This is a genomic window from Pseudomonas sp. AK181, from assembly GCF_051122975.1.
Classification (GTDB): Bacteria; Pseudomonadota; Gammaproteobacteria; order Pseudomonadales; family Pseudomonadaceae; genus Aquipseudomonas; species Aquipseudomonas lactis.
Genome location: NZ_CP146348.1, coordinates 2,048,294 through 2,104,624 on the forward strand (window position 1 = coordinate 2,048,294; position 56,331 = coordinate 2,104,624).

Consider the following 56,331-nt stretch of genomic DNA (forward strand, 5'->3'; position numbering starts at 1 on the left):
ACATCGACACGGCGCTGTTCCAGCAACCGGACACCGAACATCTGTTCGCGCCGGCACGGGCCACGCACGCGCCGCGCTTCCTGCTGCTCTATGGTTCGCTGCGCGAACGCTCGTTCAGCCGCCTCGCAGCCGAAGAAGCCGCACGCATCTTGCGGGCGCTGGGCGGCGAGACCCGATTGTTCAATCCGTCCGGGCTGCCTCTGGTGGACGATGCGCCGGCCGATCACCCGAAGGTCAAGGAACTGCACGAACTGGTGCAATGGGCCGAGGGCATGGTGTGGAGTTCGCCGGAGCGCCACGGCGCGATGACCGGCCTGATGAAGACCCAAATCGACTGGATTCCGCTGTCGGTCGGCGCGGTGCGCCCGACCCAGGGCAAGACGCTGGCGGTGATGCAGGTATCGGGCGGCTCGCAGTCGTTCAACGCCGTCAACCAGATGCGCGTGCTGGGCCGCTGGATGCGGATGCTGACCATCCCGAACCAGTCCTCGGTCGCCAAGGCGTACCAGGAGTTCGACGAGGCCGGACGCATGAAGCCCTCGGCCTACTACGACCGCGTGGTGGACGTGATGGAAGAACTGATGAAGTTCACGCTGCTCACGCGCGACGTGGCGCCGTATCTGGTGGATCGTTACAGCGAGCGCAAGGAAAGCGCTGAATCACTGTCCAGGCGTGTACGGCAAGGTGCAATTTGACGCTGCGAGGCGCTGAAAAAAGAGCCGACGACCTCTCGGTCGTCGGCATTGCGTGAAGTTCAGGCGGCGACCAGTTGCCGGGCCAGTGCGACCTCGACGGAATCACCATCCTGGTTCAGGACATCCAGCCCCGATTCGGGCACGTCGCCCGAGGTGGACTGCGAGACCATGATCTTCTTGGCCATCAGTTCCAGGCAGGTCATCTGCGAAGAACCGGCGTAGCCGAGGTAGATCACGCGCACCGGCAACTTCTGCCCGATGCGCCAGGAGCGGCGTGCCGCCTGCTGGAGCGAGTACACGTTGTAGCCCGACTGCATGAACACGATCGTCGGAAACTCCAGCAAGTCCAATCCCGTCTTGACCAGCTCGGGATTGGTGATGAGCACGTCGATGCCACGATCCAGTTGCTCAGCGATCCAGTCTTCGCGGCGGCTGGCATCCACGCTTGCGCGCAGCACCGCCACCTTGAAGCCTTCTTGCTCCAGCAGCACCTTCAGGCGCGACGTGGTGTCCCGCGTGCCGGTATAGACCGTGTAGGCCAGAACCTTGCGGCCCTGCGCCTTCTCCGCTTTGCAGATGTCGATCAGCTCACGCTCCTTGGGGCTGATCTCGAACTCGTTGAACTGAGCCGGGACAAACGCCAAGGTGTTGCGCGTGCGCGGATGCACCACGGTCTCCGACCGGAAGCAGCAATCCGGCCAGGCCAGCAGCACGTTGAGGACCACACCCAGCAAGGTCGTATCGCGTCGCGCCAGAGCCTGTTTCAGCTCCGCGGTCAGCCGACCCGCCAGATCGCGGTAGGCCGCGGCTTGCGCCGTGTCCATCGCGACTTCACGGAACTCCTCGTCATACGGCGGCAGGACGTTGCCACCGATGTCCTTGAGCTTGAGAAAGATCGTGAACGGCAGGATGCAGCGCAGCACGCCCTTGGGGCCAAACCCCGGGGCCTTGACCGTGCGCACCGATACCTTGGTGCCCTTGGCCGTCTTGTGCGCCGTGCCGGTGCTCTCGGAGTAGATGTCCTTCAACACCCCGTGATCGCGCATGAACGCCATCGCAGCCGAGGTCATGCTGCCGCTCGTGGTCGGGCGGTAGCCGTCTTCGATCATCCGCCCCGGAAGGGCTCGGAACAGCAGGTGGAACAGGTCGTCCCCGTAGCCGCCCATCAACGTGCCGGTCAGCAGCAAGGTCTTGCGAGCCTTCGCCGCCAGCACGCCCATGGCCTGGCCCTGGGCACTGCCCCCGTTCTTGTACTCATGTGCCTCATCGGCGATGAGCAGGTCGAACGTGCCTTGCGGCAGGTAGCGTTTGATGAACTCGGACGGCTGATAGCCGCCCTCGCCAAAGCCGAACTCCATGTTGGCCATCGCACGTTCCATGCGCGTGGCCTGACGGTCGGAAAACACCAGCTCGCCGTTGCCATCCATGAGGTTGATGAACTCATGGATGTTGTCGCCGAGCATCGACGCCAGGAACCCGTCACCGAACTTCTGCATCAGCTTCTGCGCGGTGACCTCTCCGATGGTCGGTATGCGCTTTAAGGCTTTGAGCACGGCCGAGGACTGGTCGCTGCCGGACAGACTGCGCGGGCGGATCAGTGTCCACAGGGGCGCGGCGCAGTGGCCGCACTTCCTGCGGCACTCCTCGGCTTGGAGCGCGATCGGGTTGACCGGCTCGCCGTCGAGGTCGGTGATGACCGTGCCGCAGTCCGGGCAGGCCGCCACGTCGCCGTGGCGGGTGCGCCGCGTGGTGAAGACAGGCTTCCAGTGAAAGCCCATCCGCATCCTGACGCGCCCCAGGACGAAGAACTCCTGGCCCGTGGGCTGCACGCCCAACTGCTCGCGCAGCTTGATGAGCTTGACGAGCGTATCCGGCCCGTTGAGTACCCACACCTTGGCACCGGCCACCGTCTCCTGGATCTCGCGCCGCCACTTGTAAACCAGGTGGGGCGGCGACAGCACCAGAGTGCGGCGATAGCCTTCGGCGTTGAGCACGGCGGCCGTGGCAATGCCGACGGTCGTCTTGCCGCAGCCCATCTCGCCATTGACGATCGCAGCACGTTCGCCACGGTCGATCAGCAGCTCGGCGGCGGCGTGGACGACTTCGGCCTGGGCTGGGAACAGCTTGCGCTTGAGGCTGGCGACCACCAGTTGCCGGTGCGCCTGCGGTTGGCCGGTATAGACCGGCGGATTAGCGCTGTTGAGGGCGTCGAGTAGTTCGTCGCCGAACTCGCCGACAAAATCCTGAAGGCTCAGGGTCAGAGGGGAAGATTCCGCGTCGAGCAGTTCGCCCTGTACGGGCGCGGATTCAGCGGCAGTGGTTTCGAGATCGAGGGACATGGTGATGCTCCAAAGAAAAATGGGGCATGCACCACCCCCAGCGGGGCAATGGCATGCCCCGTGGTGGGAAGAGAATCGACGCGTGGCTGAGGGTGGTTGAAGGTGCTGGCCTGGGCGGCCCGCAGGTGAACCGTGCTCAGTCTTCGGACGGAAGCACGATGACGGTTGCGCAGCGCTGCGAATCGGTGACGATGCGAATGGCGAGCCCCGGATGGATCACGTAGTGCGATTCCAGCGACGCGCCCGATTGAAGCGCGCTGCTGTTCGTCTGCCATTGCTGGATGTTGACGTCGCCCCAGTCGCCACGGGTGTGGCGCCTGAAGTACGGGATCGGGTCCAGGCGACCCGCGCGGACCAGGCGGTCAACACCTCTGCTGAAGATGAGCGCCCCGATGGGGAACGCCAGCCGCTGGCAGTAGGTTTCGATGCGATGCGATGCCATGGGCTCCTCCTTGATGAGTCATTGAGCCACGACACCCCTGCCGGAGTGAAGTGGCTCCGTCAGGTGGATGAGGATGTGGGGCCTCAGATCAGGTCCCGCTCTTCGGGAAGCTGGACCACCGTGGTCTGGTGGTCCTCGCTGGTCTTGACGATCAGCGCCAGGTCCGGCGTGATCCTGAACTGCGAGATCATTAGGTTGTCCTGTTGGATCGCCACGTCGTTGGCTTGGCGTGTGGCCTCATCGATCTCGCCCCAGTCCCCGCGCACATGGCGCTGGACATAGGCCAAGGGGTCGATCAGGCCTCGCCGGGCCAGCCAATGCACCTTCTCGCTCAACTTCAACGTACTCGGTGCGAACAACGGTTGCTTGTGCGGCGCAGGCCGCTTGAACGGATTGGGGATCATGGTGTTTCTCCTTCGAGTTGGTACAGCAGGACGGCAGCGCGTCCGGTGGATCAGCGAATGGTCAACACCTCGCCCCGTGTCGCGGAGCCAGGTGTCATGTCCCACGCGCGGATGACGGGAACGAACTTGTCGGTGAGGATGCGGGTCTCGGCGATGGAGCCGTCTTCGCGTTCGGTGAACTCCCGCTGGAGCGTCTTGTCCTTGTGGGTGTCACCTTTGACGACGAGCACGCGCCCGGTCTTGGAGCGCACAACCCCCGAGATCGCACCCGCGGCCAGAGCCAGGGCGAGATGCCAGCGGGACAAGGCCCGCGCCGGTGGACGCAGCGATTGCTGCGCAGCCCCCAGGTGCGTGTCCTGCGATGGCCACAAGCCTTGCAGCCTGCCAACCTCATCGGCGAACTGCTCGGGCTCCATCGTCACGCGGAAGAAATGCTCTGGCTCGGCCGGGCTGGCGGGGACGATGTACGGCAGGAACGGCCACTCGCTCGGCAGTTCCTCGGCTTCGACTTCGCCTTGCCCTACCTGCAACAGCAGATTGCGCACGGCCTTGACGCCATCGGGCACCTGCTCGCGCTGGCGCACCCGGCGTCCGAAGATCACCACCTGCTTGAACTGCGTCTCCACCGCTCGGTAGATGCGCAGGTCCGTGTAGTGGCGCGTCAGCCAGCCGACCAACTCCGCGTCGAGCACGTAGCCGGGGACGATGAAAACCAGCACGCCGCCGTATTGCAGCAGCGAGAGCGTGCGCTGGTAGAACAGCTTTTCAAGGCGGGCACGGCCCTGGCCCTGATAGCCGATGTTGCCGTTGACGTCCTTGGACAGGTCCCCATACGGCGGGTTGAGCCAGAGCAGCCCGAAGGACTGCTTGGAGACCATCGTGTCCATCAGGTCCGCGTGCAGGCAGTGATCGACCAGGCCGCGGGCATGGCGCGCCCGCTCCGCGTCGAACTCGACGGCGAACGCCTTTGCCTGCTCGCGCCCGAGGGCATGGGCGGCTTCGGCGATCGCCACGCCTTCGCCGGCGCAGGGATCGAGGATGCACATCGGCCCGTCGCTGGGCATCAGTGCGTTGAGCGCTCTTTCGAGCGTGGGTTCGTCGGTCGGGAAATATCCGTTCTTGACGAAATTGCGGGCGAGCCGCGGGAACATGAGGGCCATGGAAGTCTCCTGGTTGGCGGGGATGAAACACGGAAGTACGCCAAGGCGTGCCTCCGAGGGTGGGTCAAGCCGCTACCGCTTCCGGCGTCCAAATCTTGGCCGGATACGGATAGGCGGTGAGCGCGTCGCTGCGGATCAGGGAGCCGAGCGCCAGGGTCAGCGCCGGCACGTCGATGGCGAGCCGATGGCCTTCCAGCGGCCCGAGGGCGAACGGAAGGCGGGCCAGCATCTCGCGGGTTTCCAGCAGTTCCAGCACGGTCTCGCGCCAGTGATCGAGCAGCGGCAACGGGCAGGTGTCCCGCACCAGCATCCACAGGCGGTCAAGCCTGTGGGCGCTGTCGTGTGGCAGCAGTGCCAATGCGCTGGCGTTGGCCTTGTCGGGCTTGACGCAGCGCCGGTCGAACAGCCACACGTTGGACAGCGAGCCGAACAGCGTCCGCCGGTACGCGCGCGTGATGCGCTTTTCCAGGCGATCGACGTTGCCGATGAATACCGGGACGCTGCCGCCCTGGTCGGTGATGACGTGGAACTGGTCCAGTCCCTGCTCGTCGCGCCCGAGGGTCAGGCGAGCGAGGAACTGCTGGACGGCGGTGTCCCGCGCCCAGATGGACAGGAAGATCAGGTTGCCCTGGTCATCGCCGACGCAGGCGTCGGCCATCACGTCCGGGCATTCGTCGATGCGGTACAGCGTGGAAGAAGTGTTTGCGGGCATGGTGGTGTCCTCGGATGAACGGGAACAGCACCGCCCGCTGGGGCAAGTACTGCCCCAGGGGGTGGAAGAAAACCGCTCAGTCCGGCTCGAACTGCCGGGTGTGCGGGTTGAAGTGAAGCGGCTCGTCCGCCGAAGTGATCGGCGTGAAGCCTTCCAGGTAGATGTTGTTGAGGTACTGGTCGCGGTAGGTCAGTGCCTGCCGTGCCTGGTCCTCGGTGAGGCCGTTGTCGATGAAGTACGCCAGCATTTCCTCGTCGGAGGACACTTCGTCGTTGGACAAACTCCCTTCAACGAGTGCCAGCAACGAGGGCGGAAGCGTTGCCAGGATCGGGTCCATGTCGGTTCCTCCTGGCTCAGGCCATCGACGCCGCGGCGGATGCCGCGGATGCCGTGGGTGTGCGCCGCCGGGCGTGGTAGGCGCGAACGCCTGCACGCCAGTCGGCGGACTGCTCCGGTGCGAGGTCCAGATAGGACAGCGGGCACGTGTAGTAGTACGGGTGCATGGACTCGTCCAAGGACTTGTAGCCCCACTGGCCGCCGCTTCGTTCAAGCAGATCGCAGCGGATGTAGCGCAGGGACTGGCCCGGTGCGAGATCACGATGCACGCCTTCGACCTTGGCGGTCACTTCGGCGACGGACCACAGCACGTTGCCGCGCAGGGTGTGAGCGATGACCTTGACGCTGGCGCGCTCGGTCTCTTGCGGTGCGATCAGTTCCGCGATCAGTTCGGACCGCGATTGGTTTGAGAAATACCAGCCCATGAGAGGCCTCCTCGAAAAGTTGAGCTGAAGGCCTCCCCGTGGGGAAGAACCCCCAGCGGGTGATGGAATGCCGCATCTGCGGCGAAGGAACCTATGCGTCGCCCTCAATCCCAGTCGTCATCGTCTCGATCACAACCGGCCGGGCAGTAGCCGAACTCGATCCCGTGCGAGCAATAGCCATGCTCCGCATTCCAGTCCTGGGTTTCCTGCCGTTCGGCAGGTGTTGCGTAGTCCCATTCCTGGGCCGCGATTTCGAGAGCCTGAGCACGTTGCTCATCCGGCAAACGATTGGCCTGTGCGTCGATCGCCGAACTGAAGAGCGTCACGTAGTGGTCGTAGGACAAGCCGCAACCGCGCTGGGCGTGTGCGGCGGCCGCTTTGCAAAGGTCCCGCCACGCGGGTTCATCCAGCGTTGAACGCGGGGTATCGCAAGCGATGGTGGACATGATGGAGACCTCCAGAAAATGGCCAGGGCCTCCCCCGCATGGGAAAGGAACCCCGGCGGGTGGATGAAGAACACCGCGCATGCGGCGTCTGCGATCACGCAGGTTTTGGTTCGGCCTGGCGGCTCCACTCCTGCGTCTTGAAGTCCAGCGCGTAGCCCAGCTCGCCCAGGCGGGCGATCTGCGCGCGCAGGGTGCGGCGGTCGATGGTCGAATCCAGTTTCACGGACTCGCCCAGCGGCCACAGCAGGCCGAAGAGCGCGGCGTCACCGTCTTCGGTGCTGCCGGGGGCAGCGGCCGTAGCAGGCGGTGGCGCATCCACGCCGAAGGGCGTGGTATCGACCAGCGGGTCCGCGGACGCCTGCACGGGTGCGGGCTTGGCGGGCCTGGACGCTTTGGTGGGCTTGGCCGGCGTTGCCGCAGGCTGCGCCCCTTGCTCTTCATCGAGCGGATCGACGTCCTGGGTGGCGAAGCTGCGGGCTTCGTCGCGGCTGAGTTTGTCGATGCCGTTGAGCGTCATGCCGTCGAGGCTGGCACGGATCTCGAACCGCATGCCGCCGCCGACCGGATAGGACTTCGGGAAGATGTACCTGATGATGAATTCCCCGTCGTACTTGCCTTCGGGGTACTGCTCCAGCTCCGGGTCTTTGACCTCGAAAGTACCGAGGTGCGTCGCGAGGCGGCCAACCGTGAACGGGCCGTTCTTGCCGCGGATGGTACGCAGCGTGAGCTGGCCGGGGACGACGATGGGCGCAACAGATTTCTCGGAAGCCGATGGGGTTGCCATGATGGTTCTCCTGATGATGAATGACGGGCCGCCGACGGCACCCGGTGGATGAGAGGAAATGGCCTCGCCCGAGGTGGGCGAGGTCCGCGTGGCATCACGCCTTGAGCTGGCGCATGCCTTCGGCCAGCAGCCACAACGCCCGGTTCAGGCGCAGGTTCTGGTCGATGCCTTGCACCGGACGGGTGCGCTGATTGCGGCCGTTGGCCGTGCGTCCGTTCAGGCCCCCTTTGACTAGGTTCTCCTGGACGCGGTTGAAGACGGCCCACAGGTCGTTCTTGCGGTCGTCCCATCGCCGAGGGGCCAGCAGTTGGCTCTCGGTGACAGGCGTGGACTTGGCCGGATCGTCGTACTTGAGTGCGAGCGCAGAGTTCGCAAAGACCTCCGCTTCGCCCTCATCGAGGGTGATGGTGCGCATCGCATCGCGCGCGTTCTGCACGCGCTCGAAACCTTCGAGGACTCCGTAGGCACCTTCGATCACCTGGCTGGCCACGTCGCCCTTGTGGGGAACGCGGATGTCTGCGGTGGTGTCACCGCAAACCAGGCCGTTGTGGCAGACGAACCGGAACATGCCGGCGAGCATCTGATAGCTGCTCGTGCCGTCATGGCTGTTGAGCAGGATGATCTCGTTCGCCTCGTCGCCGTTGATCTGGCTTGCATGGCGAAGTCGGATGAGGTGCTTCGTGTACTCGCGCCGGTCTTCGTTGCGCACGCGCGTCTGACACACCATGAAGGGCTCGAAGCCCTCCTGGCGCAGCTTGGTCAGCACGGTCGAGGTCGGTATGTAGGCATACCGATCGGACCGGCTCCCATGTGGAGCGTCGGCGAAGATCGACGGAACGACGGCACGAATGCGGTCGTCCGAGAGTGGGCGATCAGAGCGCAGGATCGGGGATTGCGGAGCAAAGCGGGATACCAGAGACATGGCTGATCTCCTTTGAGAAATTCGACAACCGCGTGGCCGTGAGACCACGCGGAACTCGGGGGATGAAATGCGCAAGCACGCGTCCTGGGGACGCGGCGTACGTGGGGAGGAAAAGCGACAAGGCCCCGTGAGAGGCCGTGCCGGATCAGAACGAAGCAGCCAATGCCGGCTCCTGCTCCTGGACTTGCGCCTCGGGCTCGCGCTCGGCGGGCTCGGTGGCCGTGTCGATGGCATCGTCGGCTTCGGACGCGGATGCGTCTTCGGCCGGCGGCGCCTCGGCTTGCGCCTGGCTCGTCGGATAGACCTGGGTGCCGTCGATCTTGATGAGACCGATGTGGACCAGCGTCGATTCCAGGCTGGCGGCCGGTTCCCCGGCGTGCTCACCCTTGGTGCGGATGTACGGATCGATCTTCATGTCGTTCAGACGGAAGGCGATCAGCACCTTGCGGTCACCCTCGATGGCCTGAACGCACCGGCGAACCAGGTGCTCGGCTTCCGGGGTGGCGACGATGGTGTCGAAGTACCGATACTCCGGTTCATCGACAGGCCCGGCCAGTGCCGCGACGGTGCAAGAGAGGAACGAGTCGCCAGCTTTTGGGGTGACGTCCTTCACACGATTGAGATAGCCGATGCCGCGGGTGATCAACTCGTGCTGCTCGATCGAAGCCAGTTCGGCCCGGTCGATCAGTTCGGCCTTGAGCAGTCGCGCCTTGAGGGACGCGGCGGCCTGACCCTTCTGCTCACCCTTGTCGCGGATGTACACATCGCCCCACAGGTCACCGAGGCGAAAGCGCACCAGCGGGCGCTGCTTGGGATCGTCAACGCCGATGTAGCGCTGAACGAGCTTCTTGGCCTCGGCACCCGAGACCTTGACGTCGAAGTAGCGGTAGCTGGGGTCCCGGGCGGGGCCGACCAGCGCGGCGATGGTGCATGCCAGGAAAGGCTGCGCACGGCGGCCGCCCCGGACGGGCACTTCACGGACACGCTGGATGTAGCCGATGCCCGAGGTGTGGAGGTCGAAATACGATTTCTCGTTGGACGTGGTGTTCATGGTGAATCTCCATTGGGATGAAGCGGAGACACACCGGCCCACGCATGCGGGGAAGGTGCGTGACCCCGCGGTGGGTTGATAAGGCGAAAGCATCCGCCACCAGAGGCTGGTGGCCGCTCGCGGAAGGATGCGGTGCGAGCTGGCTCGGTCACGCAGTGGGAACTGCGCCGCAACCTCGAAGACCGATGGTTGCCTGGCATGTCGCTGACGACGTCAGCAGGCATGGGGCCAGCATGGCGGGGCCTCGCGCGCGCGGCAGCAATCAATCGGCACCCGGGCGCTTCCCTTTGTCCGCGCCACCCGGCGCCTGTCACAGGCACTTGGCGCCGCGCAGGTGCTCGGGGGTATCGGCGCGCGGACGGCCGGGACGGCTCCAGGCGCCGCCACCGCGCGCGCCGATCAGCCGCCAGCCGGCGGCGCGCAGGCTGGCGCCACCTTCGTCGGGCATGGTGTAGGTGAGCAGGCGTATGTAGCCCAGCGCCCTTGCCGCCTGCCAGGCCGCGCCGTAGAGCTTGCTGCAGGCGCTGGGTGTGCCGTCGGTGCACAGCCGCGTGACTTCCAGCGTCCAGGTGCCGCGCGACCGGGCGGCCGACAATGGCCACGCCGTGGATCAGGTCGCTGTCGCTCAGCGTGACGGCCAGGGCGAACTTCGCGCCCTGGACCGGGCGGTGGTGGCGATGGTGCGACAGAACGAATGCATTGGCCGTGCGCAGCGACACCGGTAGGAGGTGCAGCCTCGGCGAGGTCGATGGCGTGTTCATGCGGTTGTCTCCGGTGGCATGCCGGCGTTGTGGCCGGCGGGGCGTGCCTCGGCGGCTGGAGACAAACGCGCACGCGCGGCGATGGCGGCGGTGCGAACAAAAGAAGGCCCCCGATGCGGGGGCTGCGAGGCGGTTGCCGCGTCAGGCGGGAGGCACCACTGCTAAGGACAGGTGCGTGGCGGTGGCGGAAAGCACGAGATCGTCCGCCGAGTGCTGGAGGCGCGTGAACAGGCCGTCCTTCGGGTCGAAATACTCCGCGAAGTCATCGCCGCCCAGCTCGCGGCCGGCGAGGTGCCACCAGTCATCGAACGGGTCGGTGTCCGGGTTGCATCCGACGGCGTAGGCGAGCAGTGCCTGGCGCCCATCCGGGCGACGCTCCCCACGCTCGGCGAGGAAGTACACGCCCTGATCCTTGACCAGGACAATGCGGCACTGATTGGGGACGTCTCAGAAAACGGAAAAAATCGTACGCTAAGCCGGTTGCAGCGGTCGTAGCGGCCTGAACTTGCCCGCGCCGATCTTGGCGCTGCTGCGCCAGAGGTAATCGCCGGTCAGGTTGATGTGCTCCCAGCCCAGCGGCGACAGGTACTGCAACAGGGCGTCATCGACAGTCTGGCCGTGACCGCGTAAGGCGTTTGAGGCCCGTTCCAGATAGACCGTGTTCCACAACACTATGGCCGCCGTCACCAGGTTGAGGCCGCTGGCCCGGTAGCGCTGCTGCTCGAAACTGCGGTCGCGGATTTCGCCCAGCCGGTTGAAGAACACGGCGCGGGCTAGCGCGTTGCGGGCTTCGCCCTTGTTCAGTCCGGCATGCACGCGGCGGCGCAGCTCGACGCTTTGCAGCCAGTCCAGGATGAACAGCGTTCGCTCGATGCGGCCCAGCTCGCGCAGCGCCACGGCCAGGCCGTTCTGGCGCGGGTAGCTGCCGAGTTTCCTGAGCATCAGCGAGGCCGTCACCGTGCCCTGCTTGATCGAGGTGGCCAGCCGCACCTTGGCGTTGATCGCCTTGCCGGACGCCTGGAACTGCTGCTGATGCTTGTGCTTGGCAGCGTTGAACAGCTTGCCCAGGATGCGGTCGTGCAGGTCGATGATTTCGTCGGTGACGGTGGCCATGCCCTCGATGGCGAGCGCACCAGGGTCGCGTAGCGGCGCTGTGCCTCGAACTTGGCCAGATCGGCGGGCGTCATCTGGCCGCCTTCGCGGGCGATCTTGAGCAGGCGGTTCTGGTGCACCGACCGCTCGATGCCGGAAGGCAGGTCGAGCGCCTGCCAGGCTTTGAGGCGCTCGATGTGTTCGAGTATGTGGCGCGAGTTCGGCTTGACGGGCGACTGGCGCAGCCAGGCCAGCCAGGTCGTCTTGCCGTTGTCGTGGCGCTTGAGCAGATCGTCGAGGCGGTGCCGGTGGGTGGCCGACAGGGGATCGGACAAGGCCGCGTAGATGCGGCGGTTGGCGCGGCTGTAGGCGTTCATCGAACACCTCCCTTTTCCTCATCCGGCGCAACAGGACAGTTGCTTCACGTCCTTGTTGAAGGTCTGCGCCGCGAGCTTCAGTCCCTCGACCATGGTCAGGTAGGGGAACAACTGGTCGGCCAGCTCCTGCACGGTCATCCGGTGGCGGATCGCCAGCGCGGCCGTCTGGATCAGTTCGCCCGCTTCCGGCGCGACCGCCTGTACGCCGATCAGCCGCCCTGAGCCAGCTTCCGCCACCAGCTTGATGAAGCCGCGCGTGTCGAAGTTGGCGAGCGCCCTCGGCACGTTGTCGAGCGTCAGCAGCCGGCTGTCGGTCTCGATGCCGTCGTGGTGCGCTTCCGCCTCGCTGTAGCCCACGGTCGCCACCTGCGGATCGGTGAACACCACCGCCGGCATCGCCGTCAGGTCCAGCGCCGCGTCGCCGCCGGTCATGTTGATCGCGGCGCGCGTGCCGGCCGCCGCCGCCACATAGACGAACTGCGGCTGGTCGGTGCAGTCGCCGGCAGCAAAGATGTGCGGTGCGCTCGTGCGCATGGCGCGGTCGATGACGATGGCTCCCTGCGCATTGACTTCGACGCCTGCCGCTTCAAGGTTCAGGCTGCGCGTGTTCGGCGCGCGACCGGTGGCGACCAGCAGCTTGTCGGCGCGCACTTCCCCCTGCCCGGTGGTGAGCACGAATTCCCCGCCCGCATAGGCAACGTGGCTCGCCTGGGTGTGGTCCAGCACCTCGATGCCCTCGGCGCGGAAGGCGTCTGTTACGGCTTCCCCGATGGCCGGGTCTTCTCGGAAGAACAGCGTGCTGCGCGCCAGGATCGTGACCTGGCTGCCCAGCCGGGCGAAGGCTTGCGCCAACTCGACCGCCACCACGGAGGAACCAATCACGGCCAGCCGCTCGGGGAGCGAGCTGCTTTCCAGCGCCTCGGTGGAGGTCCAGTGGGGTGTGTCCGCAAGGCCCGGGATTGGCGGAAGCGCCGGGCTCGCGCCGGTGGCAATCAGGCAGCGGTCGAAGTTCACCTCGTGCGTGCCGCCGTCAGCGGTCGCCACGGTCAGCGTGCGCGTGTCCCTGAACCGGGCCTCGCCGCGCAGCACGGTGATGGCCGGAGTGCTTGCCAGGATGCCTTCGTACTTGGCATGGCGCAGCTCCTCGACGCGGCCTTGTTGCTGGGCCAGCAGCCGCTCGCGCAGTACAGCGGGCGCTGCGGCCGGCAGGCCAGCATCGAACGGGCTTTCGCGGCGCAGGTGGACGATGTGCGCGGCGCGGATCATGATCTTGGACGGCACGCAGCCGACATTGACGCAGGTGCCGCCGATGGTGCCGCGCTCGATCAGCGTGACGCGGGCGCCTTGCTCCACGGCCTTCAAGGCAGCCGCCATCGCCGCGCCGCCGCTGCCTATCACAGCCACGTGCAGCGCTTGTTCACCGCCAACATGCTTCGTTTCGCCACCGAGCCAGCCCAGCGCCTTGTCTAGCAGGCCGGCAGGCTTGTTCGGCGTGTCGGTAAGCCGTGCGCGATAGCCGAGCGTGGCCACTGCGGCAACCAGCGGGGCCACGCTCACGCCTGCATCCGCCTCGATTTCGGCCTGCCGCTGCGGATAGGACACCGAGGCCGCGCGCACGCCGGGCACGTTCGTCAAAGCCTGCTGGACGTGCTCGGCGCACGACGTGCAGGTCATGCCTTCGATGTGGAGGGTGATCGCCTCGGCCATGATTACGCCCTCACTGCTTGACGCTGGACGGGTAACCCGCGTTTGCGGTGGCCTTGGTCAAGGCGTCGGCATTGGTCTTGGCCTCGTCGAAGGTGACGACGGCCTCCCGCTTCTCGAAGCTGACTTCGGCCTTCTCGACGCCGGCGACCTTGGACAGAGCCGTCTTGACCGTGATCGGGCACGCGGCGCAGGTCATGCCGGGCACCGACAGGGTGACGGTCTTGGTGGCAGCCCAGGCGGGCGCGCTTAGAGCGGCGGCCAGGGCGATGAGGGTGGTGAGGGTGGTGAGTTTCTTCATGGTGATCTCCTTTCAGTAGAACAGCGGCAGGACGTAGGGAAACGCGAGGGCAACCAGAACCAGGGCGGCCACGATCCAGAAGATCACCTTGTAGGCAGTCCGCACTTGGGGCACGGCGCAAACGTCGCCGGGCTTGCAGGCATGGGCTGGTCGGAAGATGCTGCGCCAGGCGAAGAACAGCGCGATGAGCGCTGCGCCGATGAAGATCGGCCGATACGGCTCCAGCACGGTCAGGTTGCCGATCCACGCGCCAGAGAAGCCGAGCGCGACCAGGACAAGGGGGCCGAGGCAGCAGGCCGAGGCGAGGACGGCCGCGACGCCGCCGGTCGCCAGTGCGCCGCGGCCGTTCTTGGGTTCCGACATAAGGTTCTCCTTCCGGGACTTCGCTTGATGCTGTAACGTTACTTCCGTAGTCAACTACGGAGTCAAGCGCCATGGAGAACGCTCAAGAGAATCTGACCATCGGGGCCTTCGCCAAGGCAGCCCGGGTCAACGTGGAGACGATCCGCTTCTATCAGCTCAAGGGCTTGCTACCCCAGCCGGAGCGGCCCTACGGTCGCATCCGCCGCTACGGGCAGGCGGACGTGGCGCGGGTGAAGTTCGTGAAGTCAGCCCAGCGCCTGGGATTCAGCCTGGATGAAGTCGGCCAGCTCCTGAAACTGGAGGACGGCACCCATTGCAGCGAGGCGGCCGAACTGGCTGCTCACCGGCTGGCCGATGTGCGCGCACGCATGGCGGACCTCACGCGGATGGAAGAGGCCCTGTCGACGCTAGTGAGAGAGTGCAACGCGCACCATGGCAATGTTTCCTGCCCGTTGATCGCAGCTTTGCATTGCTGCTAAAGGGCCCACTTCGGCTCTTAGCGTACGATTTTTTTCCGTTTTCTGAGACGACCCCTGATTGGCGATGGCTTCGGTCAGCACGGGGCGCAGGTCAGCGCCTTTGAATCGCAGTGACATGGATGAAATCTCCTGTGTGGAAGAATGAGAAAGGCCTCCATCCGATGGGATGAAGGGCCTGTAGTGCACGCGGCCGGAACGGCTGGAACGCCGTGGCGGATGCCTCGGGTCAGCCGCAGGACCGCCCGGTTTCGCTGCGGGGCGTCATGCCGGGACGGCCTGGCGCTTGCGGGCCGCTTTCGCGTCGAGGATGCTCACGTCGATCTGGCGCCAGCGCCCGTCGTCGATGAGCCTCTCCAGCACTTCGCCGAGCATGTCGAAATACACCTCGTCGTGCCGATCGACCAGTTCGACCGATTCACCGTTCTGACGGTGCAGTTCCACCACGTAGGTGTCTCCGCCGCGGTCGTAGAGGATCGTCACCCGGCCCTCGAACTTCGCGGTCGAGACCGTGAAGCTGATCGCCGGCGGGGTCTCGATGATCTTGGAGGGCGTGGGATCGACCCAGGTGAAGTCGCGGGCACCGGCATCCACCAGCATGTGGGTGATGCGCCGGAAGCGATCGGGGGCCGGCATCTCCTCCAACTGCTCGATGAGCTGGCCCAACTCCATGCACTGCGGCGTGGGAATGGGCAGCTTGGCCGGCGCCGAGCCGAGGATGTGCCTCGTGATGGTGTACGGCGTGCCGTCCGAAGTCTCCTCGGTGATGACCTCCGGCGTGTCCGCGCGCAGTCCGTCGAAGCGACGACGGGCATAGGGTTGGACATGCACCTTGGCGCCTTCGGCAGGAACCGTGGTCACCAGGCTGGGATCGAGCACCGCGAACTCGGAAGGCTTGAGCTTGACGACGATGGCATCGTCGGTCGCGGCGACCACCTTGCCGTCGAAGGGTTGGGGGTCGATGGCGAAGCCCAGCGTTGAGGACAGCGGCTGATCATCGAACACGCGGTACTTGAACGACCGCACGTTGCGGGGCACATGGCCTGCGACCAGCGAAGGCATCATGGATTTGATGAGGGAACGATCCATGGGGAAACTCCTTGAGGAAAAACAAGGGATTCCCCGCCCGCAAGGGAGAGGTCCCTTGTGGGTGGCGTGGATGGACGCGGTAGGTCCGTAGGAAGAAACGACCAGCACGGTTTCCCGCGCTTGCAGCCTCGAAGGTCTCGACTGCCTGGGCATGTGCCGGCAACGCCGACGAACATGGGGCAAGCATGGCCCTGGGGCGGTCTGCCTGCCCGCAGGAAACGGCACCGCACCACAACCGTTTTCCTGTGCTGCGGGCAAGAAAAAGCCCCTCGAAAGGGGCTGGAGGAATCAGGCTTGGTACACGAAGTAGTGCTCGCGCTGACGCGGAAAGAACACGTGTTTCCACGTGTCGCCGCTTGTGTTGCCACCGTCGAAGACGACCATTTCGTAGTCGTCCACGTCGGTGTCCACCAGGTCGGCGCTGGCGATATGGCGCATGTGCAGCGTGCCGCTCATGCGCTCGAATACCAGGATCTGGCCGATGGCATCTTCCTGGCTCATGGCGTTGACGCAGGCTCCGAGTTGGTGCTCGAAGTCGGATGCGGGTGTGATGAGGTCGGGGAACATGGGATCGCTCCTGTGAAAGTGCGCCGGCCCGGCTCTCTGGCGGGAGACCGGGCCGGCATGCGGTGAGGACAAGGAAGGCCGGGGATGTGTGTGGCAGCTATTCGCCGGCCAGCGATAGGCCCGGCAACACGGGTGCGTCGGCATCGAGGATGAGGATGCGCACGTCGGCCTGGCCGGCCAGTTCAAGGATCTGTGCCAGCTCGTCCGGCATGCCCTTGCTGCGGTGCTCCTGCCGAAGCTGCTCGGCGGCGATCCCCTCGACGTCCTGCAGGTGCTGGTCCGTCCAGGGCGTGGAGATCAGCTTGACGCCGATCGCCGGGCTGTAGGGAATCCGGAACGCGATGAACAAAAAGGCCTCCGGCGTCGCGAGGTCAGCCAGGTTGGCCAGGTACTGGCCGGTTTCGCGGCTGATGTGCGCGCTGCTGATTTCCCAGCACCGGCTGTAGTAGCCGGTCTCGAAGCTCAACCGCTGCACGACTTCCCGTGCGGCCTCGGCCGAATAGGTGTCGCCAATGTGGACGGGGCGGCCGTCGAAGTCGTCGCCGTGGATCGCGTACACCACGGCACCCACCATGCCTTCGCCGCTGCCCCCTTCAGCCGCGTCGCATTCGGCGATCAGTGCGGCGCCGACAGGTTCGGTGCCAGTCCTGACCACCGCGAAGTCGCTGGTGATGATGCAAGGAGAAGAAACCAGCGCCGCGTCGCAGAGGTGCTGCTGGCTCGGGTGGATGTTTCGCCAGACATGCGGGCTTCCGTCCTCGTAGCTGATGGACAGCGTGCGGACGATTTTCAGATTCCAGTAGCCGCGTAGAAAGGGATTGGGATTCTGGGACATGGGATTTCTCCAACAGAATAATGATGGAGCAAATCCCCGCCACCGGGAATTGACCCCGGTGGGTGGAAAGAAAGGAAACAGCGTCAGGTGACGCTGATCGTTGGCGTTTGGGCCAATCGCTCGGCGACGCGCCGGCGCAAATTCATGCGGAATGGCTCGTCGCTGACGCCCGCCAGCAGATTGATGGTCTCCAGCGCGATCAGGGCCGAAGCCTCTTCGATGTCGGCGGCCACAATGGTCTTGCGCAATTGGTCGCCGAGCTGGAGGGCCTGGGAGGAGGAGCTGATGAAGCGGACCTCGCGGCTCAGGTAGCAGCCGTTGCCGCCGAACTCGAACAGCCGCGGCTTGCTGCAGTACCAGCAGCCCTCGAACTGGATGGCGGTCAGGTGGTGCCCGTCATCGAACCGGGTGGCGATCAGAAACAATGCGTCGAGATCGGCGGTGTCCTCGAACGAATGACGGTCGATCAAGTTCCCCAGCTCTTCGTCCTCATCGGCACGGAAGTGCACGGCGAGCAGTTCGAGCAGCGGCGGGATCGACAGCCCTTCGTCGTCCGGCATCGGAATACCGAGTTGCGTGGCCAGGTCTTCCAGGCCATCGAGCACGTCCGGCCATTGCGGATTGGTGGTCTCGGCGATCTGGGCGATGTAGGCCTGCCCGTTGCCGGGGTGGCTCTCGTCCAGCGCGAAGGCGCCGAACAGCGCCTGGATGACGGGCGTCACACGGTCGAGCACGAGAACGCCGGTGGCTTCGTAGTAGTTGTTGGCCATGAAGGCTCCTTTCGATGAATGAACGGAGCCAGCCCTTGCGGACGATGGCATCCGCAGGGGAAACCGCCTGATGCCGGATGGCGCTGGGCGGGGAGAAAACGCGAGGGACATGGCCTCGAACGAGGCGCATGTCCCTCATGGGGTCCCGTGAACGCAGTGATGAAGGTGTGCCAGGGACCGGCTCACCAACCGCTGTAGTTCAGCAGCAGGTCGGCGATCACCTGGCGACGTGGCAGATCGAGGCCGTCGAAGTCCGACAACCCGTTGAAGTGGCAGCGCTTGAGCATGGCACCGCCCTCGCGCGCGTTGTAGAAGCTGACCATCGCGGACAGGAACATGCGTTCCCCGCTGCTCAGGACGCCGAGGGCGTCGTTGAGCCGCAGCATGTCGGGACGCAGATCCCACTTGCTCTTGGCCTGGTTCAGACCTTCACGGGTGCCATCGCCAAACCATTGCGGGCCGGCGATTTCGACACCACGCTTCCAGGCCTCAAAAAAGGCTTGGGGCGCAGCGCTGAAATGCCGTTCTTCCCGAACGATCTGATCGACGACTTCCTGCGGCAGTAGCTGGTTCATGACGTGATTCCTCCAGTTGGATCAGGGAATGGCGAGCTGGGACCAGCCGCCTCTTTCGAGGGCACGTTGAGCCGCAGCATGGCTGCGGAAGTACTCACGAGATTCCCGCGAAACGGGACCTTCGGTATCGCGCGTGCCGATGTAGTGGCCGGCGGCGCTGTGCAGGACTTCGAGCGGCAGGAACTTGCCGCAGTAGGTCAAGGCCAATTGACCGAATCGGCCGAAAGAGGCTTGCTGGGACATGGATGGGCTCCTTGGAAAAGCGGGGCCCTGTCCCTCACGGGATGGCAGCTCCCGCACGCGGTTGAAAAAAAAGCATCAGCGTCTTGGGAACGCGCGTCCGCGCAATGGATGCGATGCGGACTGGTGGGTTGCGCGGAGAGAACCCCGCGGCAGCCTGAAACCCTGGCTGCTGGCATGTGCTGACGAATCAGCGGACATGCGGACAGCTTCGTGAGGGTGCCGCGCCACGTCAGTTGGAAATCGGCATCTGGTCCAGCCCCGATTGATGTGCGCAGGACAAAGAAAAGCCCCGCAACGAGTGCGGGGCGGTCATGACGGTGCGGTGAGGCTGGATCAGCGGGGCTTGTCACCCAGGACATGCTGCTTCCAGATGGCGAATGCCTCGTCCGCTGGCAGCTCGGCCAGGATGATGATGGGCTGGTCCTGTCGGCTGCGCAGCTTTGCGAAATACGCCGCGCGGTCGGCAATGGCCTTGAGCTTGATGCCCTTGAGGAACAGCAGCCGGCCGTCCTTGATGAACAGCACCTTGTTGCCGATGTCGCGGTTGAACGCGGTGCGCAGCTTGCGCTCCGCATGCATGGCATCGGCCAACTGGTCCACGAGGAAGTCGAGCGTCATGTCGATGAGAAGCGGCTCGTCGTCCTCGCGTTCGACGTCGAGCGATGCCGGCGGCAGGCTCTTGGCGAATTCCTCGGCCTGGGCCAGCAGCGCGGCCTGGCCTTGCAGCGGGCGCACGAACGTCGAGCCGCCGTGTCCGTCATTGCGGGCTTCGGCGATGGGCCTGCCGTCGAACATGACGGTGGCGGTGAAGCACAGCGTTTCCTCGCTCGCGAAATCCGCGACCTTGAGGTTCTTGAGCGTGATGCGGTCTTGTCGGGTGATGGTGTCCATAGGAAGTCCTGTTATCGACCGGGTTGACGACACGCCCCTGACGGGACGCGGCATACATCCCGTGGGTTGGAGGAAGGTGGCATCGATGCCCGGTGGGCAGCGTTCGCCGGAGAGATGCCGGGGCGAACTGGCGGGTGGCGTGGGAGGAACCCACGGCAGCCTTGACACCCTGGCTGCTGGCTGTTGCCGATGCGTCGGCAATGCAGGAGGGAGGATCACGCGGCCCGCCGGCCGCGTCGTGCATCAATCCGAAGCGCTCGATCCCGTCTTGTGCGGGCACTGCAACAGCCGCTGGCCCAGCCACGCGACACACGGCACGGCCATGGAGTTGCCGATCGCCTTGTAGCGGGGCGCGTCGGCGGCGGGCTTGCCGCGGTACGGCACCAGCGTGTAGTCGTCGGGCATGCCTTGCAGCCGCTCGCACTCCACAGGCATCAGCCGACGTACCCGCCACTGCGACCAGTCGCCCGGGCCGGGGTCGTTCCAGTCGTAGCGGAAATGTGCCTCGAAGTCCGGTGCCAGCACATGGTGCTTGTCGGCACCGCCGCTGCTGGTGCGCAGCGCGGTCGAGACGCCATCGCCCAGTTCAGCGGCCAGGCCTTCGGTGCGACCGCGCAGCGCCACGCCGATCACCATCGGCCGGCCCTGGCCCGGCTTGCCGCCACCCGTGGAGAGCGTCCCGGCAAGCTGGCCGTGGCCGGATTCCAGCCGCAGCTCGCCGCGCGAGTTCTGCGCGAACGCGATGGCCGGCACGACGCCGGCATTCGCGTGGCTGAGGCGATGCCCGCCCGCGCGCAGCGTCGGTGCCCAGGCCATCGTTGCATCGGCTCCGCAGCCCTGGGCGGTGAAGGCGATGATCGGCACACCCTTGCCGGTGCCGTCCTCGCTGCAGCCCTTGCCGCCGTTGGCGGTGCTGAGCGTGTGGCTGATGCTGCCCGCGATGGACTGCGCCACGAAGGTCTCGACCTCGAAGTCGTTCTTCGGGCCAGGTGCCGCGGTCAGGCAGGCCGCGACGTCAATGGGGCCTGCGGTGTTGCCCCCGCCGAATCCGAACGTCACCGTGGCCTTGCCGTAGGGCTGCTTCAGTCCTGCATATCCCGAGTACCCGCCTGCTGCCGCAGCGCCCGATCCAGCAGCGCCGGCAGCGTCTTGCCACGGCACGAAGCCCGGCGAAGAATCCCCGCGCACGCCGTCGCGCTCAAAAAGTACCTCGGCGGGATCGACGCCACCTCCACCACTTGCCACAAGAAACACGCGACGGCGCCGTTGGGCGACGCCGAAATATTGAGCATCGAGCACGCGCCAGGCGATGCGGCGCCGGGGTCCAGACACACAACCTGCGTGCGCCCATTTTTGCCCTGGCGGTTCGAGCGCACGGCTTTCTCCAGCCAGTGCTCCCAGGAAGTGCCCGAAGGCGTTGCTGCGGTCGCTGAGGACGCCGGGGACGTTTTCCCAGACGAGCGTTGCCGCCGGGCGGCGGTCTTGGTGGCGGGTTTGGTCGATGGCATTTGCAAGCTCCACATAGGCAAGGGTCAAGGCACCACGTGGGTCGTTCAGCCCCTGGCGCGCGCCGGCCACGCTGAACGACTGGCACGGCGTGCCGCCGACCAGGATGTCGGGCGCTGGCACGGTGCCGGCGCGGACCTGGCGGGCGATCGCGGTCATGTCGCCCAGGTTAGGCACGCGGGGGTAACGGTGGGCGAGCACGGCGCTCGGGAACGGCTCGATCTCGGCGAACCACGCGGCTTCGAGGTCGAGCGGTTGCCAGGCGAGGCTCACGGCCTCGATGCCGCTGCAGACGCTGCCGTAGAGCAGCGGCGTGTTGCGCGGCGGTGCGCAAAGATTCGGGTGCATGTCGGTCTCCTGTTCGTATGGCGCAGGGCCATCGCCCTGGCCGGGGCGTTGAAAGGCAGGAGAAAGGCGCCGAAGGCCCCAGGGGCCTTCGGCTCGGGAGGAAAGAAGAACCACCCGTGGGCTGATTGGCAGGCCCGGTCGTCGCTAGAACCGTCTGCTCATCAAGCAATCACACCCGGCCCATGTCGTGGCTGGGGCCGGCATCGTCTGGCGCACATCCGCGCACAAAGGGAGCCCGTTTTTGCGCCGGCGGGCACCGGCACCGAATACCGCTGACCGCGAAGGGTCTCCGGATGGCTCGCACAGGCAAGCCATCGGGGGACCCTTCGCAGCGGCGGAAGGAATGCAGACGAGGAGAACGCGCGGGGTGCGGTTCGCGGAGAAGCCACCTTCAGGTCCCGCGGCCGGGGACGGCCGGACGGGACGCGCACACGGAGCAAGAAGGCGTTGCGCGCTGGGGCGTCCCGCAGGGCATGCGGGACACGGGCCACGCCGCCGATGGCGGGCATGGCTCACGGGGAACGGGGGCGGTCAGGCGCCTTTGCAGCCACCGCCACTGGTACGGCGTGGACGCGAGGCACCACGCCTGGACGTGCCGGTTGCCACCGGCAGCGTGCCTTTGCAGGCGGGGTAGCGACTGCACGACCAGAACGGGCCGCTCTTGCCGGTGCGCTGGCGCGTGGGTGCGCCGCACTGCGGACAAGCCGGTCCTTGGGGAACCTTGATGGACAGGGACGTGCTGCCGTACTGCGCGATCAACTGCGAAATCCATGCAGCCTGCTTGCCGATGAACACATCCAGGGTGAGTTGTCCGGCCTCGATCATGTCCAGCGCCTGTTCCCAGACGGCGGTGGTGCCGGGGTCGGCAATCGCCGCGGGCACGGCGTCTATCAGCGTGAGCGCCGCATCCGATGCGCGGATGGAGCGTCCCTTCTTCACGATGTAGCCGCGGGCGATCAGCCCGCTGATGATGTTGGCCCGCGTCGCCTCGGTGCCGATGCCCGTCGTGTCCTTGAGCTTCTGCTTCAGGCGCGGGTCGGTCACGAAACGCGCAACGCCCTTCATCGCCTTGACCAGTTCGCCCTGGGTATAGGGCTTGGGCGGCATCGTCTTGAGGGCCTTGATGTCGGCCCCGGCGACCTGACATGCCATCCCGTCGCGCAATGCGGGCAGCACCTGGCTGCGCGGGGCATCGCCGTCCTCGTCGGCGCTGCCTTCACGTTCTGGCTCGGCCAGCACCAGGCGCCAGCCCTTGACGACGACCTGCTTGCCCGTGGCCACCAGCTTCTGCTGGCCGCAGGAGAGGTCCGCCACGGTGCGGTCGAACTCGTGGTGCGGGAGGAACTGGGCCAGGTAATGCGCCCGGATCAGCCGGTACACCGCCTGCTCCTTCTCGCTCATGGCGGAGAGGTTCGCGGGTTCGAGCGTCGGGATGATGCCGTGGTGCGCCGTCACCTTGCTGTCGTTCCAGGCGCGCGAGCGCTGGGTGCGGTCGAGCTGGCCCATGATCGGGGCCAGCGTGGGATCGGTCTTTAGCAGGCTGTCCAGGACCGTGGGCACCTCGGCGAACATGCTTTCGGGGAGGTAGCCCGAATCCGAGCGCGGGTACGTCGTGGCCTTGTGCGTCTCGTACAGGGCCTGGGCAATTTCCAGTGTCTCCTGCACGTCCAGCCCAAGCTGCTTGGAACAGACTTCCTGCAAGGTGCCCAGGTCGAACAGCAGCGGCGGGCCTTCGCGCACGCGCTCGGTTTCGACCGACACCACCTGGGCACTGCCCGCGGCGCGGATCTGCTGCGCGGCCTGCTGTGCGATGGGCTGCTGCAGGCAGCGGCCGGCGTCGTCGGCGCTGGCATCGGGTGCCACCCACTGCGCGGTGAACGTCTGACCGCCTGCGGACAAGGACACGTCGATGGCCCAGTACGGCACGGACACGAAGGCCGCGATCTCTCGGTCACGGTCCACCACGAGTTTGAGCGTCGGGGTCTGTACACGCCCGACCGACAGCACGCCGTCGTAGCCGGCTTGCCGCCCGAGCACGGTGAACAGCCGGCTGAGGTTCATGCCCACAAGCCAGTCGGCGCGCGAGCGCGCCAGCGCCGAGTAATACATCGGCAGTGTCTCGGCCGAGGGCCGCAGCTTGGCGAGCGCGGTGCGGATGGACGCATCGTTGAGCGCCGACAGCCACAGGCGTTCGATGGGACCGCGGTAGCCGCACAGGTCGATGATCTCGCGGGCGATCAGCTCGCCCTCGCGGTCGGCGTCGGTGGCAATGACAAGGTGGGTCGCCTTCGCCAGAAGCGCCTTGACGACCTTGAACTGCGTGGCGGTCTTCGGCTTGACCTCGACCCGCCACTGCTGGGGAATGATGGGCAACTGCTCCAGCGACCAGCGCTTGAGCGCCGCGTCATAGACCTCGGGTGCTGCTGCTTCGACGAGATGGCCGATGCACCAGGTGACCGTGACGCCGGAGCCATTGAGGCAGCCTTCACCGCGCTGGGTGGCGCCGAGAATCCGGCCGATGTCTTTGCCCTGGGAGGGCTTCTCGCACAGAAACAGCCGCATGTCCGTCCATCCGCTTCCCGTTGTTCATGGAGTTGCCGGGATCGAGGATGCCGAGCGCCTGCGGAAGCAGCAGCAAACAAGCCGCATGCGGTGGCGACCGCTTTCACGAGATGGGATGGCTGCGGCGGGGATGGCGTGCAGCCGGTGGTGTGCTGGCCGGGAGCCGCGATGTTCGGGAGCGCGTGGAAGCCGGTGGACGTCGGTGGAGCTATCCCCAGGGGATAGCTCGCGAGGACATGGGGGGCGGCGAAGAGCCGCGGCCGCCCCCATGCTGGGTCACTTCCTGCTCTTGGTCTCCTTCGGCGCAGCCGGTTCCTGGGCGGGCTGGGGCTTGGGCTGCGCGTCCTGCGCGGTCTCCTGCGGTTTGGGGCTGAGGACGACGGACTCGATGCGGAACGGCAGGATGCCGACGCTGCGCGCGTTGATCTGCCAGGTCTCGCGCGGCTGCTCCTCGTTGTCGGTCCAGGGTTCGCGCTCCATGCGGCCGACGACCAGCACGCGCATGCCCTTCTGGTAGAGGTCCTTCCAATGCGCGGCGTCGCGGTGCCAGATTTCCACCGGCGCCCAGAAGCCGCCGCGATCCTCATAGTCGCCGCCCTTGGTGGGAACGGGGTTGTCGAAATAGACGTTCAGCCGCAGCAAGCGCCGCGGTTCGTCGTTGCCGTTGGGGAACTCCCGGTACTCGGGGGGCGAGCCGATGTTGCCTTCGCCGGAAAAATGCGTGCTCATGGTGTGATCTCCGTGGTGGTTGAAATACCCGCGCCTCACTGCCGCCGGGCGCGTGCTGGGGTGCCCGACGCGATCACCGATCGCGCACTGCGGGGGGTATGGACGCGAGCCGGCGCAGGTAGGCGTCTTCCGCCTCGGCGGCCTTGCTGGCGCACTCCTGGGCCTGCCTGCCCAGGGTGTGCAACAGGCTGATCTGCATGTTCAGCGTGATGCGCTGCAGCTCGATCGCGTGCAGGTCGGCCAGCAGGTTGACCGGCGTGCTGGTGCTCGCCATCAGCTCCTGCCACAGGGCCACGCCCATGGCCGAGCGGTCGTGCCTGCGCCAGCGCAGGAACGTCGTTCCCGCGCCAGTGGTCTGCTGGGCCAGTTCCACGGGCAGCAGGTGGAAGGGATGCCCACTGGCCTGTTGCAGCACTTGTCGCTGCGCCAGGCCGATCAACTCGTCGCGCATGGCGAAGCACTGGCTGGCCCAGGCCTCCAAGTCCCCTTTACCTTTAAAAGGCTTTAAAAGGCCTTTTAGAGAGGCCGCGTGCTCCAGGCGCATGAAGGCTCCCTGTTGCAGGCCCCGGAAGTAGCGGGTCGGCTGGTACAGATCGCTCATGCGGATTCGTCCTCGCCGGCAGTGGCTGCGCCTTCGGACGGGTCGGCAGCAGCGGCCGCATCACCATCGGCGCTGGTAGCGGCTGCGGCAGGACTCTCACCGCGCTGTTGTAGACCACGGCGCACGATGGGTGGCGCAAACTTCGAGCGGTGCGTGCCTTCGAGGACGTCCTGCGGCAACTCGCCGAACTTCTCCAGCGCGGCCCGCGCTGCGGCATTCTTCGCCGCGAAGTCGTCGCGCGTGCAGCCCGAGTAGCGGTACTGCTGGGCCAGCGAGAACAGGCTGCGCAGCGCGTGCGCGCCCTCGTTGAGCCAGCGCTCCAAAGTGCTGCGGTCGATCAGCGCGGTGTGGTGGGCGAGGATCAGCTTGCGCGCGATGTCGTCGTAGTCGGCCAGGAGATAGACGGCGGCAAAGCCCAACTGCGCATTGACGAACAGCGGCAGCTTGACGGGCTGCACGTTGAGATTCTCGCCCAGGGTCAACGCGGCGGGCACGCCGGCCAGGGCCTGGTCCACCTGTTCGCGCAGCGTCTGCAGCGTGGTCTTGGTCTGGTCGAGCTTGTCTTCAATGCGCAGCATCCACCAGTCGCTGTACGGGTCGTCCTGCTCCGAGCCGCGCTTCATCTTGTTCATGACGGCGATGTAGCCGTTCAGGCCGACGATGCCAGGTCGCCCCTCAGCGGCGGCGCGGCCATGCCAGATGCGCGAGGCGTGGTGGGTGTGCAGCGTCAGCGACATCGCGCTGCGCAGGGAGCCGAGGTTGAGTTGCAATGGTTCGTTGCTGGTTGCCATGGTGATCGCTCGCTGGTGGACAGGGAGCCGCCAGCATCCGCATGCGGCGGAAGGCAGTCAGTCAACAAACCGAAATGAGCCGGCCCCGGTTCTGTGCGCGCTGGCGGTGCAGCGCGCAACGGTCCCCTGGGGACCGCTCCGCAGATAGGCACTCACGTCGGCGTTCCCGTCCTCGGTTGTTGACGGTATGCGTGCTGCACCGCACGTCGCGCTGCCGTTCGACACGATCCTTCGCCGCGCAGCCGTCCCCAGGGGACCGTTCCGTTGAGCGCCATGGAGGTCTGCTTCATGGCCTTGCCAAGGCGCTTTGCCCAGGTTTCGCGCAGCGGGTCGCGCCGTCGCCCGGCGCTTCACCGCACAGCCGTCCCCTGGGGACCGTTCTGTTGACCGCCATAGACGTCTACTTCACGGCTTTGCCAAGCCCTGCGCTCAGGTCTTGCGCAGCAGGTCGCGCAGGCGCTCGATGTGCTGCCGGGCCACCTCGGGCGGCACGACGTTGCGCGGCGGCTCGGATGGTGGCGCTCGCGCCGCCGATGGTGTTGGCGGTGCCGGGCTGGTCTGCTTGGCCCACGCATTGAACTCGCCGCGCATGGCGCGCTGGATGATGCCGAACAGATATCCGGCGGGGTTGCGGATGCCATGCTTGCCGCACCGTGCGGCCCATTCGTCCAGCACGGCCTGCCGCAGGGCAGCGTCCACCTGCTGCAACGCCATCCTGGCTCCGGCCTGCTGTTCCGCCTTCAGTTCCGCGAAGCGCTTGGGCCATTGCAGGTCGCCCAGCGCACGCGCCTGCGCGGTAGTACGTACTTCATCAATACGACTACTACGTACTGTACGGTCCTGCTTCGGATTCCGAAGAGCGCCGTCTGGCGCGGGTTTCGGCCCTGCTTCGGATTCCGAAGAGGGGCGTTCGCCATTCCGAAGAAGGCTCGCGGGCCCTTCTTCGGAATCGTGGATCGCATCCTCCTGTGGATAACTTTCGGTGGCGGTGATGCCCTGGTCGGCCAGGCGCTCGGCGAGCACTTGCAGCCGCGACGGCAAGGTGCGTCCGGACAACATCGGGTCGTCCGCGATCTCCTGGAGGGTGTTGAGTCCCACCACCTGAACGGCCTTGGCCGAATGCCCCAGCGACTGGCTGACCAGGGCCAGGTAGTCGGCGTCGAGCTGCATCGCCTCGAACGGTGTCAGGGGTTCGTCGTGCAGGACGTAGAGGTTGCCGAGGATGCGGCCGGTCTTGGCGTCGCGCCGTCGTCGCACGAGGCTCAGCCAGCGCGTCAGGCGCAGCAGCGTCAGCGCCCGCGCGACGGTCTCGTGGGAGGCTTGTCCCGCGCAGGGCATGGACGCCAGCCAGGGGCGCAACTGCTCATAGGTCGGGAACGCCGTGACGCCGTCGTCGTTGAGCATCAGCCGGAACACCTGCCAGGCGTTGCGCTCCAGCGGTGTCAGGCGGCGGTCGAGGAACAGCCGCCGCGGCACGCTCTCGTGCCGATTGCCACTGAACAGGAAGGCGTCGCCGGACGCGGCAGGCGTGGGCACTGCCATGGGCGCTGGCGCGCTGGGATTTGGCTTGGGCGTGAGGTCCTTCAGCGCAGCGTCGAACAGGTCGGCGAGTGCGATGGGGCCTTGACGCGGGGCTCGTGGGGCGGTGTCGTCCACGGCCATGGCCTAGCCCAATCCCTGATCGACCCAGTTCCTGATCGCGGCCCAGACCACCGAGAGCGGCAATGACATGCCCTCGGCCAGGTCCATGGCCGCATCGAGAATCGAGGTCTCGTCCTCCAGATCGACGTTCCTGCTGCTGGTCACGGCTTTCCATTGCCGCCACAGTTCGGTGTCCTGGGTCTCGTCCAGGACGGGGTGGCGCCCCTTGCGCTTGGGCAGGCCGAGGATCTCCCGCCGCAGGGCGACTTCCTGATGGGTCAGGCCATAGAAGCGGCTGACCATCTCCGTGCTGGCCCCCAGCCGCAGCATGCGATCGACCGTGGCGATTTCCTTCTCCACGTCCTGTGCCTGGTTGAGCAGGCGCTGCAGCACTTCGCGGTTGACCGTGACCGAGCACCACGAGACGCTGGCGTTGGCCAGCACGCTGATCAGCGCGGGGTGCTTGAGCGCATCCAGCTCGGCCTCGCCGAAGCCCATGGCCTTGCAGCGGCGCAGTTGGCCGTTGCGAAGGTCATACAGCGCCTGGGCAATCACGGCCTGGTTGAGCGGATGCGATGTGGACATGCGGCCTCCCTCGCTCACGTCCCGGGCGCCGTGGTGCCGGCTTCCAGGTCCAGCAGACGCCGGGCGAGGCGCAGCAGCCGAAAGAGCTTGACCAACGCCGTGTCGCTCAAGCGCCTTGCGCCGCTGCCATGGCCTTGGCTCTGGCCGTGCAACAGGGTCGGCAGGTCGGCGGCGAGCTGCGCGCCGTCCAGGCCCGCTTCGGCGACGGGCTGACCCGTCAGGGAAGCGAGCAGCGTCAGCACCGCGCGGCCGAGCGGCGACGGGGCTTGGCCGCGGGCGCGGCACGCAAACCCGATGCCATCGGCGCGATCCTCGATGCACTCGTCCAGGCCTGCCTCCCCGGCGATCTCGCGCGCGAACTGCGCGATGTGGATGCGCAGCCGATCGGGCGTGTCCAGGCCGGCGTCGATGTACCAGACGTCGGAGATCGGATAGAGTCCGCCGGCTTGCACCGGGATGGACTGCAGCACGCTCGCCGAGAAGTCGGGCGGCAGCGCATCGCCCAACTGGTCGGCGACCATGCGCTGGATCGACTGCAGCCGTTCGGTCGTCGGTGCCGGCGAGACGATGTGCTCGCGAAGCAGATCGCTCGGTGCAGCCGCCGGGCTTCCCGTGGCCGCTTCGCCAGCCGCCGTGTCGTCGTGGCGCAAGGTGGGCTCGGACACCGCTGGGCTGGCGGGTGGAGGACCGGCCGCCGCTGCAGGCGTGGCGATGGACGATGCTGCGCCCGGGGGAGTCGGCGTGCTGGCGGTGGGCGAAGGCAACGCCGGCGGCGCCGCAGGTGGCGTCGGGTCGCTGACCAGCGCCCGGTGGCGGCTTTCCGATTCGGTCAGGTCCAGCGCCAACACGTCGTAGCCGACGCCCAGCAGCTCGGACATCTGGCCGATCAGCTCGTCCTGCACGCGCTGCGGCGCGAACTCGTCGCCCTGCGTGTCGAACTGCGCCAGCACCTCCTGAAAGAAGCTGTCAAATTCCAGCGGCAGCGTGCGGTCCTTGGCATAGTGCTCCCAGGTGCGTTTGCAGGCCGTGCGCATGACCGACAGCCGCTCGACCTGGTGGCGCCCCAGGCCGCCATAGAGCACAGTGGGAATGGCGGGCAGCAGGTAGCGCACCGCGTCGGCCATGCGGGTGATGTGTGACCGCTGGACGGGGAAGCCATCGGCCGCCAGGCGACGGGCCAGTTCCGACTGGCTCAGGGCGGCGCTGCTCTCCTGCTCGTAGAACTCTCGTGCCTTCTCGACGCCGAGCGCGCGCTCGATGAATGTGAGGCCGCCGCGCAGTTCGTTCTCCGCAAGATGCCCGGTTAGCGCGACGATTTCACCGCGCTGGGGCCATGGCCGGAACAGGCACGATATGCGGAAGAAGCGTTCTTCCTTGGTCTCCGACCAGAGTTCGCGCAGGATCGCCAGTCGCGTGTTGCCGCCGTTGCGGATGATGTAGTGGTCCTCGCCGGGCCGGCGCGTGATGGCCGGCGCCGCGTCCAGGCCGCGCTCGCGGATGGACGCCTTGATTTCCTCGTAAGCCGGGTTGCGCTTCATGCGCGGGTCATGGTCGTAGGGCCGCAACTGGTCCAGCGTCACGACCATGGGCGTGTCCGCGATCGGGTCGCTCAAGGCCGTAGCCGCTGGGCCGCTGCGCTCGAAGCCGGCCGCGAGCAGCTTGCCGGCCATGTCCTGCGAGGTCATGTCAGCCATGGCCGCACCCCTCGCAGTCCCCACGACCGCCGGCCGGCGCCATGCGGGCCTCTCGCTCGGCGCGGCGGATCTGCGCACGGGCGTTCAATTCGGCCCGGTGGTCACTCGCTGTCGAACTCGTGTAGATCGCCGCGCAGCCGGCCTTGGTGAACTTGAGGTGCCCGCCCGGCGTGCGCTTGACGTGCCAACCCTCACCGACCGCGAACTCGATCAGGGCGCGCAGCCGCTTGTGGCCGCGGGCCAGCTCATGTGCGTTCGCCATGGGGCCTCCCAGGATCAAGAGGTCGCTGCGGGCGGCCGGATACTTGAGCCAGTCGGTCCTGCCATTGCGGGAACAACTCGCTGGCGAGCGCGCGCATCGTGTCGAGCGCGGCAGGGGCGACTCTGCCGGGCGGCTGGCGGTGCTCGACCCGATGCACTGGCAGGCCGCGCGTTGCGGCGCGTGGATACGCTTCTATGGCCGGCACGTCGGTGGCGAGCACGCGGATGCCGGCGCTGTCCTGGAACAGGTCGCGCAGGGCCTGCTGGATCAGCCGTGCGTTGGCGGACACCGGGTGGACGCGGTTGATGAGCAAGTGCAGCGGCGGCGGTTCGATACCCAGGTGCCGGTACGGCGCAATGTCTTCGAGCAACTGCATGGTGCCGCGCCGCAGCTCGCGTGCCGCGAGGATTTCCGGCGTGACGGGCGACAGCGCGAGATCGGAGGCGAGCACCGCCATCTCCAGCAGCACGGAACGCGCGCCCTGGGTGTCGATCAGCACCAGGTCGTAGAGGGGAGCAAGTGCTGGCAGCAGATGCCGCAACCGCAGGCGGCCATCCGGCGCATGCAGCAACAACGTGTTCAGCTCGCCCCGGTGGTCGTTGGACAGCACCAGGTCCAGGCCCGCGATGATCGTGCGGGACACGAGCTGGCCAAGGTCGCGCTCGTTGAAGGCCAACAGCTCATAGATGCCGCCCGGCGCGCGCTGGGTCAGTTCGTAGTAGGAGGACAAGGTGGGCTGCACGTCGAGATCGAGCAGCAGCACGCGCAGGCCCGCGTCCGCGGCGAGCCCGCCCAGGTTGGCGGCCGTCGTGGTCTTGCCGACGCCGCCCTTCGTTGAAATGATGGACACGACCTGCATGGCGCTCTCCGGCTGGGAATGGGAAGTCCGCGGGAGGGCGGGTCAGGTCCGGTGGTTGAGGCGCTCGGCGATCCACTGGTCGATTTCGATCGAATCCCAGCCGACAGCGCGCACGCCCAGGCGCAGCGCCTGAGGGAACTGGCGCTTCTTCATCAGGTTGTAGATGTGGGCGCGTTTGAAGCCGGACTTCGCTTCGACTTCATCGAGCCGCAGGATGCGGCGCTCGTTCGGCGGGAGTACAGGGGTCTGCGACATGGCGGTCACTCCTGAACGCTCGGTGGCGTTTGTTGGCGTGACCTCTATTCAATAGACCTGGCTGCGGAAAGACATTGCAAATGCAATCTCCGCGATTGCACATACAAGCTGGATAACCTCATGCGCTTGCGCTACGGACGTACCTCTTAGCGTTGGCGAACTTTCCGTTTAAGGTGCGCTCAGTGATGCCCATGGTGCCGCCGTAGTGGGCGACCAATGCAGAGACAAGGGCCTCCTGCGTTTTGAAGCTGGAATAGGGCACGCCTGAAGGCGACTGGCTCAGCATCAGCGTCAACATCCCTCCAATGATGTTGAGATAGGTCGTTTCCGCCCGTTCGCTGATCTCGCATTGCTTGGATGCCAACAGCACCGAGGATTGCTTGAGTAGCGTGTCGTGCTGCTCCTGCAGTTCTCGCATCTCACGTCGGGCTTGTTCAAGCGCGGCCTGAAGGGCCAGCCGCTCCACGAGGATCGCCTGTCCTGTTTCCATGGTGATGAAAGGATGCGCCATGCGTTCGCCACGGCTGAACAGAAATCCTGGCCTGTGCTCGGGATAGTGGGTGCGCATCCAGCGTTTTAGATCGACATGGCGAACAGTCAGATCCAGAGAATTGAGCAGCTTCGGATCATTGAGCGTGATCCCGTTCTTGCCGTAGGGCAGCTCTCCGTTGAGGATGCCGTCATAGATACGTTCCGAGTGCAGCCGGCACTCATTCCATCGAGGGCAGTTTAGCGACCGAGGCAGGACACGCGGTGACGCGATCGTGGCCAGGATCATCGGGAGATACCGCAGCAACCCAGCCCATCGGATGGCCGCCTCGATGGGACGATAGAACACCTTTGATGTTGAAATGTCCTTGTGCATGTCTTCGTCTCCTTTCGGGTGCGCTACATCACCGGCTCCTTTCTTGCCCAAGGGCTGTTGTGTCGTTATGGCCTGCGACGGACGCTTGAGGCGATGCCATAAGCGAAGGCTGAGGAGGCCATTGGCGTCCGCCGCAGGTGGCCTTGTCTTGCTTGATATGCAAGAATCGATCAGTTGCCGGCCCATCGAGCGATGAGGACGCAAGCTCGATATTGGCGCTCACGGTACCAGCGTCATAGGTGGCGCAAAGCCCATCAAGACCGATTTGGTATAGTCTGATATCCAGACGGTTCAAGACCCGCGAGTTGAAGCGTTCGACGCCCCCAACGTCCAGTTGGGGACTGGAAATCAGCGGTTAGTGATGCATCGCTCCACATGCTGATATATCGACAAAGTATCTGCCGCAGTACCAGTGACCCTGCCAAGTTGCCCCAGCACATAGGAGACGGAGATGGCTGAACATTCCCATGAACATCAACATCACACATCCGGTCAGATGGGTAAGCACGGCCGACCATACGCCAAGTTCTGGGTGAACATGGTGTTGGGCCTCGTCGTCATGTACTTCGTAATGTTCAGCATGATCGACGGCGCCAGGGACTTCAGAAACAATCTCAACATGCTCTACATGGCGGTCACTATGTGGGCGCCAATGGGTATCTTCATGCTAGCGACAATGCCCGGCATGTTTCCAAACCGGCGGCTCAATCTCGTGCTGTACGGCTTGTTTGCCGTTCTCACACTCGGTTCTTTTGCCGCTACCCGTGCTCAAACCGGAATCGGCGATCGACAGTTCATCGCGTCTATGGTCCCGCACCATTCGGGAGCGATCCTCATGTGCCGCGAGGCGCAGCTCTCAGATCCGGAACTCGTCAACCTATGCCAAGCGATTTCCGATGGCCAGCGCGCGGAGATCGAGCAGATGAACCGGATTGCTGCACGCCTTCGTTGAGGCTGGCTGCCACTACACTGGCGCCGCGTTGCGCTCCGGCGAAGTTAGCCGCAGCGATGTAAAGATGAGTACTTGCGGTGTTCCGATGCCGGCGGTCGTGTCCTACAGCCGTCCAGGTGCCAGGCAGTCCACGCGACACCACCCCGCGCTGCCTGCGGAGCGAGCGCAAGTCATGATCGTCGCAAGTTGGAGTTCGATAGCGAACCCGCTCAGCAGCTGGACGCATCAGGCGTAACGACGGGTGGATGGATCATCCTTGGACGCTGGTGGAAGTGGTTGGATGAACTTTGTTGCCGAGGGCGAAAAACAAGGCTATAATTGAGTTCTTCACTGATCACCACAGTGAAGAAAGTGATTGGGAAACAGAGACTTAGCGCTCTAGTGCATGACTCGTTTCCCGCTCCATATTTAACGAAAACGCCGATCAGTGATGATCGGCGTTTTTGTTTGTGCGCAATTTACCTTTGCCAGCGTTCAGCCCATTCAACTGGCCGATTGAGTCTCTTGCCGTGGCATGAAGAAAGGGGCAGGGCAGGCTGATCACGCGTACCGCGTGGTCGCCGAAAACCTGCACCACCCAATTGTCTATCTGTACATATTCATTCAATACGCGAATCAACGGGCTCCAGAACTCTGGGTCGATTGAGCTGCATGAGCGGCATGGATGGGCGATTTGTTTCCAAGTGCATCCGAACATCCGGATGTAATCCTGTAGGCAACGGGTAAATCGTTTATCTGAAAGGTACAGGAAATCTGTAGTCAAGAATTGCAGGTGGAAGGGCCCTTTTCGGAATGCTAATTATCTCGCGTGGGATTTTTGGGCAGGGAGGCCATGAATCAAGCATTCACAGGCATTTCTCCTTCCACTCCACGGTAGACAATCAATGATTTCGACTCAATATTCCGCTCTTCCGCTAACGCCTTCCCCTGCTGTTCAAGATAAAGGCAGCCCTGCGGCAATTGAGCATGAATCAGAGGAAAAGCGGCAAGGATCGACTCAGCAAGAGCAGCAGACGCCGCAGCCCGAGGGCAGGCCGACGCGCTCTCAGCCTTTCTCCCGCGAACAAGCAGTAACGCGACTCAAACGGTCCTTGATCGAGAGCTTGAGCCTGCCCGGAGAGAACGAACGCTCTGGGCGACCCCAAGGGGAAACCGGAGATGACAGCGCGCTGGCGCATATCTTCGGCTCAATATTGAAGCGGGTTGCAGGGCAGCCGGTGTCGACGGCGGGTGTTGTCGACGAATTGCCAAAAGACGCTACATTCAGCCGCTGGTGGAGCCACTTTTACGACACGTTCCAAAGCGCTGATTATCTGGACTGGGCCAAGAGTATCGGGCTTGATACCGCCACAGTGGCGTATTCACCCAAAGACGGCAGCCTCAGCGGGACGGTCAATGGGCAGCCCACCGTTTTCCTGCCCGGTGATGACTCTGGCTGGACACAAGTGGCGGCCCCCATCTGGGCAGCCAGCCAAGTCGTTGCTCCAAATACCACCTCCGTACGCATTGATGACACGTTTAAAAGCGATGCCGCGCCCTTTGAAGCGATCGCCGATTTTTATGGTGAACTGCTCGATGCCCCCTCGCAGGTGGCTAGTGCACGAGCTGATCAGATACTCCAAAGCAGCGCATTTGCTCCCCTCGATCCCGATGATTTATCCAGGCAAGCCGACGATCGTACGCCACACATGCTCGATGGCTATGACGCTGCGCTCAAGCAGCATCGCACCCAATACGCTGAACAAAAACGCGGTGACAGTCAGTTGGCCAGCCGCTATGCAGGCTGGCTTGACAGCAGGCCCGCCGATACGCTGGTAGAGTTGCCGCCAACGTCTGCACTCGGCACTTGGTGGTCGCACTTGCACGCGACCTTCCAAGGCCAGGCCTATGTGGAGTGGGTGAAAAAAACCGGCTTGGATCCAACCTCGGTGATTTTTTCTGCTGTGGATGGCAGCCTGAGTGGTCAGGTCAATGGCAAGCAGGTGCGCTTTACCCAAGACGATGATTCCGGTTGGGCCCAGGTGTCTGAATTCATTTGGGAGGCAGCAAAGATTGCGGCGCCCGGTGTGGATGCCATACGGGTCGGCACTGGCTTCACTGGCAGCAATGCACCGCCTGAAGTCGTCGCCGCCTTTTATGGTGAGCAGCGCAACCCGTTTGCGCAAGACGCGTTGGTCCGCGCGGCGGCATTAAACAGCAGCAACTCATTTACCCCTGTTGCGGCGAATGACCCGTTGAGGGGCGCGAATGCTCGTTCCAGGATGGCGCTCGAGGCTCACCAACAGGCATTCACTGCCCATCAGCAGGCCTATGCCACACGGGCCGCAAGGGAGGCAGGCGATAGCGAACTGGCGGGCAAGTACCGCACAGATTTGCTGGCTGCACGAGCCGGACATACCCGTGCCAACGTTTACACCTCGGGGATTCCACAAGCCTCCGGTTTCGGCCAGGCCTGGCAGCACTTCCACGACACGCTTCAAAGCCAGGACTATCTTGACTGGGCGAAAAAGACCCGTATCGACACCTCGACGGCGACCTTCTTCGTGCAAAATGGATGCCTCTCTGCCAGGGTCGATGGCGAATTAAAACACTTCACCCAAACTGACAGTTCAGGCTGGGCCCAGGTCAGCGGGCCTATATGGAAAGCGGCGATGACCGCCGCACCGCAAACCGAGTCCCTGAGCACCAAGCCTCCTTTTAGTGCCGATACCGCGCCCTTTGAAGTCATCGCCGACTTCTACGGTGAGCAGCACGACATTACCCCAAGCCAAGCCAGGGACCGCGCCACAATACTCGCTCAGACCCCAAAGTTTGTCCCTCTTGATCCAAGTGACCCGATGCGGCCGCCGGCCTTGCGCAGCCCGGAGGGGATTGAACAGCAGCGCCAGGACCTTCTCCACCACCGAGAACGCTATGCCGTACACGCGTCGGCGGACAGCGAACTGGCGGCGCGTTATGGCGAAGCGCTGAAGGCAGCACGGGGCGGTGAGGTACCTTCCGACGCTCAGGTTACGGGCATCTCGCCTTACTCGACGTTCGGCGGCTGGTGGCAGCAACTGTACGCCGTGTTCCAGAATCCGGAGTATCTGGACTGGGCCAAGAGAAACGCCATCGATACGGCCTCGGTGAGTTTCTCACCCAAAGACGGGTCACTCACCGCCAACGTCAATGGCCAACCCACAACCTTCACTCAAGCGCAAGACCCCGAGTGGGCCTACGTTTCGCAGCCCATATGGGCTGCTGCACAGGTCGCTGTGCCCAATGCATCCGCGATTTGCACAGATGCAACGTTCAAACCCGATAGCGCGCCCCTTGAACGCGTGGGTGAATTCTATGGCGAAGACACCGCGCTTACCGGGGCTGCGGCCACGGCGCGCGCCGACGCGCTGGCTACCAGCAAAACCTTTACCGATACGGATCCGGACAACCCGCTGAGGCGGCCGAAGGAGCGCACTCAAGCAGCGCTTGAAACCCAGCGACGGGAGCTCATGGAGCGTTACGGCGACTACCGGACGCGCAGAGCGGGTGACGCCGAATTAGCGGCCGCGTATGGTACTGCGCAACTGAAGGGGTTGGCTGCGATAGAGTCAGGAGACCCCAGCCAGGATACGTCTCCATCCGTTTCTGTGCCTGCCGACTCCACACTCGGACAGTGGTGGCACCATTTCACTAATGCGCTCCAAAGCCCGGCTTTTCTCGCTTGGATAACAGACAGCGGCGTGGACCCGTCCTCCATGAAGTTGGACCCTGAAAAGGGCACGCTATCTACCAGGGTCGGCGGTAAAGAGTTGACGTTCACCCTGCACGACTCGTCCGGCTGGGCCCAAGTGTCCGGGCCGATACGAGATGCCGGTAAGCTGTTTGTCGGCCCCCACCGAAATCTCATTGACCTGTCCAACCTGGATAGCCAACAGGTGCCCCTTTTGACTGTTGCGCAGTTCTATGGTGAAAATTTGGGCGCCAACTTCGAGGAAATCCGGGCGCGCGCTACAAGGTTCAAGGCCGGCGATACGTTTGGGCTGCCGTCGCAGGTGGCGGCCAGTTCACCGCAAGCATTGGCTCACCAACAGCAAGTGCTTGCCGATGCCGCCGATAAACACAGCCTGCTTGTCGCGTTGATGGCGTTGTATAACGAGGCGAAGGAAGATCCGTCGGTCGACATTACCAGCCGCTTAAAGGACACGGACATGGAGGTTGAACCGGGCTCCTCGTTCAGCAACAACAATGACTTGGGTCTGGAGGATCAAATCAGCCTGCACGGGTTCCTCTCCAACTGTGGCGTGTCTGTGCCGACCACACTGGCGCAACTGGCAAACATGATCGCAGTGCTCAGTATCCCGTTGCCGCCCGCGCCGGTAGACGGCAATTACTGGGGCTTGATGTCGCGTTCGCAGGCGTTAAGCAATGATCAGAAAACACATATCCAAGACGCCGCCCGCTTGGCTGCGCAAACCTTGGGAGCCACACAAGGCGGCCTGTTCAACGCATTTGCCGAGGCAAACAGCAGCCTTGTTACTCCAATAGACTCGCAGGCGCTGCAAGGGCAGTCCAACCCCGAGGCCATCCTCTCACGTTTGCTCGCAAGCCCCGAAGCCCAGGCATTGGGCCAGAAACTGGAATCCCCGCTGAGCGACGTTTCCCCTGCGAGCAGCAACAATGAGCGAGTGTTGGCTGCCTTGGTACTGGACCTCGACCCCGACGCCGGTAAACAGCGTAATCAAGTGGCCGGTTTTGACCTGGCAAGTCCCGCTAACAGGGGGCACACGGCGGCCACGATTTTCCAGCGCCTGGTGGACCACCTGGTCTCCGACAAAAACATCCGGCGCGAAATGGCACCGGCTGCCGCGCATTTACTGCTGGCCGGTGCAGCGCCTCAGTTCCTGGTTAAAGACCTCCCGGCAGACTTGCGCTATGGCTCCCATACATGGGCGAGCATGAGTGCCGCCGTCTCCCGGATAGAGCAGAGTAACCCCGGTGCCAGCAGTCGGATGACCTTTGAACAAATCATGAGCTATGGCAATACGGCAGCGGTCACACCCGAGTCGGCAATCATCGAGCATCAGGCTCAAGCGGATGCGGCGGTCGACTGGGCCGTGAGCAAAGGGGTGATCGAGAGAAATGACACCGAGGTCTACACACCCGCCCAAGTCACGTCGGCGCTGGACGCTTTCAATAAGGACATAGAGATATCGAACAAACACGCCGAAGCGTTCGCTCAACCCGTTCCGTCTTTGTACGCCAAGGCCTTAAGCATTCTGCAAGAAAAATATGGCCCTCAATACGACTACACCACCCCTGTTGCTCGCTTCACCACCGAGGAGGGGAAGGACAGCCAGCTTCATTCTGCGGTCGACCTCTATATTGAAGGCAAGCTGGATTCGGTTATCAAAACCGGCCAGGGCGTAGGCGTTGACATCGGCCATGGGCAGTACATCAACAGTTCCAGAGGATTACCCGACGTAAAGGCGGTGTTCGATAAGGACTTTGATGAATACCAGAAAAACGCTTTTCCGGCATTGGCGTATTCCATCGAGCAAAAAATTTCAATGCTCCCGCAAGAGGAACAGGACCGGCTGCGAACCGGCCACGTCGAGATTTATGCGTTGCATCAAGTCGACCAAAACGACCCACCGGCGCTCATAGAAGGCGAGCTATCACACTCGCCTGCCCGGCAAGGGGTGATTATAAAAGTCCACGGCAAAACGCCACAGGATCCCAGCATCCTTTATGAGTATTTCCCTTTCAATGGTGTGTTTCAACGTCGTGATGATATCCCTAATCACTTTCCCTATATCCGCACGCCTCGCAGACCAAACGAGTTTGGCAGTGAGGGGATGTTTCGCGATCTTACCTACGGCGTACCGTTGAAAGTTGATTACAGTGCCTACATTACCGGCAGCCCGCCTGAAGCCGGGAAAAGCTCAGCGGGTATCCGTATGGAAAAAATAGCCCCGGGCAGAATTGCCTACGGCCCCCAATCCATGGAAGCACTGACGCGGTGGCTGTCTCAGTCAATCGGTGGCTTTGTATTCGACAAAGCGTTCTGGCACGGGCAGAGCAGTGTTAAAACGGAGCACAACACATTCATTGCCCGGATGGAATGGATGAGAAGTATGTATATTCCCGGTATGAATACGTTTGAAGAATTCAAACAAAATGGCAATACCGGTGCGGCCCAGCTTTCATTGTTTATGGATCTTTTTGGCTTTGTTGTTCCAGCGGGTAAAACCGGGGCTCAAGTGGCGAGATTTACCGGCCGATTGGGGCGAAAATTGTTTACGGCGCCGGGTAACGTGGTCAAAACAATTGCGCGTGCTTTTAAGTCGGGCATGAGGCCAAGTAATGTGATTGTGGGGGCTGCCGGCAAGACAGGGTCAATTGGCAGCACTGTCGGGGCTTCGGTTATTAATCCTCGAGCGGCGGCTACGGCTAATAAATTATCCGGCCACGTATCTAAATTATCCGGCCCCGTGACGGATTTTGACTTGGTGATCCCGGGGGGGGTTCAAACATTCGTTGATACTGCGAACAGCGATACACTTAAATTGAATCGGCTCAATATTGTTGTACATGGAGAGGGGCGGTCAACGTACCAGGAGCTCATGGGTATATATTCGACACCCGTGTCGGCAGTCGTTAACCACAGGCGAATAACACCCAAAAAATTGTTTGAACTGTTGCGGGCCAACGGCGTTGATCCTAAAGACGAGTATTTCCAAACCGTCAGATTGTTAATGTGCAACTCCGCGAATGGAGGTTCCCGCTCTTTTGCGGCGCAGTTCAGGGCATATATTAAAAAGCCGTTAAAAGCATTTGAAGGGTCGGTATTCACATCCTATGATTATGTGCCTGAGGGGTATATTGCGCAGGAGTGGCGTGAGCAGATGAGGAACTTGAATCTGGCCCCTGGTGTTGTGCGCAAAAGAGTTGTTAATGCATACAAGTCTGGCGCCATGCCTTTTGAAATTTATACAGAAAACCCATTTAGCATAGTTCCATTTACTGAAAGATTTAATCCTTACGAATACGTAACGTACGACTATAGGCCGGTGAAATTTTGAACGGTAAATTAACTAAAGGTAATTGAAAGGCTAGTGAGTGGGTAAACGTCCTGTTTCACCTTGTGGTTAAAAAATGCCGATCAGGGATGATCGGCGTTTTTGTGCGTTCATAACGAGCGCATCGCCTGCGCCAAGCGCTGAGTGGTTTGATGGATTTCATCTTGATTTAGGACGCAAAGCTTAGGCGCATAACGTTTTCCGGCATCGGGCGAGGTTTGAAACGCTCGGTCTCCAGGCGCTTGAGCCAAAGACAAAAGCCGTTGCGCTCCCAGTACAGTTCCGGCGCAATATCGAGCAGATGGAAGAACCCGCGATCACACGCACTGCGTGGTCACCGAAAACCAGCACCACCCAATTGTCTATCTGCACATATTCATTCAGTACCCGAATCAACGAACTCCAGAACTCCGGGCGATTGAGCTGCATGATCAGTTTTCCAACCGATCGGTGCCAAGCCAGGCTATGAAGGTCAAGCGACATGTTCTACCCCTTTAGGGTTAGGGCTTTGCAGGCCAGAGCTAAGTACTTGTAGGTATTTACTATTCGTCGAGGCTCGGTATATTCACCCCGAGCTTACGATAGCCATGAAGGCGCGTCGTGTGGACAGGGATAGTCATATGAGTCGAGCACACTTGCGAGCTATTTTTTTAGCGTCGTTTATGGGCGCTGTAATCAGCACGCCCGCAGCCGCCGCTGAAAATTCGGTGTATCTGTATAACTGGTTCGGCTTTCTTGAGCCGCAGACGCCCAAGCAATTCCAGCAGGAGAGCGGCATCAAGCTGCATATGGATGCTTTCGACAGCGCCGAAACCATGCAGAGCAAGGTCATGGCTGGGCGCACCGGTTATGACCTGGTGGTGGCCACCTCCAATGTATTGCCCGGCTTGATCAAGGCCGGGGTGCTGCAGCCGTTGGATCGTGCGCAGTTGAGTAATCTGTCGCACATCGACCCCGACATCCTGTCCCTGCTGGCGGTCAATGACCCCGGTAATCGCTACGCCGTGCCCTATGTCTGGGGCACCACCGGCATTGGCTACGACGTGGATAAGGTCAAGGCGGCACTCGGTGATGACGCGCCGGTGGACAGCTGGGAGCTGATCTTCAAAGAAGAAAACATCAGCAAGCTCAAGTCCTGTGGCGTGGCTATGCTCGACTCCCCCAGCGAGATCATTTCCATTGCCTTGCACTACCTGGGGCTGCCCAGTAACAGCACTGACCCAGAGGATTACCAGAAGGCCCAGGCGCTGTTGTTGAAAATCCGTCCCTATGTACTCTATTTCGACTCGTCCAGAATCGACACCGACCTGGCAGACGGCAATATCTGTGCGGTCGTCGGCTGGGCCAATGGTGCACTGGCGGCGCAGGCGATTAATGAAAAGTCCAACAGTGGCCGCAAGATTGCCTACAGTCTGCCGCGCGAAGGCGCCTTGGTTTGGTCTGAAAACTGGGTGTTGCTCAAGGATGCTCGCCACCCAAAGGCCGCTTTGGCGTTCATCAACTACATGCTGCGGCCACAGGTGATTGCCAAGACGTCCAACTACATGCTCTATCCCAACGCCAACAAAGATGCCACTGAGTTTGTCGAGCAAAAATTGCGGGATAACCCTTGGATCTATCCCGATAAAAAGACCATGGCCACATTGGTGCCGCTTGAGCCCTTGCCGCTGAAGGCGGAGCGTATTCGCACGCGGGTCTGGACCAAGGTCAAGAGCGGTACGTGACGGGGATGGGGCCGGGGAGGGAGACAGCATGCGCCAGGGCGGTGATCAGCGCTATTTAGAGTCAGACGACTACAAGGCCTACAAAGAGATTGAAGAGCAGATCGGCTTGTGTACGCCAGAGCAGGCCTGGGCCATGTACTACGTTTCGACGGGCATGGTGCGGGAAAACATTACCCTGGCGGTGATGGAGCACATTGGCCGGGGTAATCGAGCTCTGCTGCTTGAGTTTCCCGACCTGGTGCGAGTTGCCGGGCGTGACGCTGAGCCGGGTGCGCTCGCCTCCAACTGGCCTTTGCTGCGCAGGCGTCGTCGATAACTCTGCTGGGTGTACCTCTCGACGGGCGATACGCAGCATCGATACGAAGCTGAACCCGTGACGGCCTGCCAGCCGACGCCTATCTCCCTGACACCCCGCGATCAAACTGTGGGAGCTGGCTTGCCTGCGATGACGGCCTGCCAGCCGACGCCTATCTCCCTGACACCCCGCGATCAAACTGTGGGAGCTGGCTTGCCTGCGATGACGGCCTGCCAGCCGACGCCTATCTCCCTGACACCCCGCGATCAAACTGTGGGAGCTGGCTTGCCTGCGATGACGGCCTGCCAGCCGACGCCTATCTCCCTGACACCCCGCGATCAAACTGTGGGAGCTGGCTTGCCTGCGATGACGGCCTGCCAGCCGACGCCTATCTCCCTGACACCCCGCGATCAAACTGTGGGAGCTGGCTTGCCTGCGATGACGGCCTGCCAGCCGACGCCTATCTCCCTGACACCCCGCGATCAAACTGTGGGAGCTGGCTTGCCTGCGATGACGGCCTGCCAGCCGACGCCTATCTCCCTGACACCCCGCAATCAAACTGTGGGAGCGGGCTTGCTCGCGAAGGCGGCCTAACAGTCAACACAGTTGGACCGGGTACATATCCGTTATTTAGGTAACGGCCACTTAGGGTTCCGCCCTGACGGCGGCTCGCTTTTGAAAAGCGCAAAAGTAAGCAAAACGCTCTTGCCCCACCACTCGGCACCTCGCTTAGGCTCGGTGTGCCCGAACGCAGGCTTGAATCCGTGGGCCGCCGCCACGCGCCATCCATGGCGCGGGGCGGCTAACCCGGCGTCCTGCCGGGTTACCCACGAATTCAAGCCTGCGTTCGGCCAGCGTGGTTTAACGGGGCGCCTGAGATCAAGATCAAAAGCAGGTCAAGATCAAGAGCGGCTCGCTTCGCATCGTGGTTACCGTCGGGTACTTCGGCTTATAGAGTTGTATCGATACTTATCCCTATGGGGAGGTGCAGCTCAGTTGTAGGTTATTATTGTGAGGCTTGTAGGGAAAGTCTTTGATTTTTGTAGGGTCGATGCCTTTTCGCCCTGTGTTCTCTACTCTGGCCACCCATTCTCCCTGCCCACTTCAGAGAACTGACCGGATGCTTCAACTCGATTTTTATTCAACCCTCGTTGCCGCTTCACTGGTGCTATTGCTGGGACGCGGGCTTGTGGCCCGTATCGGCTTTTTGCGTACTTACAATATTCCTGAACCGGTAGCCGGTGGCCTGTTGGTCGCCATGCTGCTCCTGGCGTTGCGCGGGTTTGCCGATATCGAAGTACGCTTCGATCCTTCATTGCAAACCCCGTTGATGCTGGCGTTCTTTGCCACGATCGGTTTGAACGCCGATTTTGCCAGCCTGAAGAAAGGCGGGCGTATCCTGGCGGTGTTTCTGCTGGTGGTAACGGGCTTGCTGGTGGTGCAAAACGCCATGGGTATCGCGCTGGCGTCGGCGCTCGGGCTTGACCCATTGATGGGCTTGCTGGCGGGTTCGGTGACCTTGTCCGGTGGGCATGGCACCGGCGCGGCCTGGGGGGCGGTGTTCAGTGAGCAGTATGGCGTGGCTTCGGCGTCTGAATTGGCGATTGCCTCGGCGACCTTTGGCCTGGTGCTCGGCGGCCTGATCGGCGGGCCTGTGGCGCGTTTTCTGATCAAGCGGGTCGAGGTGCCAGGTATTGGGCAACCACAGTCGAGCCTGGCCAAGGGGTTTGAACAACCGAATGAAGAGCGCCTGATCACGGCGTTTTCGTTTATCGAGACCCTGGCATTGGTGGCGATCAGCCTACAGGGCGGCAACTTGTTGAATGCCGCCATCCAAGGCACCGCTTTCGAATTGCCGACGTTCGTGTGTGTACTGTTCGTGGGTGTGGTGCTGCGCAATGGGCTGTCGATGCTCGGCTGGCATCAGGTGTTCGAGCGCGAAGTCTCGGTGCTGGGCAATGTCAGTTTGTCGTTGTTCCTGGCGATGGCGCTGATGTCACTCAAGCTCTGGGACCTGGCGGCACTGGCCTTGCCGATCGTCATTCTGCTGGCCGCGCAGGCATTGCTGATGGCGCTGTTCGCGATTTTTGTCACGTTCCGGGTGATGGGCCGCAACTATGATGCGGCGGTACTGGCGGCGGGCCATTGCGGCTTCGGGCTCGGCGCAACGCCCACGGCGATTGCCAATATGCAGGCGGTGACGCAGCGCTTCGGGCCTTCGCAGATCGCGTTTCTGGTGGTGCCGATGGTGGGCGCGTTCTTCATCGATATCGCTAACGCCGTGGTGATCAAGTTGTACCTGGCGCTGCCTTTCCTGGGCACTGCTGGCTGATATTGCTCACTGCCGCGTCACGGGCCTGATGGCGCGCGCTAGCGTTGCCGCCACAGCCCGTGACGCAGTCCCACTGGGATATAACGTGCTGCTGGCCCTCGGCAGCTCGCGCCGTTACCCGGACGTTGATCCGAACCTGACCCTTCGCACTTCAATCAGTGCGCCAAACATCTTTCCAATACGCTGCCGGGCTCGGCGCCATCTTGATTCTTGGGACATTTCATACAACAACTAAGGCGTTTATATCGGTTGTTTGTCCCGACGCTGACACAAGATGAGCTGCCGCATTCGGCTCATGGAAACGTCAACACACCCGCGTCGGATTGCTCCTTGAATGAAGTGTGTTGTTTTGTGTTCAAACCGTATTGGAATAATAAAATGCAAATATCCAAGTCTGTTCCCGTATTGCTACTGGCCACTTCTGCCATTTACATGTCGCAGGCGATTGCGGCGCCGGCCGACGAGGAGGGGTACTACGGGGTTGCTCGTGTGATCAGCGCCGAGCGCAAAGCCCGCAATATGGATTCCAGTGCCCGTCCCGGTATTGGTTCGTTCGTGCCCGGCGACGACAGCCAGAAGGCCATGACCGGGTCCATCGGAGTCGGCTATCGCTTCGGTAATGGCTGGCGCGTGGAGGGCGAACTGACCCTCCCGCAAAGCGACACATTCACCAGTGGCTCGACTGCTTTCCCTACCAGTCTCAATCGCCACCACATCGACTCCAGGCGCGTGATGCTCAACGCCTATCGCGACTTGCGTATCACCGAGAAGTTAGCGATGTATGGTTCGGCCGGGCTGGGTCTTGCCCGCCTTGAGTCGAAAGGGGGGCAGGGCCATGAGTCTCGCCAGTATGGTGCCTCGACCCAGACCAACCTGGCGTGGTCGGTCGGTGCGGGCGTCGCTTATGACGTTACCGATCGCCTGGCCCTGGACCTCGGCTATCGCTACGTTGATATGGGCGATACCGAAAGTGGCTGGAACAACTTTGCCAATGCCCGCGGCCTGCAAGATGAAAAAATGAAGGCCAACCTGGTCTCCAGCGAATTCTCGTTGGGCATGCGCTGGGCGTTCTAACACGCGCCCTCGCCGTAGGCTTTGGCCAAACGCAAAGTGGCCTCGCGGATCTCGTCCTGATTGAGCGACGCGAAGCCCAGGCGCAGAGCATTCTGCGGTTGGTCCAGCGGCGAAAACTGGCGGCCGCTGCGTACCACCAAACCGTGGTCCACAGCGGTTGCCACCATCCGATCAACGTTTATTCCCTCCTCGAAACGCACCCACAATGCCAGGCCGCCTTCGGGCTCGCGCAGCTGGATACGCTCACCAAAGGCTTCATGCAGGCAGTTTTGCAACGTCTCTCGCCGGGCCCGGTATTCTTTCGATACACGGCGCAGGTGCTTCTTCAGCTCACCATCATTGATCAAGTCGGCCAGCATCCTCTGCGCGACAGCGTCGGCATCGCCCAACATCAGCGCCGCGTTGCGATGCAGCACCTCAATCACCTGGGCGGGAGCCACCACATAGCTGCAGCGAAACGTCGAGCCCAGCGTCTTGGATAGCGAGCCGATATAAATCACGTGGCGCTGAGAGGGTTCACTGGCCAGCGGCAGGTAAGGGCGGCCGTTGAAGTGAAACTCATGGTCGTAGTCTTCTTCGATAATGCAGAAGTCATGCTGCGCGGCCAGCGCCAGCAAGTGCTGCCGGCGTGCGGCATGCAGGCTCACGGTGGTGGGGAACTGGTGATGGGGCGTGAGGTAGATCATGCGCACCTTGTGCTCACGGCATAAGCGCTCGACCTGATCAGTGCGGCAGCCTTCATCGTCAATGTCGACCGTGACCAACTGCGCGCCGAGCTTGCGGAAAATTTCCCACGCCGGTGGGTAGCTCAGGCGCTCCACCAGCACCACGTCGCCGGGCTTGAGCAGCAGGCTGGCGCTCAGGTACAGGGACATCTGGGTGCCCTGGGTCAGGCAGATATTTTCGGCAGTGACCGTCAGCCCACGGTTGTTGCGCAGCATCTCGGCCAAGGCGCAGCGCAAGTGATAGCCGGTGCCTTCGCTGCCGTAGCGCACGGTATTGGAGGCGAAGCTGTTGCGCAGTGCATGGCGATAGTAACGGTGCAAAACGGCTTGGGGCAGCAGGCGGTGGTCGCTGGTGCCGTTGTCGAAAAACAACGCGTCGTGGCGATGCTCAAGCGCGACCACCTGCGCGTTGTGGGTGAAATACGGCGCTTGTGGTGGGGCCAGCAACTGTGGGGCGAAGGACGGTTGCGTAACGCTGGGCAGTTGTTTGGGCGTCAGCTGCGCATTGACGAAGGTGCCACGGCGCGGCTCGCTGACCAGCCAGCCCTTGGTCATGACTTCTTCGTAGGCCAGGATCACCGTCTTGCGGTTGACGTTGAGCAACTGCGCCATTTCCCGCGTGCCTGGCAGCAATGTCCCAGGTGGCAGGCGGCCTTCGAGGATGGCATTGACCAAGCCTTCGGCAATCTTGCGGTAGGACGCCTGGCCGGTGGCTTCTTCAAGCCGCAGCAAGGGGCGCCATTTGCGCATCTGGACCATCTGAAGTATCCAAATCTGGAGGTTTTAATGGGCCTAGTCTAGCGCAACAATCAGGCCTCACTGATCCCGAGGTCTTTATGAATACACGTCATGTCATCGAACTGTCGCCCTCGGGGGAAACCTTTGAGGCGGGCGACGAACTGTTGCTCGACGCCATGCTCGCCAGTGGCCTGGCCGCGCCGTTCTCCTGTCGGCGTGGTGCCTGCGGTTCGTGCAAGGTGGTGGTGGCCGAAGGTGAATACCGGGCCAAGCGCCTGGCGCCGGGTGCGCCGGCACCTTCTTATCCTTTGGCAGCCAATGAAATGTTGTTATGCCAGAGCCACGCCTGTGGCGACATGCGCCTGCACATTCCCGGCTGGTCGCTGGATACGCCCGCGCTGGTAGTGGCGGCGCAAGTCCACAGTAAGCGTGCGCTCGGCCCGGATGTGCTCGAGTTGGTATTGATGCCCGAAACCCCTGTGGCGGTGCGGGCTGGCCAATACCTCAAGTTTTGCCTGGCGGACGGTGACACGCGCTGCTTCTCGATTGCCAACCTGCCCGCTGAGGACGATGGGCGATTGGTCTTCCAGATTCGCCGGGTGAGTGGTGGATACTTTTCCGAGGGTATCCTGGGTGGTCTCGCCGTGGGTGAGCGTCTGCACGTGGAAGGGCCGTTTGGTGCCTGTACCTGGCAGGACGATGATGCGGCGCCTGTGGTGTTATTCGCCACGGGCACTGGTTATGCGGGCATCAAGCCTATTCTGCTAACCGCGCTCAAGCGCGATGTTGAAGTGACGTTGTATTGGGGCGGTGCGCAATCGGCGGATTTTTATGACAGCGCCTTTCTCGACGACTTGATGCTTGAGTATCCGCGTTTTCGCTGGCATTGCGTGCGGTCATCCGAGGGCAGAGTGCAAGAGGTCGCATTGAGTCATGGGCATCAGTGGGAACAGGCCCAGGTCTATGCGTGCGGCAACGCTGCAATGCTCGGCCAGGTGCGTACCCATTGCCTTGAAGCGGGGTTGCCGAGCCACCGGTTTATCGCGGAGGCGTTTGTCGCCAGTGGTCGGTCAGGCGCTGAAACAGGCTCCCTGTCGTTTGACCCGGTCTGGGAGAAAGTCGGCCCGCGCTATTCCCTGGACGGCATGCTGGCGGCGCGGGAAAAATCCATACGTGCCCTGGCGGCGATTGCCAGCCAGTTGAAAGTCGGCATGACCACCGGCGAGGCCCTTGAGATGGCCGCGAGGCAACTGCAGGCCATGGGCGCTTCGCACACTTGGCATCCGACCTACATTCGTTTTGGCGTCGACACTGTGCGCCCACCGCGCGAGGGTATTGATCGTCAGCGCAGGCTGCGGGCTGATGACATTGCCGTGGTCGATCTTGGCCCGGTGTGGGATGGCTACGAAGGGGACTATGGCGATACGTTTGTGTTTGGCGATGCGCCGTTGCACCAGGCCTGTACAACGGCCCTGCATGAAGTCTTTGATGAAACGCGCCAAGCGTGGCTGCGTGGCCTGACCGGGCGTGAACTCTACGACTTTGCCGAGCAGAGCGCTGCGTCAAAGGGCTGGAGGCTGGCGCGCAACCTGGCGGGGCACCGCCTTGCGGATTTTCCCCATGCATTGTTCGAAAGCAAGGAGTTGGCTGACCTGGAGATCCCACCGAGTGAAATGGCCTGGGTATTGGAGATCCAGCTGTGCCATCCCACCGAGCCGGTCGGTGGGTTCTTTGAGGACATGCTGATGGTGCAAGGCTGAATTGCGCATACACCGCCGATCCCCTGTGGGAGCTGTCGAGCCTTAGCGAGGCTGCGAAAGCGGTGGTTCAGGCGCTGAAGATTCTGCCTGTGCCGCCGCCTTCGCAGCCTCGCTTGGGCTTCAACTGGGTCAGAGCTTCGGCAACTGCCCGACGCGGCCCATCATTTCGGTGACGATCTGCAGGTCCAGCAAGAACTGCTCAACCGTCTTGAACTCACTGTCAGTGTGCCCGGTGTACTTCTCTTCCGGGCGCGCCAGGCCAAATTGCACGCCGTTGGGCAGGTCATGCACGGAGGTTGCACCGGCCGAGGTGCCGAACTTGTGTGCCATCCCCAGGTTTTCCGTGGCCACCGCCAACAGGGCCTTGACCCATTCGCCTTCCGGGTTGCGGTACATCGGGGTGTCGAGCGAGTAAGTGAAGCTCACGTTGACCTTGGCGTTCTTGTCCCAGGCGTTCAGCTTCTGCTCGATTTGCGCCTTGAGCGCCTCCGGGGTTTTACCTTTCGGCGCGCGCAGGTTCACGGCCAGTTTGAAAGCTTTGTCATCCTGCCCCACAAACGTCAGCGAGGTGGTCAGCGGACCCATGAAATCATCCGCGTAGCCCACGCCCAATTTGCCACCCAGGTAATCCAGGCCCCAGTTGTCGGCGGCATACCGCGCAGCATCGGTGATGTGGTTGTGCTTGAGGGCGACCTTGCCATCGAGGCTGTGGATCAGATCCAGCATGCGCGCCACCGGGTTGACTCCGGTTTCGGGCTCGGAGGAGTGCGCGGACACGCCGGTCACCGTGAGTTTGACGTCCTTGCCATCGACCTTGGCCGTCACCTGGAAATTGCCACCGTTGCGCTTGGCATAGTCGGCACCGGCCTGTTGCAGGCTGCCGGCCAGTTCGGCGGGTGTATCGCTGACCAGTGTGGCCACCGAGGCCGACGGGATCTGGTTGTTCGCCTTGCCGCCGGTCATCGCGATGATTTCTGCGCCTTTGCCTTCGCCCTTGCGCACCGGGAAGGTGGCCATGACCGTGCCCGAGCCTTTCTCGGCGATCACCACCGGGTAACCGCCATCCAGCGCCAGGTTGTATTGCGGCACGGGATTGCGTTCGAAATAGTAAGGAATAGCCTCACCGGAAGTCTCTTCGGTGGTGTCCACCAACAGCTTGAACGTGCGCGCCAGTGGCAGTTTTTCTTCCTTGATCACCTTCATCGCGTACATCGTCACCACGATGCCGTTCTTGTCATCCTCGGTACCGCGGCCATACATGCGGTCGCCGATCAGCGTGACCCTGAACGGGTCGAGTTTGGTACCGTCTTGCAGCACCCAGTTTTCCGGCGTCACCGGCACCACATCGGCGTGGGCATGCACCCCCACGACTTCATCACCGCTGCCTTCCAGGGAGATTTCGTACACGCGGTTATCGACGTTACGGAAGTTCAGGTTGAAGGACTTGGCCAGGGCCTCGATCTTCGCGGCGATCTTGAGGAATTCCGGGTTTTTGTACTGTGGCAGGCCGTCCACGTTGAACGTCGGGATCTCCACCAGTTCACGCAGGGTTTCGAGCGCGGCTTTGCCGTATTTCACGCGGGTGTAAATGCCCAGCAGGCGATTGATCTCGTTCTGCTGCTCGGCGTTCAGGGTTTTGTTGCCCAGAAACGCGTTGATAGCCGGGCCAGTGTCAGTGGTTTTACCCAGTTCGCCCTTAGCCAGGGTGCCGAGGAAGCTGCGGAAATCGGTGACCGAGGTCTCGCTGAAGTGCTTCAGGATTGCCGTGCTTTGGTCTGCGCTGATGTTAGCGGATGCAGGCGTGGCGATTGCCGAAAGGCTCGCGGCGAACAAGGTGGCAGCCACCAGTTTTTTCAGTGGAAAGTGCATGGTTAAAGGCATTCCTTTGCAGGTAGTGAGTAGGAGGTTTCTGACGGAAGGGTCAGAAACATTTCCACACACTACCATTACTCAGGTGCCCAAGGTCAATGCTGGCCAGGGTGGGGCGCGGGATACTCCTCCGTCACGCTCAAGGCTCTAGCGTAAGGCCCGTCCCACAGTTGTTGATGCAACTGGCCTACGCGCTTGGCCATCGCCTCACTACGCATCACCACCTCCAGATTGCGTGAATTATCCAGGTAGCCGCCCAACCAGTTACTGGTGCCGACCCAAGCCACTTGGCCGTCGATCTCCATGGTTTTACTGTGGATCACCCGCGCATAAGGGATAAAGCCTTGCTTGGCTTCGGGCAGGGTGACGATCTTGATCTCGACATTGGGCAGCACCGCCAGGCTCTTGAGATAAGGCAGTTCCAGCGGGTCGGTATTCCAGTTGGACACCATCAACTTGATCGACACGCCACGGGCGGCGGCGGTGCGCACAGCGTTGTCGATCACGGCGTAGTACGGCCGGGTTCGATCCGGTCCGTAGGACAGCGGCGCGTAGTCGAGCAGTTGCACGCGCACCTCTTTTTTGGCTTCGCCCAGCAGGCGCGGCAGTTCCAGCTGTGAGTCGCCCACGCCGGGCGGGTTGTAGCGTTGCGGGCTGGCCACCAGGTAGTTGCCGGTACGTGCAGGTGCCTGGCCGCTGGCGGGTAGCGGCACCGGTTGTTTACCTGCCAGCGCGGCCTGGGCTTGCCAGTCTTGCTCGAAGATTGCCTGCACCTGGCCCACCACCGTTTCGTCAGTGATCCGCAGCCCGGTTTCGTGGATATGCTCCAGGGCGCGCCAGTCGAAATTCTGACTGCCGACAAACGCCTGCTTGCCATCCACCAGCAGGTACTTGGCGTGGATGATGCCGCCGCTCAGTTGCCCGTAGGGCAGCACGCGTAAGGTCAGGTTGGGAATGGCGCGCAAGCGTTCCAGGGTGCCGGCGTCCGACAGCTTGATGCCTTTTTCTTCGAGCAGGAAACGAATCTTCACGCCGCGTTTGCCGGCGGCTTCCAGGTGTTCCAGCACCGTGTTCATCACCGAGCCAAGGTGGTCCGCGGCGTAGAACTGGCCGATATCAATGCGGCTTTTGGCGCCGTCGAACAGCTCGATCCATACCGGGCCGGGCTGGCGCAAATCGTCGGTGCCCAGGGCGGTGTCCACGGGCACGGTGTGCACCAGTTCAAAGCCTGGAATGGAAAAGTCCGCCTGGACCAGCGGACTGAGGAGCAAGCCGGTCAAACCGGCGATACGCAACTTTTTCGAAAGGGACATAAGCGTCTCATCGCACCAGAGGAAAAGGCGAGCGCCCAAGGCGCCCGCCCTGCAGGTCAGGCTGTGCGGCTGTGCAGCGGGGTGGGCGCGCGATGGGGCACTTCATCCTGTGCGCGGGCGCCGGTGGCGGCGCGGATCAGCAGGATCTTCAACTGGTCGTTGATGCGCTCCAGGCTGTCCTGGAAGAAGTTGTGAAACACCACGCAAAACAGCGCGATGGCGATACCTAATCCCGTGGCAAACAAGGCCGTCCCGATACCACCGGAAATCTGCCCTGGGTCCGACACGCCCGCGGTGGCCAGTGCCTTGAACGTGTCGATGATGCCGAGAATGGTGCCCAGCAGGCCCAGCAGCGGGGCGGCGGTGGTGATGGTCTCGATGATCCACAGGCTGCGGGCCAGTGGGGCGCGTGTCTTCAGGTACTGGGTGTCGATTTCGTCGTCCAGGTCCTTGCGCGAACCGTGGGTTGCCTTCTGGGCCAGCACCGGCAAGATCATGTTCAGCGGCAGGCTGTCGCGACGGGTCAGGTTTTCCGGCAGGTCACGCTCGCTGTGCACGTTGGCGCCCAGGGCGTTGATCAACGCGCGAGCCTGGCGGCGCACGTAGGCAAAGTAGATACCGCGTTCGATGGCGATGAAGATCGCAATGGCCATCGCTGCGTACATCACATAGAAGGTGACGTCGTGGAGCAGGTTCATATCCATGATGGTGTTCCTCTTGGGGTGAGTCTTAGAAATTCGCTTCCAGCGAAACCGTGACGGTGCGGTCCAGGCCGACGATGTACGCAGGGTCGCCATCGCGGAAACCGCTGTAGCTGGCCGCGTTGGTCTTGGTGGTGTACACGCCGTCCAGGTATTTCTTGTCGAACAGGTTGTCGACGTTCAGGCGCAGGGTCGCGTCCTTGACCACCTTTTTGTCCACCGGCAGGTAAATACCGGCACCGAGGTTGAACACGGTGCGACCGGAAATCGCCTCGTCGTTGGTCAGGTCGCCGTAGAGCTTGCTGGTGTACTTGCCGCCGAAGGTGCCGTAAAAGCGCCCGTCGTCATACCCGATGTTGGCCGCCAGCATGTTCTTGGGCACGTTGGCGAACTGCTTGCCACTGGTGGGCAGCACGATGGGTTTGCCGGCGTTGTAGACGGTCAGGTCATCCTGCTGCTCGGCCTTGGTGTAGGTGTAGGAGGTGTAGTAATTGAAGTGGTGGGGCAACTGGCCGCTCCACTCCAGTTCCAGGCCTTTGTTGACCACGGAACCTGCGTTGATATCGGCAAAGTCACCGTTGATGTCCCGGGACGACACCTGGCGGTTCTTGAAGTCCATGTAGAACAGGGTGGCGGCCAGGTTCATGTCGTCGCCGCTGTAGCGCCAGCCCAGTTCATGGTTCCAGCTGGTTTCCGGCTCGGCATCGATCGAGCCGGCGCCTTTGTCGTAGAGCACGTAGTTCTGCGGCACGCGCATGTTGCGCGACAGGCTGTAGAACAACTGGTCACGCTCGTCCAGCTGGTATTTCAGACCGGCGTTGGGCAGCAGTTTGTTGTAGGTCTGGTTACGTTTTTCCGGGCGTTCGTTGAGGCTGCCGTGGTTGGTGCCTTCACGCTCGACGTTCATGTAGGCCAGGCCTGCGATGAAGGTCCAGTCCGGGTTGATGTACCAGGTGTCCTGGGCCCAGACCTTTTGCGCTGGCGTCACGGTGAAACGGTCGCGACCCTGCACGGTGTTGCCGTTAGCATCGACGATGGCGCTGTTGGAGTCCGGCCAGGTGTCCACCGGCTTGCCGTTGCTCTTGAGCGGAATGAACGGCTGGGTCTGGCTCTGGCGTGCGCGCTCGTACCAGTAACCGAATTGCAGGCTGTGGTCGCCCAGGTCCCAGGTCAGTTTGGTGGTGATACCCGGACGCCAGGTTTGCGTGCGCGAAGGGCGGTAGTACACGCCGCTGTTGGGGGTACCGTCAGCGTTGTATTGGGCGGCGGTGGGCAGGTTGCCGAGGTCGAACACACCGCCCTGGTTGGAGCCACGGTTGAGGGCATAGCTGGATGAACCGACGCCGCTGCCATTGCCCCAGTAGTAATACGGGATCACCGACAGCGCCAGGTTATCGGCCAGTTTGAACTGGGTGTTGAGCACGGCGGTGAAGGTCTGGAACGGGTTCTGCGCCAGGGCGTAATAGCTGTTGTACTTGCCGTTGCTGCCCACGCTGGGGGTGGCAGGGTAAGGGTCGTATTTGCGGCCATATTGCTGGAACTGCGCCTTGGTCAACTGGCTGTAACTGTTGTTGTCCTGCTCGTGGTACTTGAGGATCAGGTTGGCGGTATTGCCATTGCCGGCGTCGAAAAAGCTGTTCCACTCCACCTTATCCGCACGTACCGCGCCCGAGCCGCGCCACATCTCACCTTCGGTATGGGACACCGACAGCCAGTTGCTCAGGCCATTGATTTCGCCGGTATTGAGGCGGGCAAAAGTCTTGCGCGTGGCGTTGCTGCCGACGACCTGTTTGACAAAGGCGCCGGTTTCCTTGGTCGGGCGAATCGTGACGATGCCAATGTTGCCGCCGCTGGAACCGATGTGCGGGCCGTCGGATTCCGAAGCGCCCTGGGTGACGAAGATCTGGTCGATGTTTTCCGGGTCGCCCAGCAGGTTGGAATACAGCGCGTAGTTGCCGGAGTCGTTGATCGGCATGCCGTCCACCGACATGCCCACCTGGTCGGAGTTCATGCCGCGCATGGTGAAGCGAAAGCCCGACAGGCCGGTGTTGTCTTCACTGGAGATGTTCAAGCCCGGGGTGTACTTGAGCTTGTCGATGGCATTGCCTGTGGCCGCCTGTTTATCCAGTGCTTCCTTGGTTACCGTGGAGCGGCCCTTGATGCTTTCCTCCGGCACCATGTAACCGCCCCCCGCGGTCGCCTTGCCTTGTACCCCAATGGTGCCGACATCACTGTCGCTGGTCTCTGCCATGACCATTCCCTGGGTCATGCTGGTCGCGGCCACAAGTGCCAGATGAATACGGGTGAACTTCATCACTGTCGTCCTGGTGTCGGGTGCTTATTGCACGCTGTAGTTGAAGGTGGCGGTGAAGCGCTGCTCATTGCGCCCCCCGAAGGCTTGCTCGGGGAACGGCTTGACTTGCTTGATGCGACGCAAGCTGTTGGTGGCGGCCCGGTTGAGCAACATGCTCGAGGCCTGGGTTTGTAAACCCGAGTCGAGTACCCGGCCTTGGCGGTCTACCAGCAACCACACCACCACTTCGCCGCTCGGGCGTTCGAGGGAGGCCTGGCGCCCAGTGGGGTACTGCTTGTAGGTGTCCAGTTCGTTGCGCAAGCCTTTGAGATAACCGCTTTCCAGGGCCTGGCCATCGACCTTCGGTGGCGCCGGTGGGGCGGGTGTCGGTGCCGCTTGGGCCACCGGAGCCGGGGCTGGTTTGGCGGCCACCGGTGGCGGTGTCGGCGCGGGCTTGGCGACCACGGGCGCAGGCTTGGGCACAGGTTTTGGCTTGGGCTTGGGTTCGGGTTTTGGCAGCGGCTTGGGCGGTGGCGGCGGGGGAGCAGGCTCGGCCTCTTCCTCTTCGATCACCGGCGGTGGCGGTTCTTGCTCCACCACCGGTTCAGGGACCACTTCCGGTTCCGGCTCGACCAAGGCCAATTCGACCGCCGACTCGTCATACACCGGCTCGACCTTCAATGTCTGGGACTGGATACCCAGTGCAATCAGCACCAGGGCGATCAGGGCCGGGACACTGCCCAGCAGCTGACGCGCACGAAACAGAACGTACATGATCAGGACTTACGCGTAGCAATGGACACGGAGGTGAAGCCACCCAGGCGCAGGGTGTCCATCACTTCCACCAGGCGCGAAACCTCCACGCCTTTGTCGCTGTTGACGATGATCGTCGACTTGGTATCGGGCTTTTCGGCCGCCTTCAGCGCCGGCACCAGGGCCTCCACCGTCAGGTCCTTGCCGTCCAGTTGCAACTGGCCTTCCAGGCCCAGGGTGAGGATGAATTTGTTTTGCGGCTTGAGCTGCTGCGAACTGCTGGCGC

The 56,331-nt window shown here is 63.0% G+C and carries 52 protein-coding genes and 4 pseudogenes (2 of these 56 only partly in view); 9 read left to right on the plus strand and 47 right to left on the minus strand.

The window, feature by feature from the left end; genetic code table 11:
• Positions 1-695 carry the 3' portion of an arsenical resistance protein ArsH gene (gene arsH / locus V8689_RS09600; protein ID WP_013391794.1) on the plus strand. 28 nt of this gene lie to the left of the window's left edge, so the window shows 695 of its 723 coding nt (coding positions 29-723); its start codon lies off the left edge, out of view; its stop codon occupies positions 693-695.
• Between the two features lie 59 nt (positions 696-754).
• Here the strand turns inward: arsH and V8689_RS09605 are convergent, their stop codons facing one another.
• The 18 genes and pseudogenes from V8689_RS09605 to merT all read right to left on the minus strand — a co-directional run bounded on the left by V8689_RS09605 (position 755) and on the right by merT (position 14,314).
• Positions 755-3,034 carry a helicase-related protein gene (locus V8689_RS09605; RefSeq protein ID WP_013391793.1) on the minus strand — a complete coding sequence of 760 codons (2,280 nt, stop codon included), beginning with the start codon at positions 3,032-3,034 and terminating at the stop codon, positions 755-757.
• Positions 3,035-3,170: 136 nt separating this feature from the next.
• Positions 3,171-3,476: a hypothetical protein gene (locus V8689_RS09610; RefSeq protein ID WP_003116817.1), complete on the minus strand. Its 306-nt coding sequence runs from the start codon at positions 3,474-3,476 to the stop codon at positions 3,171-3,173.
• Positions 3,477-3,559: 83 nt separating this feature from the next.
• On the minus strand, positions 3,560-3,880 hold the full coding sequence (locus V8689_RS09615) for a hypothetical protein (RefSeq protein WP_003116818.1): 321 nt from the start codon (positions 3,878-3,880) through the stop codon (positions 3,560-3,562).
• A 50-nt stretch (positions 3,881-3,930) separates the two neighbouring features.
• A complete protein-coding gene (locus V8689_RS09620; protein WP_003116819.1) occupies positions 3,931-5,040 on the minus strand; it encodes a DUF6094 domain-containing protein in 1,110 nt (369 codons plus the stop codon).
• 64 nt (positions 5,041-5,104) lie between these two features.
• The gene (locus tag V8689_RS09625; protein ID WP_042178598.1) at positions 5,105-5,752 is read right to left on the minus strand and encodes a hypothetical protein; all 648 of its coding nucleotides are present in this window, start codon (positions 5,750-5,752) and stop codon (positions 5,105-5,107) included.
• 76 nt (positions 5,753-5,828) lie between these two features.
• On the minus strand, positions 5,829-6,089 hold the full coding sequence (locus tag V8689_RS09630; RefSeq protein WP_003090124.1) for a hypothetical protein: 261 nt from the start codon (positions 6,087-6,089) through the stop codon (positions 5,829-5,831).
• A gap of 16 nt (positions 6,090-6,105) precedes the next feature.
• Positions 6,106-6,513: a hypothetical protein gene (locus tag V8689_RS09635; RefSeq protein ID WP_003116821.1), complete on the minus strand. Its 408-nt coding sequence runs from the start codon at positions 6,511-6,513 to the stop codon at positions 6,106-6,108.
• 104 nt (positions 6,514-6,617) lie between these two features.
• Positions 6,618-6,959, minus strand: a complete 342-nt coding sequence (locus V8689_RS09640) for a hypothetical protein (RefSeq protein ID WP_003116822.1) — start codon at positions 6,957-6,959, stop codon at positions 6,618-6,620.
• Between the two features lie 94 nt (positions 6,960-7,053).
• Complete coding sequence (locus V8689_RS09645) at positions 7,054-7,743, minus strand: DUF3275 family protein (RefSeq protein WP_003116823.1); 690 nt, start codon at positions 7,741-7,743, stop codon at positions 7,054-7,056.
• Positions 7,744-7,837: 94 nt separating this feature from the next.
• Positions 7,838-8,665 carry a DUF932 domain-containing protein gene (locus V8689_RS09650; RefSeq protein ID WP_013391792.1) on the minus strand — a complete coding sequence of 276 codons (828 nt, stop codon included), beginning with the start codon at positions 8,663-8,665 and terminating at the stop codon, positions 7,838-7,840.
• A gap of 145 nt (positions 8,666-8,810) precedes the next feature.
• A complete protein-coding gene (locus V8689_RS09655; protein ID WP_003098919.1) occupies positions 8,811-9,716 on the minus strand; it encodes a DUF3577 domain-containing protein in 906 nt (301 codons plus the stop codon).
• A gap of 310 nt (positions 9,717-10,026) precedes the next feature.
• Positions 10,027-10,477, minus strand: a pseudogene (locus V8689_RS09660) (XF1762 family protein).
• Positions 10,478-10,618: 141 nt separating this feature from the next.
• Positions 10,619-10,903 (minus strand): DUF3085 domain-containing protein, encoded by a 285-nt coding sequence (locus V8689_RS09665; RefSeq protein ID WP_031629745.1) that lies wholly within the window; start codon positions 10,901-10,903, stop codon positions 10,619-10,621.
• A gap of 45 nt (positions 10,904-10,948) precedes the next feature.
• Positions 10,949-11,467, minus strand: a pseudogene (locus V8689_RS09670) (Tn3 family transposase); the annotation flags it as partial.
• Entirely contained in the window at positions 11,431-11,946 is a 516-nt protein-coding gene (locus V8689_RS09675) for a Tn3 family transposase (RefSeq protein WP_003098931.1), read from the minus strand. The gene V8689_RS09675 and the pseudogene V8689_RS09670, both read right to left, overlap by 37 nt.
• Before the next feature lie 18 nt (positions 11,947-11,964).
• Complete coding sequence (merA, locus tag V8689_RS09680) at positions 11,965-13,653, minus strand: mercury(II) reductase (RefSeq protein ID WP_003098932.1); 1,689 nt, start codon at positions 13,651-13,653, stop codon at positions 11,965-11,967.
• A 10-nt stretch (positions 13,654-13,663) separates the two neighbouring features.
• Positions 13,664-13,951: a mercury resistance system periplasmic binding protein MerP gene (gene merP / locus V8689_RS09685; protein ID WP_003116826.1), complete on the minus strand. Its 288-nt coding sequence runs from the start codon at positions 13,949-13,951 to the stop codon at positions 13,664-13,666.
• A 12-nt stretch (positions 13,952-13,963) separates the two neighbouring features.
• The gene (gene merT / locus V8689_RS09690; protein ID WP_011804695.1) at positions 13,964-14,314 is read right to left on the minus strand and encodes a mercuric ion transporter MerT; all 351 of its coding nucleotides are present in this window, start codon (positions 14,312-14,314) and stop codon (positions 13,964-13,966) included.
• 71 nt (positions 14,315-14,385) lie between these two features.
• Here merT and merR point away from each other — a divergent pair, with 71 nt between their 5' ends.
• Positions 14,386-14,793: an Hg(II)-responsive transcriptional regulator gene (gene merR, locus V8689_RS09695; protein ID WP_003098939.1), complete on the plus strand. Its 408-nt coding sequence runs from the start codon at positions 14,386-14,388 to the stop codon at positions 14,791-14,793.
• Positions 14,794-15,054: 261 nt separating this feature from the next.
• On the opposite strand, the gene V8689_RS09700 is transcribed toward merR, so the two are convergent.
• The 19 genes from V8689_RS09700 to V8689_RS09790 form a co-directional block, all read right to left on the minus strand.
• Positions 15,055-15,879, minus strand: a complete 825-nt coding sequence (locus V8689_RS09700) for a hypothetical protein (protein ID WP_003098941.1) — start codon at positions 15,877-15,879, stop codon at positions 15,055-15,057.
• A 288-nt stretch (positions 15,880-16,167) separates the two neighbouring features.
• Positions 16,168-16,446, minus strand: a complete 279-nt coding sequence (locus V8689_RS09705; RefSeq protein ID WP_003116828.1) for a hypothetical protein — start codon at positions 16,444-16,446, stop codon at positions 16,168-16,170.
• A gap of 97 nt (positions 16,447-16,543) precedes the next feature.
• Positions 16,544-17,281: a hypothetical protein gene (locus tag V8689_RS09710; RefSeq protein ID WP_003116829.1), complete on the minus strand. Its 738-nt coding sequence runs from the start codon at positions 17,279-17,281 to the stop codon at positions 16,544-16,546.
• Between the two features lie 83 nt (positions 17,282-17,364).
• Complete coding sequence (locus V8689_RS09715) at positions 17,365-18,051, minus strand: hypothetical protein (RefSeq protein ID WP_003116830.1); 687 nt, start codon at positions 18,049-18,051, stop codon at positions 17,365-17,367.
• Positions 18,052-18,233: 182 nt separating this feature from the next.
• Positions 18,234-18,626, minus strand: coding sequence for a hypothetical protein (locus tag V8689_RS09720; protein WP_003050375.1), 393 nt, complete (start codon positions 18,624-18,626; stop codon positions 18,234-18,236).
• A 21-nt stretch (positions 18,627-18,647) separates the two neighbouring features.
• Positions 18,648-18,869: a hypothetical protein gene (locus tag V8689_RS09725; RefSeq protein WP_003120032.1), complete on the minus strand. Its 222-nt coding sequence runs from the start codon at positions 18,867-18,869 to the stop codon at positions 18,648-18,650.
• Positions 18,870-19,202: 333 nt separating this feature from the next.
• On the minus strand, positions 19,203-19,760 hold the full coding sequence (locus V8689_RS09730; RefSeq protein WP_041652386.1) for a hypothetical protein: 558 nt from the start codon (positions 19,758-19,760) through the stop codon (positions 19,203-19,205).
• A 243-nt stretch (positions 19,761-20,003) separates the two neighbouring features.
• Entirely contained in the window at positions 20,004-21,614 is a 1,611-nt protein-coding gene (locus tag V8689_RS09735; protein WP_042178607.1) for a DNA cytosine methyltransferase, read from the minus strand.
• Between the two features lie 531 nt (positions 21,615-22,145).
• Positions 22,146-24,176 carry a DNA topoisomerase III gene (locus V8689_RS09740; protein WP_013391789.1) on the minus strand — a complete coding sequence of 677 codons (2,031 nt, stop codon included), beginning with the start codon at positions 24,174-24,176 and terminating at the stop codon, positions 22,146-22,148.
• Positions 24,177-24,452: 276 nt separating this feature from the next.
• Complete coding sequence (locus V8689_RS09745) at positions 24,453-24,905, minus strand: single-stranded DNA-binding protein (protein ID WP_013391788.1); 453 nt, start codon at positions 24,903-24,905, stop codon at positions 24,453-24,455.
• Between the two features lie 73 nt (positions 24,906-24,978).
• Positions 24,979-25,506, minus strand: a complete 528-nt coding sequence (locus tag V8689_RS09750) for a DUF3158 family protein (RefSeq protein ID WP_023087321.1) — start codon at positions 25,504-25,506, stop codon at positions 24,979-24,981.
• Entirely contained in the window at positions 25,503-26,297 is a 795-nt protein-coding gene (locus V8689_RS09755; protein ID WP_023087322.1) for a PFL_4669 family integrating conjugative element protein, read from the minus strand. The genes V8689_RS09750 and V8689_RS09755 overlap by 4 nt, the downstream gene beginning before the upstream one ends.
• A 429-nt stretch (positions 26,298-26,726) precedes the next feature.
• Positions 26,727-27,959 (minus strand): STY4528 family pathogenicity island replication protein, encoded by a 1,233-nt coding sequence (locus tag V8689_RS09760; protein WP_042178611.1) that lies wholly within the window; start codon positions 27,957-27,959, stop codon positions 26,727-26,729.
• 3 nt (positions 27,960-27,962) lie between these two features.
• The gene (locus V8689_RS09765; RefSeq protein WP_003090097.1) at positions 27,963-28,523 is read right to left on the minus strand and encodes a DUF2857 domain-containing protein; all 561 of its coding nucleotides are present in this window, start codon (positions 28,521-28,523) and stop codon (positions 27,963-27,965) included.
• Between the two features lie 14 nt (positions 28,524-28,537).
• Positions 28,538-30,217, minus strand: coding sequence for a ParB family protein (locus V8689_RS09770; RefSeq protein WP_042178612.1), 1,680 nt, complete (start codon positions 30,215-30,217; stop codon positions 28,538-28,540).
• On the minus strand, positions 30,210-30,479 hold the full coding sequence (locus tag V8689_RS09775) for a hypothetical protein (RefSeq protein WP_003050422.1): 270 nt from the start codon (positions 30,477-30,479) through the stop codon (positions 30,210-30,212). The genes V8689_RS09770 and V8689_RS09775 overlap by 8 nt, the downstream gene beginning before the upstream one ends.
• Entirely contained in the window at positions 30,463-31,338 is an 876-nt protein-coding gene (locus tag V8689_RS09780; protein WP_003090095.1) for a ParA family protein, read from the minus strand. The genes V8689_RS09775 and V8689_RS09780 overlap by 17 nt, the downstream gene beginning before the upstream one ends.
• Positions 31,339-31,380: 42 nt before the next feature.
• Positions 31,381-31,593 carry an AlpA family transcriptional regulator gene (locus tag V8689_RS09785; protein ID WP_003090093.1) on the minus strand — a complete coding sequence of 71 codons (213 nt, stop codon included), beginning with the start codon at positions 31,591-31,593 and terminating at the stop codon, positions 31,381-31,383.
• A 118-nt stretch (positions 31,594-31,711) separates the two neighbouring features.
• Positions 31,712-32,458, minus strand: a complete 747-nt coding sequence (locus V8689_RS09790; protein WP_003120040.1) for a hypothetical protein — start codon at positions 32,456-32,458, stop codon at positions 31,712-31,714.
• 451 nt (positions 32,459-32,909) lie between these two features.
• Between V8689_RS09790 and V8689_RS09795 the strand changes: the two genes are divergently transcribed.
• Positions 32,910-33,410, plus strand: coding sequence for a DUF305 domain-containing protein (locus V8689_RS09795; RefSeq protein ID WP_003098996.1), 501 nt, complete (start codon positions 32,910-32,912; stop codon positions 33,408-33,410).
• Positions 33,411-33,939: 529 nt separating this feature from the next.
• Here V8689_RS09795 and V8689_RS09800 read toward each other — a convergent pair.
• Positions 33,940-34,063, minus strand: a pseudogene (locus tag V8689_RS09800) (helix-turn-helix transcriptional regulator); the annotation flags it as partial.
• Positions 34,064-34,294: 231 nt separating this feature from the next.
• Between V8689_RS09800 and V8689_RS09805 the strand changes: the two are divergent.
• Positions 34,295-40,471 (plus strand): hypothetical protein, encoded by a 6,177-nt coding sequence (locus V8689_RS09805; RefSeq protein ID WP_282390110.1) that lies wholly within the window; start codon positions 34,295-34,297, stop codon positions 40,469-40,471.
• 166 nt (positions 40,472-40,637) lie between these two features.
• On the opposite strand, the gene tnpB is transcribed toward V8689_RS09805, so the two are convergent.
• Positions 40,638-40,769: an IS66 family insertion sequence element accessory protein TnpB gene (gene tnpB, locus V8689_RS09810; protein WP_150073282.1), complete on the minus strand. Its 132-nt coding sequence runs from the start codon at positions 40,767-40,769 to the stop codon at positions 40,638-40,640.
• A gap of 11 nt (positions 40,770-40,780) precedes the next feature.
• Positions 40,781-40,951, minus strand: a pseudogene (locus V8689_RS09815) (helix-turn-helix transcriptional regulator); the annotation flags it as partial.
• 137 nt (positions 40,952-41,088) lie between these two features.
• Here V8689_RS09815 and V8689_RS09820 point away from each other — a divergent pair.
• From V8689_RS09820 to V8689_RS09835, 4 genes are all read left to right on the plus strand, one after another.
• A complete protein-coding gene (locus V8689_RS09820) occupies positions 41,089-42,192 on the plus strand; it encodes a polyamine ABC transporter substrate-binding protein (protein ID WP_056788474.1) in 1,104 nt (367 codons plus the stop codon).
• Between the two features lie 28 nt (positions 42,193-42,220).
• Entirely contained in the window at positions 42,221-42,508 is a 288-nt protein-coding gene (locus V8689_RS09825; RefSeq protein WP_032892595.1) for a hypothetical protein, read from the plus strand.
• A 1,099-nt stretch (positions 42,509-43,607) separates the two neighbouring features.
• Positions 43,608-44,819 carry a sodium/glutamate symporter gene (gene gltS, locus V8689_RS09830; RefSeq protein WP_003190086.1) on the plus strand — a complete coding sequence of 404 codons (1,212 nt, stop codon included), beginning with the start codon at positions 43,608-43,610 and terminating at the stop codon, positions 44,817-44,819.
• Between the two features lie 378 nt (positions 44,820-45,197).
• Positions 45,198-45,893, plus strand: a complete 696-nt coding sequence (locus tag V8689_RS09835; protein WP_060765927.1) for an outer membrane protein — start codon at positions 45,198-45,200, stop codon at positions 45,891-45,893.
• Here the strand turns inward: V8689_RS09835 and V8689_RS09840 are convergent.
• The gene (locus tag V8689_RS09840) at positions 45,890-47,377 is read right to left on the minus strand and encodes a PLP-dependent aminotransferase family protein (RefSeq protein ID WP_056788468.1); all 1,488 of its coding nucleotides are present in this window, start codon (positions 47,375-47,377) and stop codon (positions 45,890-45,892) included. The genes V8689_RS09835 and V8689_RS09840 overlap by 4 nt on opposite strands.
• A gap of 77 nt (positions 47,378-47,454) precedes the next feature.
• Here V8689_RS09840 and V8689_RS09845 point away from each other — a divergent pair, with 77 nt between their 5' ends.
• On the plus strand, positions 47,455-49,116 hold the full coding sequence (locus V8689_RS09845; RefSeq protein ID WP_056788466.1) for a M24 family metallopeptidase: 1,662 nt from the start codon (positions 47,455-47,457) through the stop codon (positions 49,114-49,116).
• 129 nt (positions 49,117-49,245) lie between these two features.
• On the opposite strand, the gene V8689_RS09850 is transcribed toward V8689_RS09845, so the two are convergent.
• The 6 genes from V8689_RS09850 to V8689_RS09875 all read right to left on the minus strand — a co-directional run.
• Positions 49,246-50,985 (minus strand): dipeptidase, encoded by a 1,740-nt coding sequence (locus tag V8689_RS09850; RefSeq protein ID WP_056788463.1) that lies wholly within the window; start codon positions 50,983-50,985, stop codon positions 49,246-49,248.
• Between the two features lie 95 nt (positions 50,986-51,080).
• On the minus strand, positions 51,081-52,298 hold the full coding sequence (locus V8689_RS09855) for a phospholipase D-like domain-containing protein (protein ID WP_056788461.1): 1,218 nt from the start codon (positions 52,296-52,298) through the stop codon (positions 51,081-51,083).
• 56 nt (positions 52,299-52,354) lie between these two features.
• Positions 52,355-53,002, minus strand: coding sequence for a MotA/TolQ/ExbB proton channel family protein (locus V8689_RS09860; protein ID WP_056788459.1), 648 nt, complete (start codon positions 53,000-53,002; stop codon positions 52,355-52,357).
• A gap of 25 nt (positions 53,003-53,027) precedes the next feature.
• The gene (locus V8689_RS09865) at positions 53,028-55,313 is read right to left on the minus strand and encodes a TonB-dependent receptor (protein ID WP_056788456.1); all 2,286 of its coding nucleotides are present in this window, start codon (positions 55,311-55,313) and stop codon (positions 53,028-53,030) included.
• Positions 55,314-55,337: 24 nt separating this feature from the next.
• Positions 55,338-56,066 carry an energy transducer TonB family protein gene (locus V8689_RS09870; RefSeq protein ID WP_056788453.1) on the minus strand — a complete coding sequence of 243 codons (729 nt, stop codon included), beginning with the start codon at positions 56,064-56,066 and terminating at the stop codon, positions 55,338-55,340.
• A gap of 2 nt (positions 56,067-56,068) precedes the next feature.
• On the minus strand, positions 56,069-56,331 hold the 3' portion of the coding sequence (locus tag V8689_RS09875) for an ExbD/TolR family protein (protein WP_014717774.1). Its footprint extends 145 nt past the window's final position; 263 of the gene's 408 nt are visible here — the last part of the coding sequence; its start codon lies beyond the right edge, outside the window; it ends in the stop codon at positions 56,069-56,071.

Coding starts and splice junctions, on each gene's coding strand:
- V8689_RS09605 (WP_013391793.1), bottom strand. CDS start 3,034: ATGTCCCTCGATCTCGAAACCACTGCCGCTGAATCCGCGCCCGTACAG.
- V8689_RS09610 (WP_003116817.1), bottom strand. CDS start 3,476: ATGGCATCGCATCGCATCGAAACCTACTGCCAGCGGCTGGCGTTCCCC.
- V8689_RS09615 (WP_003116818.1), bottom strand. CDS start 3,880: ATGATCCCCAATCCGTTCAAGCGGCCTGCGCCGCACAAGCAACCGTTG.
- V8689_RS09620 (WP_003116819.1), bottom strand. CDS start 5,040: ATGGCCCTCATGTTCCCGCGGCTCGCCCGCAATTTCGTCAAGAACGGA.
- V8689_RS09625 (WP_042178598.1), bottom strand. CDS start 5,752: ATGCCCGCAAACACTTCTTCCACGCTGTACCGCATCGACGAATGCCCG.
- V8689_RS09630 (WP_003090124.1), bottom strand. CDS start 6,089: ATGGACCCGATCCTGGCAACGCTTCCGCCCTCGTTGCTGGCACTCGTT.
- V8689_RS09635 (WP_003116821.1), bottom strand. CDS start 6,513: ATGGGCTGGTATTTCTCAAACCAATCGCGGTCCGAACTGATCGCGGAA.
- V8689_RS09640 (WP_003116822.1), bottom strand. CDS start 6,959: ATGTCCACCATCGCTTGCGATACCCCGCGTTCAACGCTGGATGAACCC.
- V8689_RS09645 (WP_003116823.1), bottom strand. CDS start 7,743: ATGGCAACCCCATCGGCTTCCGAGAAATCTGTTGCGCCCATCGTCGTC.
- V8689_RS09650 (WP_013391792.1), bottom strand. CDS start 8,665: ATGTCTCTGGTATCCCGCTTTGCTCCGCAATCCCCGATCCTGCGCTCT.
- V8689_RS09655 (WP_003098919.1), bottom strand. CDS start 9,716: ATGAACACCACGTCCAACGAGAAATCGTATTTCGACCTCCACACCTCG.
- V8689_RS09675 (WP_003098931.1), bottom strand. CDS start 11,946: ATGAACGCCTACAGCCGCGCCAACCGCCGCATCTACGCGGCCTTGTCC.
- merA (WP_003098932.1), bottom strand. CDS start 13,653: ATGGCCGAGGCGATCACCCTCCACATCGAAGGCATGACCTGCACGTCG.
- merP (WP_003116826.1), bottom strand. CDS start 13,951: ATGAAGAAACTCACCACCCTCACCACCCTCATCGCCCTGGCCGCCGCT.
- merT (WP_011804695.1), bottom strand. CDS start 14,314: ATGTCGGAACCCAAGAACGGCCGCGGCGCACTGGCGACCGGCGGCGTC.
- merR (WP_003098939.1), top strand. CDS start 14,386: ATGGAGAACGCTCAAGAGAATCTGACCATCGGGGCCTTCGCCAAGGCA.
- V8689_RS09700 (WP_003098941.1), bottom strand. CDS start 15,879: ATGGATCGTTCCCTCATCAAATCCATGATGCCTTCGCTGGTCGCAGGC.
- V8689_RS09705 (WP_003116828.1), bottom strand. CDS start 16,446: ATGTTCCCCGACCTCATCACACCCGCATCCGACTTCGAGCACCAACTC.
- V8689_RS09710 (WP_003116829.1), bottom strand. CDS start 17,281: ATGTCCCAGAATCCCAATCCCTTTCTACGCGGCTACTGGAATCTGAAA.
- V8689_RS09715 (WP_003116830.1), bottom strand. CDS start 18,051: ATGGCCAACAACTACTACGAAGCCACCGGCGTTCTCGTGCTCGACCGT.
- V8689_RS09720 (WP_003050375.1), bottom strand. CDS start 18,626: ATGAACCAGCTACTGCCGCAGGAAGTCGTCGATCAGATCGTTCGGGAA.
- V8689_RS09725 (WP_003120032.1), bottom strand. CDS start 18,869: ATGTCCCAGCAAGCCTCTTTCGGCCGATTCGGTCAATTGGCCTTGACC.
- V8689_RS09730 (WP_041652386.1), bottom strand. CDS start 19,760: ATGGACACCATCACCCGACAAGACCGCATCACGCTCAAGAACCTCAAG.
- V8689_RS09735 (WP_042178607.1), bottom strand. CDS start 21,614: ATGCACCCGAATCTTTGCGCACCGCCGCGCAACACGCCGCTGCTCTAC.
- V8689_RS09740 (WP_013391789.1), bottom strand. CDS start 24,176: ATGCGGCTGTTTCTGTGCGAGAAGCCCTCCCAGGGCAAAGACATCGGC.
- V8689_RS09745 (WP_013391788.1), bottom strand. CDS start 24,905: ATGAGCACGCATTTTTCCGGCGAAGGCAACATCGGCTCGCCCCCCGAG.
- V8689_RS09750 (WP_023087321.1), bottom strand. CDS start 25,506: ATGAGCGATCTGTACCAGCCGACCCGCTACTTCCGGGGCCTGCAACAG.
- V8689_RS09755 (WP_023087322.1), bottom strand. CDS start 26,297: ATGGCAACCAGCAACGAACCATTGCAACTCAACCTCGGCTCCCTGCGC.
- V8689_RS09760 (WP_042178611.1), bottom strand. CDS start 27,959: ATGGCCGTGGACGACACCGCCCCACGAGCCCCGCGTCAAGGCCCCATC.
- V8689_RS09765 (WP_003090097.1), bottom strand. CDS start 28,523: ATGTCCACATCGCATCCGCTCAACCAGGCCGTGATTGCCCAGGCGCTG.
- V8689_RS09770 (WP_042178612.1), bottom strand. CDS start 30,217: ATGGCTGACATGACCTCGCAGGACATGGCCGGCAAGCTGCTCGCGGCC.
- V8689_RS09775 (WP_003050422.1), bottom strand. CDS start 30,479: ATGGCGAACGCACATGAGCTGGCCCGCGGCCACAAGCGGCTGCGCGCC.
- V8689_RS09780 (WP_003090095.1), bottom strand. CDS start 31,338: ATGCAGGTCGTGTCCATCATTTCAACGAAGGGCGGCGTCGGCAAGACC.
- V8689_RS09785 (WP_003090093.1), bottom strand. CDS start 31,593: ATGTCGCAGACCCCTGTACTCCCGCCGAACGAGCGCCGCATCCTGCGG.
- V8689_RS09790 (WP_003120040.1), bottom strand. CDS start 32,458: ATGCACAAGGACATTTCAACATCAAAGGTGTTCTATCGTCCCATCGAG.
- V8689_RS09795 (WP_003098996.1), top strand. CDS start 32,910: ATGGCTGAACATTCCCATGAACATCAACATCACACATCCGGTCAGATG.
- V8689_RS09805 (WP_282390110.1), top strand. CDS start 34,295: ATGATTTCGACTCAATATTCCGCTCTTCCGCTAACGCCTTCCCCTGCT.
- V8689_RS09820 (WP_056788474.1), top strand. CDS start 41,089: ATGAGTCGAGCACACTTGCGAGCTATTTTTTTAGCGTCGTTTATGGGC.
- V8689_RS09825 (WP_032892595.1), top strand. CDS start 42,221: ATGCGCCAGGGCGGTGATCAGCGCTATTTAGAGTCAGACGACTACAAG.
- gltS (WP_003190086.1), top strand. CDS start 43,608: ATGCTTCAACTCGATTTTTATTCAACCCTCGTTGCCGCTTCACTGGTG.
- V8689_RS09835 (WP_060765927.1), top strand. CDS start 45,198: ATGCAAATATCCAAGTCTGTTCCCGTATTGCTACTGGCCACTTCTGCC.
- V8689_RS09840 (WP_056788468.1), bottom strand. CDS start 47,377: ATGGTCCAGATGCGCAAATGGCGCCCCTTGCTGCGGCTTGAAGAAGCC.
- V8689_RS09845 (WP_056788466.1), top strand. CDS start 47,455: ATGAATACACGTCATGTCATCGAACTGTCGCCCTCGGGGGAAACCTTT.
- V8689_RS09850 (WP_056788463.1), bottom strand. CDS start 50,985: ATGCACTTTCCACTGAAAAAACTGGTGGCTGCCACCTTGTTCGCCGCG.
- V8689_RS09855 (WP_056788461.1), bottom strand. CDS start 52,298: ATGTCCCTTTCGAAAAAGTTGCGTATCGCCGGTTTGACCGGCTTGCTC.
- V8689_RS09860 (WP_056788459.1), bottom strand. CDS start 53,002: ATGGATATGAACCTGCTCCACGACGTCACCTTCTATGTGATGTACGCA.
- V8689_RS09865 (WP_056788456.1), bottom strand. CDS start 55,313: ATGAAGTTCACCCGTATTCATCTGGCACTTGTGGCCGCGACCAGCATG.
- V8689_RS09870 (WP_056788453.1), bottom strand. CDS start 56,066: ATGTACGTTCTGTTTCGTGCGCGTCAGCTGCTGGGCAGTGTCCCGGCC.